Origin of the sequence: Hyphomonas jannaschiana VP2 (assembly GCF_000685215.1) — a bacterium.
Taxonomy (GTDB): Bacteria; Pseudomonadota; Alphaproteobacteria; order Caulobacterales; family Hyphomonadaceae; genus Hyphomonas; species Hyphomonas jannaschiana.
In genome coordinates, this window is record NZ_ARYJ01000013.1 from 1 (window position 1) to 55,282 (window position 55,282).

58 protein-coding genes (1 of these 58 cut by a window edge) are annotated in these 55,282 nt (G+C 62.6%); 25 read left to right on the top strand and 33 right to left on the bottom strand.

All coding sequences use genetic code 11. The features are described from left to right. Positions 1-106 precede the first annotated feature (106 nt). Positions 107-1,030 carry an alpha/beta hydrolase family protein gene (locus HJA_RS15265; protein ID WP_162177078.1) on the top strand — a complete coding sequence of 308 codons (924 nt, stop codon included), beginning with the start codon at positions 107-109 and terminating at the stop codon, positions 1,028-1,030. A gap of 4 nt (positions 1,031-1,034) precedes the next feature. Here the strand turns inward: HJA_RS15265 and HJA_RS15270 are convergent, their stop codons facing one another. Together HJA_RS15270 and HJA_RS15275 are read right to left on the bottom strand one after the other, a co-directional pair. Further along, positions 1,035-1,997, bottom strand: coding sequence for a glycerophosphodiester phosphodiesterase family protein (locus tag HJA_RS15270; RefSeq protein ID WP_051597765.1), 963 nt, complete (start codon positions 1,995-1,997; stop codon positions 1,035-1,037). 10 nt (positions 1,998-2,007) lie between these two features. Further along, a complete protein-coding gene (locus tag HJA_RS15275) occupies positions 2,008-3,957 on the bottom strand; it encodes a TonB-dependent receptor plug domain-containing protein (RefSeq protein ID WP_035583815.1) in 1,950 nt (649 codons plus the stop codon). A 180-nt stretch (positions 3,958-4,137) separates the two neighbouring features. Between HJA_RS15275 and HJA_RS15280 the strand changes: the two genes are divergently transcribed. Continuing rightward, positions 4,138-4,755: a helix-turn-helix domain-containing protein gene (locus HJA_RS15280; protein WP_081814753.1), complete on the top strand. Its 618-nt coding sequence runs from the start codon at positions 4,138-4,140 to the stop codon at positions 4,753-4,755. Between the two features lie 2 nt (positions 4,756-4,757). Here HJA_RS15280 and HJA_RS15285 read toward each other — a convergent pair whose 3' ends face one another. From HJA_RS15285 to HJA_RS15305, 5 genes are all read right to left on the bottom strand, one after another. After that, positions 4,758-5,120 carry a SpoIIAA family protein gene (locus tag HJA_RS15285; protein ID WP_035583819.1) on the bottom strand — a complete coding sequence of 121 codons (363 nt, stop codon included), beginning with the start codon at positions 5,118-5,120 and terminating at the stop codon, positions 4,758-4,760. A 53-nt stretch (positions 5,121-5,173) separates the two neighbouring features. Then, a complete protein-coding gene (locus tag HJA_RS15290; RefSeq protein ID WP_035583821.1) occupies positions 5,174-7,048 on the bottom strand; it encodes an ankyrin repeat domain-containing protein in 1,875 nt (624 codons plus the stop codon). Positions 7,049-7,158: 110 nt separating this feature from the next. Continuing rightward, positions 7,159-7,650, bottom strand: coding sequence for a hypothetical protein (locus HJA_RS15295; RefSeq protein ID WP_035583823.1), 492 nt, complete (start codon positions 7,648-7,650; stop codon positions 7,159-7,161). Then, entirely contained in the window at positions 7,651-8,811 is a 1,161-nt protein-coding gene (gene dnaJ, locus HJA_RS15300; protein WP_035583825.1) for a molecular chaperone DnaJ, read from the bottom strand. It lies immediately after the preceding gene. A 136-nt stretch (positions 8,812-8,947) separates the two neighbouring features. Beyond that, on the bottom strand, positions 8,948-10,249 hold the full coding sequence (locus HJA_RS15305) for a penicillin-binding protein activator (RefSeq protein ID WP_162177079.1): 1,302 nt from the start codon (positions 10,247-10,249) through the stop codon (positions 8,948-8,950). A gap of 101 nt (positions 10,250-10,350) precedes the next feature. On the opposite strand from HJA_RS15305, the gene rsmI reads away from it, so the two are divergent. The 4 genes from rsmI to HJA_RS15325 all read left to right on the top strand — a co-directional run bounded on the left by rsmI (position 10,351) and on the right by HJA_RS15325 (position 14,087). Then, on the top strand, positions 10,351-11,187 hold the full coding sequence (gene rsmI / locus HJA_RS15310; RefSeq protein ID WP_035583827.1) for a 16S rRNA (cytidine(1402)-2'-O)-methyltransferase: 837 nt from the start codon (positions 10,351-10,353) through the stop codon (positions 11,185-11,187). Further along, positions 11,180-11,551 carry a YraN family protein gene (locus HJA_RS15315; protein ID WP_035583829.1) on the top strand — a complete coding sequence of 124 codons (372 nt, stop codon included), beginning with the start codon at positions 11,180-11,182 and terminating at the stop codon, positions 11,549-11,551. Before rsmI ends, HJA_RS15315 begins: the two co-directional genes overlap by 8 nt. A 218-nt stretch (positions 11,552-11,769) precedes the next feature. After that, on the top strand, positions 11,770-12,831 hold the full coding sequence (locus tag HJA_RS15320) for a GGDEF domain-containing protein (RefSeq protein ID WP_035583831.1): 1,062 nt from the start codon (positions 11,770-11,772) through the stop codon (positions 12,829-12,831). A gap of 107 nt (positions 12,832-12,938) precedes the next feature. After that, positions 12,939-14,087 (top strand): acyl-CoA dehydrogenase family protein, encoded by a 1,149-nt coding sequence (locus tag HJA_RS15325; RefSeq protein WP_081814755.1) that lies wholly within the window; start codon positions 12,939-12,941, stop codon positions 14,085-14,087. Between the two features lie 18 nt (positions 14,088-14,105). On the opposite strand, the gene HJA_RS18200 is transcribed toward HJA_RS15325, so the two are convergent. From HJA_RS18200 to HJA_RS15340, 3 genes are all read right to left on the bottom strand, one after another. Continuing rightward, the gene (locus HJA_RS18200; RefSeq protein WP_155840043.1) at positions 14,106-14,765 is read right to left on the bottom strand and encodes a TetR/AcrR family transcriptional regulator; all 660 of its coding nucleotides are present in this window, start codon (positions 14,763-14,765) and stop codon (positions 14,106-14,108) included. Between the two features lie 154 nt (positions 14,766-14,919). Further along, the gene (locus tag HJA_RS15335) at positions 14,920-15,573 is read right to left on the bottom strand and encodes a TetR/AcrR family transcriptional regulator (RefSeq protein ID WP_035583833.1); all 654 of its coding nucleotides are present in this window, start codon (positions 15,571-15,573) and stop codon (positions 14,920-14,922) included. A gap of 195 nt (positions 15,574-15,768) precedes the next feature. Beyond that, complete coding sequence (locus HJA_RS15340; protein ID WP_035583834.1) at positions 15,769-17,307, bottom strand: flavin-containing monooxygenase; 1,539 nt, start codon at positions 17,305-17,307, stop codon at positions 15,769-15,771. A 274-nt stretch (positions 17,308-17,581) separates the two neighbouring features. Here HJA_RS15340 and HJA_RS15345 point away from each other — a divergent pair, with 274 nt between their 5' ends. The 3 genes from HJA_RS15345 to HJA_RS15355 are packed head-to-tail and all read left to right on the top strand — an operon-like array spanning position 17,582 to position 21,358. Continuing rightward, positions 17,582-19,585 carry a transglycosylase domain-containing protein gene (locus HJA_RS15345; RefSeq protein ID WP_241764382.1) on the top strand — a complete coding sequence of 668 codons (2,004 nt, stop codon included), beginning with the start codon at positions 17,582-17,584 and terminating at the stop codon, positions 19,583-19,585. A 53-nt stretch (positions 19,586-19,638) separates the two neighbouring features. Next, complete coding sequence (locus HJA_RS15350) at positions 19,639-20,676, top strand: class I SAM-dependent methyltransferase (protein ID WP_035583837.1); 1,038 nt, start codon at positions 19,639-19,641, stop codon at positions 20,674-20,676. A gap of 10 nt (positions 20,677-20,686) precedes the next feature. Further along, positions 20,687-21,358: a pseudouridine synthase gene (locus HJA_RS15355; RefSeq protein WP_035583839.1), complete on the top strand. Its 672-nt coding sequence runs from the start codon at positions 20,687-20,689 to the stop codon at positions 21,356-21,358. On the opposite strand, the gene HJA_RS15360 is transcribed toward HJA_RS15355, so the two are convergent. Continuing rightward, positions 21,355-22,209: a TauD/TfdA dioxygenase family protein gene (locus HJA_RS15360; protein WP_035583841.1), complete on the bottom strand. Its 855-nt coding sequence runs from the start codon at positions 22,207-22,209 to the stop codon at positions 21,355-21,357. The two genes, HJA_RS15355 and HJA_RS15360, sit on opposite strands and share 4 nt — an antisense overlap. 98 nt (positions 22,210-22,307) lie before the next feature. On the opposite strand from HJA_RS15360, the gene HJA_RS15365 reads away from it, so the two are divergent. Beyond that, entirely contained in the window at positions 22,308-24,137 is a 1,830-nt protein-coding gene (locus HJA_RS15365; protein ID WP_422119972.1) for an ABC-F family ATP-binding cassette domain-containing protein, read from the top strand. 82 nt (positions 24,138-24,219) lie between these two features. Then, entirely contained in the window at positions 24,220-24,606 is a 387-nt protein-coding gene (locus HJA_RS15370) for a PAN/Apple domain-containing protein (RefSeq protein WP_035583845.1), read from the top strand. Positions 24,607-24,611: 5 nt separating this feature from the next. Here HJA_RS15370 and HJA_RS15375 read toward each other — a convergent pair whose 3' ends face one another. The 3 genes from HJA_RS15375 to HJA_RS15385 all read right to left on the bottom strand — a co-directional run bounded on the left by HJA_RS15375 (position 24,612) and on the right by HJA_RS15385 (position 27,140). Beyond that, positions 24,612-26,210, bottom strand: a complete 1,599-nt coding sequence (locus HJA_RS15375; RefSeq protein ID WP_035583847.1) for a peptide chain release factor 3 — start codon at positions 26,208-26,210, stop codon at positions 24,612-24,614. An 80-nt stretch (positions 26,211-26,290) separates the two neighbouring features. Next, positions 26,291-26,665 carry a hypothetical protein gene (locus HJA_RS15380; protein ID WP_155840045.1) on the bottom strand — a complete coding sequence of 125 codons (375 nt, stop codon included), beginning with the start codon at positions 26,663-26,665 and terminating at the stop codon, positions 26,291-26,293. A gap of 127 nt (positions 26,666-26,792) precedes the next feature. Next, positions 26,793-27,140, bottom strand: coding sequence for a DUF1491 family protein (locus HJA_RS15385; RefSeq protein WP_241764383.1), 348 nt, complete (start codon positions 27,138-27,140; stop codon positions 26,793-26,795). An 87-nt stretch (positions 27,141-27,227) separates the two neighbouring features. On the opposite strand from HJA_RS15385, the gene HJA_RS15390 reads away from it, so the two are divergent. Then, on the top strand, positions 27,228-27,428 hold the full coding sequence (locus tag HJA_RS15390) for a hypothetical protein (protein ID WP_035583851.1): 201 nt from the start codon (positions 27,228-27,230) through the stop codon (positions 27,426-27,428). Positions 27,429-27,464: 36 nt separating this feature from the next. Here HJA_RS15390 and HJA_RS18205 read toward each other — a convergent pair whose 3' ends face one another. Next, complete coding sequence (locus HJA_RS18205) at positions 27,465-29,057, bottom strand: sensor histidine kinase (RefSeq protein ID WP_162177080.1); 1,593 nt, start codon at positions 29,055-29,057, stop codon at positions 27,465-27,467. A gap of 150 nt (positions 29,058-29,207) precedes the next feature. Between HJA_RS18205 and HJA_RS15400 the strand changes: the two genes are divergently transcribed. Both HJA_RS15400 and HJA_RS15405 read left to right on the top strand, forming a co-directional pair. Continuing rightward, the gene (locus HJA_RS15400) at positions 29,208-30,206 is read left to right on the top strand and encodes a hypothetical protein (RefSeq protein ID WP_035583853.1); all 999 of its coding nucleotides are present in this window, start codon (positions 29,208-29,210) and stop codon (positions 30,204-30,206) included. A gap of 74 nt (positions 30,207-30,280) precedes the next feature. Next, positions 30,281-30,712: a SufE family protein gene (locus HJA_RS15405; RefSeq protein WP_035583855.1), complete on the top strand. Its 432-nt coding sequence runs from the start codon at positions 30,281-30,283 to the stop codon at positions 30,710-30,712. On the opposite strand, the gene HJA_RS15410 is transcribed toward HJA_RS15405, so the two are convergent. The 16 genes from HJA_RS15410 to HJA_RS15485 all read right to left on the bottom strand — a co-directional run bounded on the left by HJA_RS15410 (position 30,679) and on the right by HJA_RS15485 (position 42,811). After that, entirely contained in the window at positions 30,679-31,323 is a 645-nt protein-coding gene (locus HJA_RS15410; protein ID WP_035583857.1) for a hypothetical protein, read from the bottom strand. The genes HJA_RS15405 and HJA_RS15410 overlap by 34 nt on opposite strands. Continuing rightward, positions 31,313-31,678 carry a helix-turn-helix domain-containing protein gene (locus HJA_RS15415; RefSeq protein WP_051597770.1) on the bottom strand — a complete coding sequence of 122 codons (366 nt, stop codon included), beginning with the start codon at positions 31,676-31,678 and terminating at the stop codon, positions 31,313-31,315. Before HJA_RS15415 ends, HJA_RS15410 begins: the two co-directional genes overlap by 11 nt. A 103-nt stretch (positions 31,679-31,781) precedes the next feature. Then, the gene (locus HJA_RS15420) at positions 31,782-32,279 is read right to left on the bottom strand and encodes a PAS domain-containing protein (RefSeq protein WP_035583859.1); all 498 of its coding nucleotides are present in this window, start codon (positions 32,277-32,279) and stop codon (positions 31,782-31,784) included. Positions 32,280-32,428: 149 nt separating this feature from the next. Beyond that, positions 32,429-32,842: a Ros/MucR family transcriptional regulator gene (locus HJA_RS15425; protein WP_035583861.1), complete on the bottom strand. Its 414-nt coding sequence runs from the start codon at positions 32,840-32,842 to the stop codon at positions 32,429-32,431. 136 nt (positions 32,843-32,978) lie between these two features. After that, positions 32,979-34,739 carry a Na(+)/H(+) antiporter subunit D gene (locus tag HJA_RS15430; protein WP_035583863.1) on the bottom strand — a complete coding sequence of 587 codons (1,761 nt, stop codon included), beginning with the start codon at positions 34,737-34,739 and terminating at the stop codon, positions 32,979-32,981. After that, complete coding sequence (locus HJA_RS15435; protein WP_035583865.1) at positions 34,739-35,182, bottom strand: hypothetical protein; 444 nt, start codon at positions 35,180-35,182, stop codon at positions 34,739-34,741. The genes HJA_RS15430 and HJA_RS15435 overlap by 1 nt, the downstream gene beginning before the upstream one ends. Further along, complete coding sequence (locus HJA_RS15440) at positions 35,179-36,687, bottom strand: proton-conducting transporter transmembrane domain-containing protein (protein WP_035583867.1); 1,509 nt, start codon at positions 36,685-36,687, stop codon at positions 35,179-35,181. The genes HJA_RS15435 and HJA_RS15440 overlap by 4 nt, the downstream gene beginning before the upstream one ends. Further along, complete coding sequence (locus HJA_RS15445; RefSeq protein ID WP_035583869.1) at positions 36,684-38,216, bottom strand: monovalent cation/H+ antiporter subunit D family protein; 1,533 nt, start codon at positions 38,214-38,216, stop codon at positions 36,684-36,686. Before HJA_RS15445 ends, HJA_RS15440 begins: the two co-directional genes overlap by 4 nt. Then, complete coding sequence (locus HJA_RS15450; RefSeq protein WP_035583871.1) at positions 38,213-38,737, bottom strand: cation:proton antiporter subunit C; 525 nt, start codon at positions 38,735-38,737, stop codon at positions 38,213-38,215. Before HJA_RS15450 ends, HJA_RS15445 begins: the two co-directional genes overlap by 4 nt. A gap of 3 nt (positions 38,738-38,740) precedes the next feature. Beyond that, a complete protein-coding gene (locus HJA_RS18785; RefSeq protein WP_034764266.1) occupies positions 38,741-39,193 on the bottom strand; it encodes a Na(+)/H(+) antiporter subunit B in 453 nt (150 codons plus the stop codon). Further along, entirely contained in the window at positions 39,190-39,831 is a 642-nt protein-coding gene (locus HJA_RS18790; protein ID WP_051597771.1) for a DUF4040 domain-containing protein, read from the bottom strand. Before HJA_RS18790 ends, HJA_RS18785 begins: the two co-directional genes overlap by 4 nt. Next, a complete protein-coding gene (gene mnhG, locus HJA_RS15465) occupies positions 39,831-40,202 on the bottom strand; it encodes a monovalent cation/H(+) antiporter subunit G (RefSeq protein ID WP_035583942.1) in 372 nt (123 codons plus the stop codon). Before mnhG ends, HJA_RS18790 begins: the two co-directional genes overlap by 1 nt. Beyond that, the gene (locus tag HJA_RS15470) at positions 40,195-40,491 is read right to left on the bottom strand and encodes an MrpF/PhaF family protein (protein ID WP_035583873.1); all 297 of its coding nucleotides are present in this window, start codon (positions 40,489-40,491) and stop codon (positions 40,195-40,197) included. The genes mnhG and HJA_RS15470 overlap by 8 nt, the downstream gene beginning before the upstream one ends. Continuing rightward, positions 40,488-40,976 (bottom strand): Na+/H+ antiporter subunit E, encoded by a 489-nt coding sequence (locus tag HJA_RS15475; protein WP_035583943.1) that lies wholly within the window; start codon positions 40,974-40,976, stop codon positions 40,488-40,490. Before HJA_RS15475 ends, HJA_RS15470 begins: the two co-directional genes overlap by 4 nt. A 98-nt stretch (positions 40,977-41,074) precedes the next feature. Further along, a complete protein-coding gene (locus HJA_RS15480; protein WP_241764384.1) occupies positions 41,075-42,277 on the bottom strand; it encodes a DUF2336 domain-containing protein in 1,203 nt (400 codons plus the stop codon). Positions 42,278-42,352: 75 nt separating this feature from the next. Beyond that, entirely contained in the window at positions 42,353-42,811 is a 459-nt protein-coding gene (locus HJA_RS15485) for a hypothetical protein (protein WP_035583875.1), read from the bottom strand. 146 nt (positions 42,812-42,957) lie between these two features. On the opposite strand from HJA_RS15485, the gene HJA_RS15490 reads away from it, so the two are divergent. From HJA_RS15490 to HJA_RS15505, 4 genes are read left to right on the top strand one after another with little or no spacing between them, the layout of a single operon-like run. Further along, positions 42,958-44,409: an MFS transporter gene (locus tag HJA_RS15490; RefSeq protein ID WP_035583877.1), complete on the top strand. Its 1,452-nt coding sequence runs from the start codon at positions 42,958-42,960 to the stop codon at positions 44,407-44,409. Between the two features lie 57 nt (positions 44,410-44,466). After that, positions 44,467-45,522, top strand: a complete 1,056-nt coding sequence (gene alr, locus HJA_RS15495; RefSeq protein WP_035583879.1) for an alanine racemase — start codon at positions 44,467-44,469, stop codon at positions 45,520-45,522. Next, entirely contained in the window at positions 45,500-46,312 is an 813-nt protein-coding gene (locus HJA_RS15500; RefSeq protein WP_035583880.1) for an MlaE family ABC transporter permease, read from the top strand. Before alr ends, HJA_RS15500 begins: the two co-directional genes overlap by 23 nt. Beyond that, positions 46,309-47,073 (top strand): ABC transporter ATP-binding protein, encoded by a 765-nt coding sequence (locus tag HJA_RS15505; RefSeq protein WP_035583882.1) that lies wholly within the window; start codon positions 46,309-46,311, stop codon positions 47,071-47,073. The genes HJA_RS15500 and HJA_RS15505 overlap by 4 nt, the downstream gene beginning before the upstream one ends. 6 nt (positions 47,074-47,079) lie before the next feature. Here HJA_RS15505 and HJA_RS15510 read toward each other — a convergent pair whose 3' ends face one another. Then, positions 47,080-48,708 carry a hypothetical protein gene (locus tag HJA_RS15510; protein WP_035583884.1) on the bottom strand — a complete coding sequence of 543 codons (1,629 nt, stop codon included), beginning with the start codon at positions 48,706-48,708 and terminating at the stop codon, positions 47,080-47,082. Between the two features lie 101 nt (positions 48,709-48,809). Between HJA_RS15510 and HJA_RS15515 the strand changes: the two genes are divergently transcribed. From HJA_RS15515 to HJA_RS15540, 6 genes are all read left to right on the top strand, one after another. Next, on the top strand, positions 48,810-49,355 hold the full coding sequence (locus tag HJA_RS15515; RefSeq protein WP_035583886.1) for an RNA 2'-phosphotransferase: 546 nt from the start codon (positions 48,810-48,812) through the stop codon (positions 49,353-49,355). Positions 49,356-49,436: 81 nt separating this feature from the next. Then, complete coding sequence (radA, locus tag HJA_RS15520; RefSeq protein WP_035583888.1) at positions 49,437-50,819, top strand: DNA repair protein RadA; 1,383 nt, start codon at positions 49,437-49,439, stop codon at positions 50,817-50,819. Then, positions 50,812-51,357, top strand: a complete 546-nt coding sequence (locus tag HJA_RS15525) for a CvpA family protein (RefSeq protein ID WP_035583890.1) — start codon at positions 50,812-50,814, stop codon at positions 51,355-51,357. Before radA ends, HJA_RS15525 begins: the two co-directional genes overlap by 8 nt. Before the next feature lie 39 nt (positions 51,358-51,396). Next, complete coding sequence (gene purF, locus HJA_RS15530) at positions 51,397-52,848, top strand: amidophosphoribosyltransferase (protein WP_035583892.1); 1,452 nt, start codon at positions 51,397-51,399, stop codon at positions 52,846-52,848. Positions 52,849-52,869: 21 nt separating this feature from the next. Then, positions 52,870-53,586: an SDR family NAD(P)-dependent oxidoreductase gene (locus HJA_RS15535; protein WP_035583894.1), complete on the top strand. Its 717-nt coding sequence runs from the start codon at positions 52,870-52,872 to the stop codon at positions 53,584-53,586. Beyond that, positions 53,586-54,056 carry a GNAT family N-acetyltransferase gene (locus HJA_RS15540; protein ID WP_035583896.1) on the top strand — a complete coding sequence of 157 codons (471 nt, stop codon included), beginning with the start codon at positions 53,586-53,588 and terminating at the stop codon, positions 54,054-54,056. Before HJA_RS15535 ends, HJA_RS15540 begins: the two co-directional genes overlap by 1 nt. On the opposite strand, the gene HJA_RS15545 is transcribed toward HJA_RS15540, so the two are convergent. Beyond that, positions 54,025-54,750, bottom strand: a complete 726-nt coding sequence (locus tag HJA_RS15545) for a helix-turn-helix transcriptional regulator (protein ID WP_035583898.1) — start codon at positions 54,748-54,750, stop codon at positions 54,025-54,027. The two genes, HJA_RS15540 and HJA_RS15545, sit on opposite strands and share 32 nt — an antisense overlap. Positions 54,751-54,842: 92 nt before the next feature. On the opposite strand from HJA_RS15545, the gene HJA_RS15550 reads away from it, so the two are divergent. Beyond that, a protein-coding gene (locus HJA_RS15550; protein ID WP_051597772.1) for a glutathione S-transferase family protein crosses the window boundary here: on the top strand, positions 54,843-55,282 show its 5' portion. The gene runs 301 nt beyond the window's last position; the window shows 440 of its 741 coding nt (coding positions 1-440); it begins with the start codon at positions 54,843-54,845; its stop codon lies beyond the right edge, outside the window.

Genomic DNA, 55,282 nt, shown 5'->3' on the forward strand with positions numbered 1-55,282 from the left:
ATAAGCCCTGCGGGCTTTCCGGGATGACATGCTGAGGGTGGGGAATGGCCGCGCTCTTTCCCCGGCCCTGCTTCCCGCGTAAGGTTTGCGCCTCGGGAGGATGATCATGACACACGCATCAGTTTTCGCCGCGCTGACCGGCGCCGCCCTGCTGGCCGCCTGCGCGACGGCGCCGGATGAAACGCCGCTTGCCGCGCCGATGGCCCCGGAAGCAGAAGCAGAAGTCGCCGCGCCTGCCTATGACGAGGCCTTCCCGCCCGCCATCGAGGAGATTTCTTTCGACAGCCATGGCGACCGGCTGAACGGGCTGGTCTATGTTGCGGACGGGCCGGGGCCGCATCCTGCTGTCGTCCTGCTGCACGGCTTTCCGGGCAATGAGAAGAATCTGGACCTGGCGCAGGACATGCGCGCGGCGGGGTGGAATGTGCTGTTCTTCCACTATCGCGGCGCCTGGGGCAGCGAGGGCGACTATACCCTCACCCATGTGATTGAGGATGTGGCCAGCGCGGCGGACTTCCTGCGCACCCATGCGGACCAGTACCGGACCAATCCGGATCATATCGTGCTTGTGGGGCACTCCATGGGGGGCTTTGCCTCACTTCAGGCCGCCGCGCGCGATGAGGCAATCAGCTGCGCCGCGGGCATCGCCCCGGCAGACATCGGCATCATGGCCGGGGCCTTTGAAGCGAGCCCGGAGGCCAAGGCCGGCTTCATGGCCTATAGCGACAGCCTTCAGATGCTGCACGGCCTGACCGGCGAGAAGATCATGGCCGAGATCGAGACCAACGAGGACGCCTTCAGCCTGCAGGGCCTCGCGCCGCAGCTGGAAGGCAAGCGCATTCTCGTCGTCGGCGGAGACAAGGACACGTCCGTTCCGGCAGACGCGATTATCCAACCGCTGATCGCCGCCTATGAAGCCGACCCGGCCATCGACACGACGGGGGTCGTTCTCTCCGGCGACCATTCCTTCTCATGGTCGCGCGACGAGCTGATCAGCACCGTGATCGACTGGGCAGAGGCGTGCCGCTAAGCGCCTAGCCCCGGGTGCAGGCCTTCGCGGCGGAGAGACCCGGCAGGACTTTTGCGACCTCCCGGCCCCGGTCCGTCGCAAGCAGGCGGGCGCCCCGCGTGATGCGGCGATAGAGCGTGTCATCGTTCAGCATGTCGATGCGGCTGTCCCAGGACCCGGTCCACCAGCCGAGCGTGGCGAAGGCGCTTTCCACGCCCTTTGCTTCAAGCTCGGCATAGAAATCGGGCCGGGGCACTTCCGTGCCGCCCCAGGAGAGGACGTTGGCAAGGTTCACGCCGGACACGCGGAGCGTTTGCAGGTCTTCCAGCTTCTCGACGGGCGTCACGATCATCGCCTTCTGTGACAGGCCGGCAACCAGCGCGGCATCATCCAGCGAATAGGTCGCGAACATGACCCGGCCGAACGCGTCATGTTCCGCCACCGCATTGACCAGATCCTCATAGGTGGTCGTGCCCTTGCGGTCGAGTGCGAACATGGCGCGGCCTTCGCTCCAGTCCAGAACGGCATCCAGAGTCGGGATACGGAAAGACGTGGCGTTGCCTTCATTGTCCTTCAGCGTGAGGGCCTGAAGCTCCGCCAGTGTGAGATGGCTGGCCTCGCCCTCACCCGTCGAGGTCCGCTCCAGCGTATCGTCATGCATGAGGACCATGACGCCGTCGGCACTTTTCTGGACGTCGATTTCCAGCAGGGCCGGGATTTCACTGACCGTATGCTGAAAGGTTTCCAGCGCATTCTCGGGATAGCCCGGCACAGGCCCGCCCCGGTGCGCGCTGATCAGGATGGCATCCTGCTGCCGCAGGCAGTTGAAGAAGACCGGCATGCCGCCTGCGTCCGCGACGAGGAGGAAGGTTTCAGAGATGGCCTCTGCAGCCGCAGGCGCGTCTGCTGTTGCCGGGGGCGCCGTGGCACATCCGGCCAGCAAAGCCGCTGCGGAAACGGCGCGGAGTGTCAGACCTGTCTTGCGCATCGCATTCTCCCTAGTAACGGACCGTGAGACGAACCTGGCCGGTGCGGCCATAGGTGGCGTCGCCCAGTTTCTCTTCATAGAATTTGTCACCGGCATTCTGCAGGCGCGCCGACAGAATCACCGTGTCATTGATGTTCCAGACGGCCGACAGGTTGAACAGTGAATAGCCCGGCATGACATAGGTGGACGGATAATCGCTGAAGAATTCGTCGCGCCAGTAGGTATCGACCGTCAGCGACAAATCCTCTATCGGGCGGACGGTCACAGCGGCGCTGGCTTCATGCTTCGGACGGCCGAACAACTGCGTACGCGCGGCCTTCTCCTCAGCTTCCAGATAGGTATAGGCGCCGCTGAGATCGAGCCAGGCGAGCGGGGAATAGACCGCATCCACCTCGACGCCCTTCATTTCGACCGGGCTGTCGATATTCTGCGGGGTGCTGACAAACGTCACCGGATCGTAGATGGAGAAGATGCCGTCATCGGCCTCGCCGGTGAATAGGGTCAAGCTCCAGGACGCCTTGCCACTCTTCAGCCGCTGGTCGATGCCGGCATCGGCCATCCAGCTCGATTCCGGCTTGAGGTTCGGGTTGCCCTGGAAGGTCGCCGACGAACCGAGCATCTGGCGCAGGCCGGGCGCTTCGGCGCCTTCGCCATAGGAAATGCGCAGCTTGGTCTCGACGCCCGGAATGCTGACCGTATCGGGCAGGTTATAGGCCGCCGTCAGGCGATGGGTGAACTCGCCGCCGAACTTCTCATTGTCGTCATAGCGCGCGGCGGCGGACAGGAAGAAGCCTTCGGCCATTTCCAGATTGGCTTCGGCGAATACGGCAGAGTTGGAGATACTGTCATTGATCAGCGCATAGGCGTAGCCGACAGGCTGTTCGAACACGGCCTTTTCGTCGCGGTATTCCGCCCCGCCGGTCAGCGTCACCGCACCGTTCGGGCGCCAGGTGGCGTAATAGGTGGCTTCCAGCGTCTCGCCTTCTGAGTCCTGCTCCGCGGTGGGTGTCTTGTAGAGGCCCTGCAGGTCGACATAGGAGAGCTGCGCGGTATGCGTCAGCTTCCCGCCAAGCGTTGTCCACTCGCCCTTGAGGGCGCCGAACAGCTGCTCGCTCTGCACTTCACCTTCGGAGTCCTGGAAGATATAGCCCGGCAGGCCGAGCGGGTTGTCCGCCGGCAGCGAGCCTTCGTCGATCTCGTTCATGGCGTCGGTGTAGCGCAGCCAGCCGCTGAGTTCGGTATCCGCCGTCGGACGGTATTCGCCCCGCAGCTGGGCGGTGAAGTTCTCGTAGCCGTCCCGCTCCGTGTTGCCCGGCGGGCGGCTGGCAAGCGAAATGCCTGCCGTATCGAAATAGGAGACCGTGCCGGAGAAGCCGTAGCGTTCTTCGCCCTTCTGAACCCCGGCGCTGACTTCATAGGTGTCGTTCTCGCCGACCATGGCAGAGCCGCGCACCTGCAGCGGACCTTCCGGGCGCTTGGTCACAACGTTGATGACACCGGCCACGGCATCGGCGCCGTAGACGCCGGACTGCGGCCCGCGCAGCACTTCCACCTTCTCGATATTGTCGAGGAATAGGTGGTCGATCCCAAACTGGTTGTCGCCTTCGGACGGGTTGTTGACCTTCACCCCATCGATCAGCACCAGAACGTGCTTGCTGGTGAACCCGCGCATGCGGACCTGTGTGTTCTGGCCGACCCCGCCCGACCGCGTGATCGAGACACCGGGCGTGCGCTCCAGCGCATCGTCCAGCGTGGTCAGCTGCTGCAGCTCGATCGTCTCGGCATCGAGAACGCTGATCGCATCGCCCAGCTGGTTCACCGGCACAGCGGCGCGCGAGGCGGAAACGACCACCTGGTCCATCTTGAGGGCCTCATCCTCCTCCGCATGGGCAAGCCCCTGCGAGAGGGCAGCCGCCGAGATGGCGCAGAAAAGAGAGGTGCGAAAGGGAAATTTGGACATGACAGAACCCCGCGTCAGATAATCTGAAGGCGGCACTATCCCGGCGGTGTGACATGGTTTTCGCGTTTATTTGAAGAATCTGTCACCGCAGCGCCTCAAAACACCTGACGTCACAAAAACGCACATGTCCCGCGCTATAGGAAAACCGTCACACTTCACCCCAATCCAGCGAGACCGGAAATGGACACGCTCCCTTCCACAAACTGGGCCAGAATGGTGACCGGCCTGCGCCAGGACCTTGGCCTGTCCCAGCGCGTTCTGGCCGAGCGCCTTTCGGTGGACCAGACAACCATTTCCCGCTGGGAACGCGGAAAAGACCTGCCCGGCGTCCGCCACCGGCGCCAGATGCGGGACATGATGCGCCAGACCACAACCAGCCGGCTGGACGCGCTGACGAAACTCCGTGTTCAGATGTCTTCCTGGCCTGCCACACTGCTGCGTCAGGGCGCCGTATTCGTGGAGGTCAGCCGGGCCGCCGCCGCAGAAGTCTCAGCCGACGGCCTCGGCCCGGGCACCAGCCTCTATGGCCGGTTCGGCGATGAGGCGGACGAGCAGATGCACGCCTGGGAACGCTCCGGCATCTTTTCCGGCGATCTTGCAATGACTGTGTCGCTGAACCGTATCCAGTCGCCCGGCGGCCCGGTCTATTTCCGCGGCATGGACACGCCGCATATTTCCGCATCCGGCGAAATCTGGTGCCTGTGCGAATTGCGGCGCCTGAGCGAGGCGGAATATCTGACCGAGCTGCGCCAGATGGGCGGCCCGCTCCTCTCCATTCCCTATGACGCGCTGGGCTGAGCTTACGCGCTCACCCAGTCAAGGGCGGCCTCTGTGTCTCCGGCCGGAAAGATACGGGTCTTCGCCGGGATAAGCGGGCCGAAGAGGCGGACGCCATGGGCGATCCAGTCGACATCGGTGACGACGGCGAGGCGTTCGAAATCATTCCAGTGGGAGAGGCCCAGCATCGTGTCGTCCAGCATGGCGTGGGCGCTGTAGCCTTTGAAGGCCGGGCCGAAGCGGAGCAGGACGCGCACCTTGCCGAGCGCCTCCTTCGCGGTCTCCACCGCGGGGATCAGGATCGTCTTGTAATCGGAATCGGTGATCTCACCCTCGGCTTCGAAGGCGACGATCCCGGGCGGGGCGGAAGGGATGCGCTTGAACATGGCCTTCAGATGGGCACGCCCTGCCCGTCAGGCAAATGAACTCGCGGCCATGTTCATTCGACGGCGAGACGCGTTTCCAGACGGGTCCGGGCATCGTCACCTAGCTTCGTGTTGCGGGCGAGATACCAGCTGGCCGTGTTGCCTTCGGTATCTTGTGCGGCCGGATCGGCCCCGGCATCGAGCAGCAGTAAGATCAGTTCCTCCGAAGCATTCTCGGCGGCGTACATGAGTGCCGTTCGGTGGTCACGCTGCAATTTTCCGCAGGTGCGATAACGCTCTCCTTCCGGAACACTTTGCGTGCGCTGGTTCATATCAACGCCCGCATCCAGCAACACCCGTACGGAGTCTGGCATGTCCAGCTGCGCTGCATACATCAGCGCCGTCTTGCCGAAACGGTTCGTGGACCGGTCCAGCGGGACACCAAGCTCCGGCAGGATCCCGAGCACGTCCGGCCGGACAGATGCGGCGGCCAGAACATTGGCGTGCAGGCGGGCAATGTCCCGTTCATACCGTTTGGGTTTGGACGGATCAGCAGGCGGCAGATACGTGCCGACATAGGCCCTGTACAGATCCCGGATGTCTTCCACCGGCTCGCCCGCAAGGATGGCCGCAGAGATTTGACGGGCCCAGATTGCTCCGTGCCACCATGGCGTAATGTTATTCAGCGCCTCTGGTTGCTTGAGAGCAGCTTCGACCGCGTCCAGCATCTCATTCGGCGAGGCCCCAAAGGGGAAGTCGACAGGATTGTCCCAGTTCATCGGCTGGGTCGCAAGGAAGGCCAGCAACATGTCGTTGTTGCGTGCATAGAAGATACGGTCCACCAGCGCCCGCCAGGCCTGAAGCGCTGCGGTCTTCGCCTCCTCAGGCGGCATGGCAAACCGCTCGGTATAGTATTCTTCCATACGACGGAGGAAGTCCGGCTGATCCTGCCGGAGGGACAGGTAGACCTGCCAGCTAAACGGGTCAGTGGCGCCCCAGCTCAGCGGGCGGAGCTGGCGGGCGACATCATCCTGCGGCTCGTCCTCGGGTCCGAACCGGCCATTCGGTTCCGGCCAGGCCTGCGGACGGTAGAACAGGTCGGGCAGGATGGCCTCGGGCGGAACACCGGTCCAGCCCAGCGTACCGTAGCACATGCCGCCTTGCTCTGGCCCCGCATACATGGCCTTGAGCGCCTGATAGAAGGGTGACGCGGAAATGAAGGGTTCGAACTGCTCCGGCTCCGGACGAATTTGTATTTCGCAGACGGTTTCAGCCTCTTCAGCGGGCCAGACGCGACGTAAGGTTTCGCGTTTGCTGTCCTGCCCCCTCGAAACGCCCCGCCCGTCCGAGACGGTATAGAGCGCGCCTTCCTGCAGAAACAGCTGGACCCGGTGGACCCGGCCGAATGTCGCGACCGGCTCGCCCGTCACCTCAGCCGCGAGTTCGTTCCAGTGGTAGGTGGAGCTGATCTCCCCATAGCGCTCCGGGTATTGAACGCGCATGGCGTCAAACTCGGCGACCGTGTCGAACAGATAGAGGCTCCCGCCGAGATACCGCCAGCCAGCATCGTTGGACACGAGGAAAAGCACTTCCTCGTCGCCGTCGCCGTCTATGTCATGACGAGCCTCGAAGGTCTTGTAATAAAGCGACTGACTCCGCGCCGCCCGCCCGCTTCTCACCGTTTCCGGGAACGCGAAAGTGGCCTCATGCGGAACACCGGACAGGTCGAGATCGGCGGAGTCCAGCCGCCCCGCGGCGTCGAACAGATTGGTCCAGGCGGCGGTCACGGGTTCGCAGAGGTCTGGCGTCTCATTGCGGATGAGGTGCGGGCGGAAAGGCGCGACGTTCCAACCGGTTTCGCGCGGGGGCGGTTCCGGTTCGGCGGCGCCATGCGCGCATGCGGTGAGTGCCAGAAGCCCGGCGATCAGCGCGCCTTTTTGCGTCTTCATCTCAAGTCCATCCTGCCTGCTCTCACACTCCCTTAAACGGAGAATGTGTCAGCAATCCAAAATGGACAGTTCATTTTGAAGGCAAATGAACTCGCGGCCATGTGAGAAACTCAGAACCGCAATGCCTTTTCAGGTGTACACTCCTCCCATGGCTGATCGCTGAAGGAGCCGCTTTGGAACCTACCGAGGCGCGGAATGAACCGATCATTGCCGAAGCTCCACCGCGCCAGAGCCATGCTCTGGGTGGCAGGTTCAGCCCCCTCCATTGGAACAAGCTGCAATCCGAAATTGGTGGTGCGTCCCGGACAGAAATCATCGAACCGACGACGCCAGACACTTCGTTTGGCTTCGTCGAAATTCCATGCGTCCGGATCGTCTATCAGTACAAGGCGGGCCTTTTCACCATCACATGCGACAGCATACAAACACGCGAGCTGACGCCCGTTCGTACGATTCTGAATATATATCCCGGCGCCAGACACCAGCTCCTGTTTGGTCAAAGTCTTGTAGTGAGCGTAGCGCAGGCCGTAATCGACCGGGCCCAAAAACATGATCGCAAGGATGACAGCCGCCACGCCCAAAAACAAAGCGCCGCGTCTCATCTAGTTCGGGCGGTCTTCTTCGTGGTCGCCGTTCCAGAAGCGTTTGATGCGGCCGAGGAAGCCTTCGCTTTCCGGGTGGCAGTCGGCGCCGGAGCAGTCGCAGAATTCGCGCAGGATGTCCTTCTGGCGGGGGGTCAGGTTGCGCGGAGTTTCCACGAACATCTCGACGAACAGGTCGCCCGTATGACCGGACTGGCGGACCGACGGCATGCCCTTGCCGCGGAGGCGCAGCTTGCGGCCGGTCTGGGCACCTTCCGGCACCACGACGCGGGCGCGGCCGCCATCGATGGTCGGGATCTCGATCTCGCCGCCAAGCGCTGCCGTCACCATCGGCACCGGCGCGCGGCAGTAGAGGTTCGGCCCGTCGCGTTCGAAAATGTCATGCTCGACGACATCGACGAAGATGTAGAGGTCGCCCTTGCCGCCGCCATTGGCGCCGGCTTCGCCTTCGCCCGCCAGGCGGATGCGCATGCCGCTTTCGACACCGGCCGGGATCTTCACGTTCAGCTTGCGCTCTTCGCGCACCTGGCCAGCCCCGCCGCAATCCTTGCACGGCTTCTTGATGGTCTTGCCCTTGCCGTTGCAGCGCGGGCAGGTGCGTTCCATCGTGAAGAAGCCCTGCTGGGCGCGCACACGGCCTGCGCCGCCGCAGGTGTCGCAGGTTTCAGGCTCGGTGCCCGGCGCGGCGCCAGACCCTTCGCAGGTCTTGCAGTCGACGGCCTGGGGCACGTGAATGGTTTCGTCCTTGCCGGAGAAAGCTTCGGCCAGCGTGATTTCGAGATCGTAGCGCAGGTCTGCGCCGCGTTGCGGGCCGCCACGGCGACGGCCGCCGCCGAACCCGCCTGCGCCGAACACCTGGCTGAACAGGTCCTGGAAAATGTCTTCGGGGTGAACGCCGGCGCCGAACGGATTGCCGCCGCCTCCGCCCATGCCGTTTTCGAAGGCGCTGTGGCCGAACTGGTCATAGGCCGCGCGCTTCTGCGCATCGGAGAGGATCGCATAGGCCTCGCCGACTTCCTTGAACTTGTCTTCGGCTTCCTTGTCGCCCGGATTCTGGTCCGGGTGATATTTCATGGCCAGCTTGCGGTAGGCGGATTTCAGCGCCTTCTCATCGACATCGCGTGAGACGCCAAGAACCTCGTAATAATCGCGCTTGCTCATGGATAGATGGCTCGCCGTTTCTCTCTAGTCCTGTGCCCTGACGCGTCATGTGGGGCGCGAATTACACACGTGCAAGGGAGGGATGCAGGCAGTTGACGTGGGGTTCCCCGTCAAACTGCCTGACGGATTGTCTGGATCAGCTGGGCCCCGGGCCAAACTGGCTGGCGCCCTTCTCGATCATCTCCGCGCCGGTGGGGCGGATCTGCATCACGGCGAGGCCGCGCTGGCTGGTGCCATCCAGGCGGAAGCGGAACAGGCCGTTGACGCCGAAGAAGCCGTCGGGGTCTGTCACGCCATTGTATTTGAGGTTGTCTTCGGCGGCGAGGCGCACGGCGACGGCGGCCGCGTCATAGGCGACGGCGGCGAGGTCTGTCGGCGTCTTGCCATAGATGCGGCGATAGGCTTCGCGGAAGGTGGTGAGATTGTCCGGATCGGGTGCGGGGTAGACGGCGCCGTCCAGCGTTGGCTCGCGCCAGATGGATTGATCGCCCCAGAGGCTCGTGCCCATCAGGGTGATGTGAGTCATGTCCACACCATTATAAGGCAGCAGCGGCGCGATGGAGAGCAGGTTCACGCCGCGCTCCGGGATCATCACGGCCACCTTGTTGCGGGGCCGCGTGGCGATTTCGGATTTCAGGATACCGGAGACCGACCGGGCCGCTTCCGTCGCGCCGGTTTCCGGCATGTAGAAGGCCGAGGTCAGCACCGTGCCGCCGACATTGAAGGCTTCGGTGCGCAGGGCCGTCTCGATCTGGCGGCCATAGGCCGATTGCGGACCGAGGAAGACGAAGCTGTAGATGCCGTTCGCAGCGGCATATTCGACCATGCGGCGGACTTCTTCCTCCGGCGAGATCGAGGCGAGATAGGCCCCGCCGCCCGCCGCCGTGCGGTCGTTCGAAAAGGCAATGACGGGGATCTTCTTGTCCTGCGCACGCTCTGTGATGGCTTTCACATTGGCGCCGAACAGCGGACCGAGCACGACATTCGCCTTCTCCTGCACCGCCTCGTCGAGGCGGGCTTCGGTGACGGATGTCTTGCCGGCGGTGTCTTTCGGGATGATCAGGAAGTCATCCCCGGCATACTGGAACAGGGCCAGCTCGATCCCGGCCAGCATGCTCTCGGCTTCGGCGCGGACCTGGGCGTTCGGGTGCGAGAACGGCAGCAGCACGGCGGCGCGCTTGATCTTGCGCCCCTCCATGAAGGCTGGCGTCAGGCCGCCATCGCCGCGCACCTGGGTCAGGTCTTCCGGCTCGCCCAGCTCGGTGACGTCAACGCCCTCTTCCGGCTGCTCGACCGGGCCGGTGATGGGTTCAACCCGCGGAGTGCCGGTGCCGATCTGGACTGGCGGACGGGCCGGTGCGCTGGCACAGGCGGTGGCGAACAGGAAACCTATGAGAAGAAAGCTTGGCGCTTTAATCGTCCTGAGCAATGGTTGCATCAATGTCATCTCCTGAAACATCTCCTGAAGCATCCGGCGCGCAGACGATTCCCGGCTGGCGCGACTCTAGGGGGGCCGGGCCGGACGGGCAACCGCCCCAAGTGCTTCAGCCTGGCCTCTATGTCGTCTCCACGCCGATCGGCAACCTGCGGGACATTACGCTCCGCGCGCTGGACGTGCTGGCAGCAGCCGATGAAGTGCTGGCCGAAGACACGCGCGTGGCGGGGAAACTCCTGTCCGCCTATGGAGTTAAGGCCCGCCTCAGCCCTTACCATGACCACAATGGGGCGGAACGGAGACCGGAACTCCTGCGCAAGCTGAGTGAAGGCGCGCGGATCGCGCTGGTCTCCGATGCGGGCACGCCGCTGGTGTCCGATCCCGGCTGGAAGCTGGCGCATGAAGCGCTGGAGGCCGGCCACCGCGTCTTCCCGATCCCGGGCGCCTCGGCCATGCTGGCCGGGCTGGTGGCGAGCGGCCTGCCGAGCGACCGGTTCTGCTTCGCCGGATTTCTGCCGCCAAAACAAGGTGCCCGGACGCAAAGCCTCGAAAGCCTGAAGAGTGTTCCGGCGACGCTCATCTTCTATGAGAGCGGTCCGCGCCTCGCCGATACGCTGGCGGACATGGCCAGTGTGCTGGGGGCCGGGCGGCAGGGCGCCGTGGCGCGGGAGCTGACCAAGCTGTTCGAGGAAACCCGGCGCGGCACGCTGGCGGACCTCGCCGCGCACTATGCCGAAGCAGGCGGGCCAAAGGGCGAGATTGTCGTGCTGGCCGGTCCGCCGCTGGAGGAGGCCGTCACGCCCGCCCGCCTCGATGCGGCCCTGCGCGAAGCCCTCGCCGACCAGCCCACCAAGGCCGCCGCCAATGCGGTGGCCGACGCGCTCGGCCTGCCAAAGCGGGAAGTCTATCAGCGCGCCCTGCAGATCAAGGCCGATGGCTGAGGGCAAACGGCAAGCTGCGGAGAAGCGTGGCCGCAAGGGCGAATGGCTCGCCGCACTTTACCTTCAGGCCAAGGGCTATCGCATTCTGGGCCAGCGGGTGCGCACGCCCATGGGCGAAGTGGACCTGATCGCAAAGCGCGGCAGGCTCGTCGCCTTCGTGGAGGTGAAATACCGGGCCGAAGTTCAAATTGCCGCAGGCGCCGTCACACCTGCCAGCTGGCAACGCATCGCGCGGGCGGCAGAGTTCTGGATGGCCCGCCACCCTGCACTTTCAGATTATGGCTGGCGGTATGACCTGATCGCGCTCGCGCCCCGCAAACTGCCGCAACATATACAGGATGCATGGCGGCCCGGCCTGGCGTGACACGAAGCAAAGTTTAATCAGGACGATTGCCGCTTCAACCAATCGGAAAAAATCATGTGCGAACTGACCGGCGCGCGGCGCAGTGGTTCAGACCACTGACAATAGAATTCTTCCAGAAAATAAGGCTTTGCAGCCACTTCCCGTTAACCGTCAATCAAACCAATTCCTCTAATGACGAGGCCGGTTGGAGAGTTGAGTTGTGAGGGAGGCCTTTGGCCATGGACGCTGCTGTTGCGATGCGAAAAGAGGCTGCACCAGCCTCGGGTCTGAAGCAGGTATTCCAGAATGCGCAGCGCGCGTTCGACCTGATCAAGAAGCACCGTACCCCGCCGGATCCCAAGACCTATGCTATCTGGTATGCCTATGTAGAGGCCGCTGACCCGCGCGTGATCGAACGGGTGGACAGCGCAATTGCCGAACATGGCACCCTGACGCCTTTCGACATCAGCTCAATTTTCCGGGAACTGCTGACCGAGGAACCTGCCGTTGTTTCCGCGCGTCACTCCATCGGCATGGCCATCGAGAAGGAAATCGATGAGGTCATGAAGATCATCCAGCAGGGTGTTCAGAACAGCGACGAATTCGGCGCCTCGCTGGACAAGGCCAACAGCGCCCTGCCCGGAGCCGCATCTGCAGAGCATCTGGCCTCGCTGGTGTCCACCCTGATGGAAGACAATCATCGCATGGCCCGGACCGCGCGCGAGCTGAACCAGGGCCTGACGGATTCCCAGAACCAGATTGCCAAGCTCAATCAGGAACTGGAGGAAGTGCAGACCCAGTGCCGGCGCGACCCGCTGACCTCCGTCGCGAACCGCCGCGCCTTCGACGAACGGCTGGAACGCGAAATCCGCGCGGCCGCGGAGACAGGCGAGAATCTCTGCCTTGCCATGGCCGACATCGACCATTTCAAAAGCGTCAACGACACCTATGGCCACCAGGTCGGTGATGCGGTGCTTCAACAATTCGCATCCGTCGTGACGCAGAACATCAAGGGCCAGGACATGGTCGCCCGTTATGGCGGGGAAGAGTTCGCGATCATCCTTCCGGAGACGGACCTGTTCTCGGCCTATAACCTGCTCGTGAAGATCAAGTACACGTTCAAGAATACAGAAACGCCGGTGGAAGGCACGCTGAAGTCCATCAAGGATGTGACAGCATCGTTCGGCCTCGTCCGCTTCGAACCGGGCATGACGCCACGCGACATGATCGAGAGAGCCGACCATTATCTCTACGAAGCCAAGAATTCAGGCCGCGACCGGGTGAAAGCCAAGGGCTTCTGAGGCCGATCGTCCCGCTTCCCCCTCCGTCACCCACGTAGTTTCCCTGATTGCTGATCCGGCCGCCATGAGCGGTAATGATGTGTCCGCTCCGGTGGAGGGAGTGCATCATGGATGGCAGCTTTTACCTCGAAGAATTGTCGGCTCATACTCGTGAGGATGGGCGTGAGTGGGATAAATTCTGCGCCGGAGTGGACGAATTTCTCGACAAGGAGCTGACCGAAGACCTGCGTGCCGCTGGCCGCCGGACGACGGGGCTGAAATCGGATGCCGAAGCCTGCCGAGCCTGGCGGGAAAAGCTGAACGCACGCGGCTGGTACGCTCCGACCTGGCCGGTGGAATATGGCGGCGCGGGCTGGAACACCGAACAGCGCATCTATTTCGAGAATGCCTCGGCGGCGCGCGATGCGCCGATCCTGATGAATTCAGGCGTCCGGACAATCGGCCCCCTGATCATGGAGGCCGGCACGCCCGCACAGAAGGCGCATTACCTGCCCGCCATCCTGAATGGCGAACATGAATGGTGCCAGGGCTTCTCCGAACCGCAGGCGGGGTCTGACCTGTCCGCGCTCTCCCTGAAAGCAGAACGTGACGGGGACGATTTCATCCTGACGGGCAGCAAGGTCTGGACCAGCTTTGCGCAGTACGCGACGCATATGTTCCTGCTGGCGCGCTGTGATCCGGGCACGCATGGCGGCAAGGGCCTCGTCTTCCTGCTGGTCGAGATGGACCGGCCCGGTATCGACGTACGCCCGATCCGGTTTATCGATGGCGAGTACGAAACCAATGAAGTCTTCTTCAATGGTGTGCGTACCCCGGCAGCAGACCGGATCGGCGAGATCGGCGAAGGCTGGAAGGCCGCCAAACAACTGATGGCGATTGCCCGCGGCAACAATACGACCACGGGCCTCCTGCGCCGGGCCATGCGGGCGGCGCGTCGGTGTGCGGCGGAAGCCGGTCCGCTGACACCTTCCCTGCAGATGCGCTTTGCGGACCTCGACCTGCGGATCGACACGCTGGAAGCGCTGGACATGCGCACCAAGAATGGCCTCGTCACGCTGGACGGCGGGCCTGCCTCATCCCAGACGAAACTGCTGGCGACGGAACTGCACCAGGCCATCACAGAGGCGGCGCTTGAGGCCGCCCCCTTCAGTGATTTCGCCCAGGCGAAATACCTCGCGACACGGGCCGCGACGATCTATTCCGGCACCAGCGAAGTACACCGGAACATTCTGGCCAGGGCGATTGGCTGTCCCTGAGCCGATGCGCGTGCGGCGTCAGTCGAACGGCCGGCCTGTTGCGCCGCGGAAGATGAGTTCGGCCCCGCTGAGCACGATGTTGCGGAACGATGCGGTGTGCATGAAGTCGGCCAGTTCCTCGGGCAGCATATCGGCATCGATATAGGGCAGCGAGTCCGCCTGCACCGCGCCGGAGGTCAGGTTTACCAACGCCATCAGCATACGCACGCCCCAGCCCGGTTCCAGCTCCATCACCCGTTCGAGCTTTTCAGATATGGCAGACCCATGCTCGAACAGACGTGTCTTTGTGGAGACCAGCGACTCCAGCGCAACGTTGCGTTCAATCGTCTGCGCCAGATAGGCCCGCAAGATCAGCATGGCGGGATGATCGACCAGGCTGTCGATGAAGGCCTCACAGAAAGCCCTGCCCGACATGCCCGGCTCAAGCCGTTCGCCAAGCTGCGTAAAAGTGCGGATGAAGGCCCGCTCATAGAGCGCCAGAAGCAGTTCTTCCTTGTTGGCGAAATACAGGAAGATCGTGCTCTTGGAGACGCCAACATTGTCGGCAAGCGCCGCAATGGCGAAACGCTCATTGCCGGATTCCAGCAGGAGCGCCTCTGCTGCATCGAGAATTTCGTTACGGCGCGCTTCTTTCTCAGATTCCGACCGCGCACGCCGGAAGTCTTCGCGAATAGCCATATGGGCCTCTTTCAGGTCCGCAGGCAGGAGAAGGCTGCTTGCCTGCACAGCGCAGCGGCCCGGACCCCACCCGTCCAGATAAAAATGATTCTTCAATATTGGACGAGTGTATACACAGAGCGCGTGACAGCAATGTCACATTTTCGTTTGTGTACTAAATATTGCGAATTCCGGTCATTAGAAGATGGGCCCCATCCAGGAATGATGCCCGGAAATCGAAGCTTCTGATGGCGCTGGTCACTTCCTCAGACTGGCCGTCATCCATCGCAAGAAGCCTCTTTATATCCGCCTGGATCGAGCCGCACATCAGGTTGACGAGCGCCTTCATCAACCGGCGCCCCTGCCCGGGTTTCAGATGCAGGAGTTCCTCAACCTGGTCGGCAGTGGAAGTCCGGTACCGAAAGATCTCTTTGATCGCCTCGTTGATATAGTCCTGATTGAGGCTTTCCTCCACAACGCGCATGATCATCGGGCGCATGATGCGGAAGCCTGGGAATTCCAGCGCGGTGTCGATAAAGGCCTCACAAAAGGCCTCGTCGGAGATGCCCTCATGGAGACGGCTGAGGAAGGTTGTGAAGAAATTTTGCCCGACCCGCGTATAAAGCGAGGTCAACAATTCTTCCCGGTTGCGGAAATGCAGGAAGATCGTGCTCTGCGACACGCCGACCCGTTTGGCCACATTGGAAATGGAAAACCTTTGATTGTGCGATTCAAGCAGCAAGGCTTCCGCCGCTTCGAGGATCGTTGTCCGGCGGACAGCATTCTCCCGTTCGGTCCGGGGGCGCAGAAAATCTTCTCTGATATTCATCCAACCCCCTTAGATTGAATCCGACTGATTGAAAAGCACCTAAGTAACCGTTAGTCATTTATGGCTCGAACACAAGCCCCGACCGCAGTTGAACCGTAACAGCCTAATCAGCAGGCAGGGTAACAGGCTTGGAAATGCCAATAAAAAAGCCCTCCCGTGGGTTGCAGGAGGGCTTTTGTCCGATTTGCGAAGCGATCAGGCGTCGGCGGTTTCCGGCGTCTTCGCCTTTTGTCCGGAATAGTCGAACTCCTCTGAATCGAGGTCGATATTCGGGATTTCCTCTTTCTCGTTCCAGTAGTCCTGCGTGTGCTGCCAGATATATTTGGAGCCGCGCTTCGGCAGGAGGTGCATGGAGCGCATGAGGTAGCCGGGATTGAAGTCTTCCGGATCGATCCAGGGAAGGATCTCCATATCCTTGTCTTCCTCGCGCAGCTTCACGCGAACCTGCGTGACGCCCTTCTCGTCCATATGCTTCAGCAGGCGGGTGATGAAGTCGCCCATCAGGTCGACCCGCAGGGTCCACGAGGCACGGAAGTATCCGAACACCCAGGCCATGTTGGGCACGCCGGTGAACATCATGCCGCGATAGGTCACCGTGTCGGAGAAGTCGACTGGCTTGTTATCAACCGTGAACGGAATATCGCCAAGTACAGAGAGGTTGAAGCCCGTCGCTGTGATGACGATGTCCGCTTCCAGTTCCTGGCCGCCCTTGGTGAGGATACCGTTCTCGGTGAAGCGCTCGATCTCGTCGGTCACGACGCTGGCTTTGCCCGACGCGATGCCCTGGAACAGGTCTCCATCCGGCACGAAGGCAATGCGCTGGCGCCACGGGCGGTAGCGCGGCGTGAAGTGCTTGTCGATCGGATAGTCCTCGCCGAGGAAAGCTTTCACGCCTTCGAGCAGTTCCTGGGTAACCTCGTCGGTCTCCTCCAGACAGCGGCGTGTAAAGTCATGCTGGTCAAACAGGACTTTCTGGCGCGCAATCCGGTGAATTGTATCCCAGTCGATGCCGATCTTCTCAAGTTCGGTGACCATTTCATTTTCATTCCGGCCCGGAATGAAATAGGTCGGCGAACGTTGCAGCACCGTGATGTGCTCAACCTCACCGGCAATGGCCGGAACCACTGTGGCCGTCGTTGCGCCCGAACCGATGCAGACGACCTTCTTGCCCTTCAGGTCAATATCATCCGGCCAGAGTTGCGGGTGGATGATCTGGCCCTTGAACTTGTCCATGTCCGGCCAGTCCGGCGTGTAGGGCTTGGTGTAATTATAGTAGCCTTGGCACATCCAGAGGAAGTTGCAGGTGAAGGTCAGCACCTCGTCCGTTTCGGCGCGGCGGACTTTCAGGGTCCACAGGCTGTCCTTCGAAGACCATTCTGCCGACAGGATCTGGTGGCCGTAGCGAATGTGCTGGCCGAGGTCATTCTCCTCGATCACTTCGCCCATATAGTTGCGGATCTCTTCGGCCGTCGCGATCGGTGTGCCGGTCCACGGCTTGAAGCGGTAGCCGAAGGTGTAAAGGTCGGAGTCGGAACGGATGCCCGGATATTTGTGCCACAGCCAGGTGCCGCCAAAGCTCTCCAGCTTTTCGAGCACCACATAGCTCTTGCCGGGGCATTGCGTTTTCATGTGATACGCCGCGCCGACACCGGAAATCCCGGCCCCCGCGATCAGCACGTCAAAATGTTCTACCTTGGCCTCCGCCGGCCGCGCTTTCGTTTCCGTCCCTGTCATGGCTCTCCGTCCATCTGATGGCGCGCAATCAGACCACCCGAAAGCGCAATTCCTCTCTTTCCATTGAAACCAGAAAAATCCATCCGGCACTACGCAACACCCCCTATGACGTCGCGGCAGTCAGCGGGGTTTCATGCCGGATTCCGGCGCAGAATGAGGGGTTGCGGGCGAAATCCCCTCTTCTGGCCTGCGCCCGGCAGCGCGCGTGCCTTCACACTGCCGTAATCCTCTCGCATTTACCCTCGGCAATTATCGATTCTATTGGCAGGCAGAGATGGCGCAGAAGGGTAATCCGGCCCCGGCCCAGCGGACGATCAAAGTGCCCGGCGGCGGCTTCGCTTCCCGGCATCCCCGTCTGGTGCGCTACACGCTGATTGTCTTCCTCGTGGTCATGCTGGTCGCAGGCGGCTGGGGCTTCTGGAAATGGCGCTCGCTTTATGCCGGTATGCCAAAACTGCCGGAAGTGGCGGACCTCTGGTCGGTCAAACGCGAAGCCGCCATCGAATTCATCGACCGCGATGGCAATACGCTGGACGTGCGCGGCCCCCGCTATGGCCGGGCGACATCGGTGGACCAGCTGCCGGAATACGTGCCGCAGGCCTTTATCGCCGCCGAAGACAAGCGCTTCTACGAGCATGACGGCGCGGATGATGCCGCCATCGCCCGGGCCGCCTGGTCGAATTTGCGGGCCGGGGAAACCGTTTCCGGCGCCTCCACGATCACACAGCAGCTGATCAAGAACCTTGTGCTCACCAATCGCCAGACGGTGAAGCGCAAGGCGCAGGAAGTGAAACTCGCCCGCGAGCTGGAAACCAAGATGAGCAAGGACGAGATCCTGTCGCTCTATCTGAACCGGGTTTATTTCGGCGCAGGGCTCTACGGCATCGACGCGGCGGCGCGCTATTATTTCGGCAAGCCTCCACAGGAGCTGACCGTGGCGGAAGCCGCGATCCTGGCCGCCCTGCCCAAGGCGCCGTCCAAGCTGAACCTGCGCGAGAACCTTGAAGGCGCCAAGGAACGCCAGGCCTATGTCCTGGCCCAGATGGTGGATCTCGGCTTCATCCGCCCGGCCGATGCAGAAAAGGCCGGGGCCCAGGACATCACGATCATCGACCCGCCTACCTATGATCCACAGCTGGGCTACGCGCTGGACGCGGTCTCGGAGCGCGTGAAGGCGATGCTGCCGCGCATCCCGGGCGATCTGGTCGTCACGGTCTCGCTGGACATCGACCTGCAGGAAAAGGTCCGCGCGCAGCTGGCTGAGCGCATGGCCGGGGACGGCGCGAAAGAAGGCGCAAGCCAGGTTGCCGCCATCCTCATCGAGAAGAATGGCCGCGTGGCCGCGCTGGTCGGCGGCACGGACTATACGGAGACGGAGTTCAACCGCGTCACCCAGGCCCTGCGCCAGCCGGGGTCCAGCTTCAAGCCATTCGTCTACGCTACGGCGCTCGAAGACGGCTACTCCCCCTATGACGTGTTCGACGATGCGCCGATCACGATCGATAAGTGGAACCCCTCCAACTATACCGGCAAATACCTCGGCCCGATGACGATGAGCGAGGCGATTGCCCGTTCCATCAATACGGTCGCGGTGGAACTGACCCAGCTGTCCGGCCCGGCCCGCGTAGCGGAGACAGCCCGCCGCTTCGGCATCACCACACGGCTGGAGGCCTATCCTTCCATTGCCCTCGGCAGCCAGGAAGTGACCCTCTGGGAACTGACACGCGCCTATGGCGTGTTCCAGTCCGGCGGACTGCGGCTGGACCCGTGGCTGATAGAGAAGATCGAGGATTCGCGCGGCACGGTGCTGTACGAACGCCCGGATTATGACCGCGACCGTGTGTACTCTGAAGAACTCTCCCGCGACATGAATGCCATGCTCTACCGGGTCGTCAATTCCGACATCGGCACAGGCGGGCGCGCCCGCATCCCCGGCTGGACGGTCGCTGGCAAGACGGGCACCAGCCAGGACTGGCGCGACGCCTGGTTCATCGGATACTCAGCCGCCTATGTCGGCGGCATCTGGGTCGGCAATGACGATGACAAGCCGATGAAGAAAGTCACAGGCGGCGGCCTGCCGGCAGACCTCTGGTCGGACATGATGGTGCTGGCCCATCACGGGAAAACACCGGAACGCCTGCTCGGCGCCGAGAGCGGCGTGATGGTCAGCGAGGAGGCCGAAGCCCGGATCGCCTTCTATCGCGGCCTCAGCCAGGCCTTCTCCATCGCGGCAGGCCAGCCGCTGGCCGGGCGCAGCGGCTACCGCGTCGAACGCTAAGCCACCGCATCGCCTGATTGCGCCAACCGCGTCATGCGCGTAGAGAGCGCCCCATGTTTGACACCGTTGTTTTCGATACGCTTTCCCTCGCCCTGGAAGAGGCCGACCTGTTGCCGGAAACGGGCAACCTCCTCTGCCTGCGGGCTGAGGCCGTCCCCTTCCTGATGCGCCTGCCAAAAGAGCGCCTGACCTGCCAGAACAGTTTCAAGCCGGATCATGACGCGCTGAAAGCCGCTGGCTTCACCGTCCTGCCGCCGGAGGCCGAGTCATTTCCATCCGCTGCGCTGACCATTATCCTGCCGCCCCGCCAGCGGGACGAGACGCGTGCCCTGTTCGCCCGCGCCATGCGCGATGCGCCGGTCGGCGGCGTGATCGTGGCGAGCCTGCCCAACACGCTGGGCGCCAAGACGGGTGAGAAGATCCTCGCGGAACTGGCGGGCGAAACGCAAAGCCTGTCGAAACACAAATGCCGTGCCTTCTGGGCAACCAAGACTGAGGACTGGAACGCTCAGCTGGCGGAAGAATGGATCGCCTTCGATGCGCCGCAGGAAGTCGACGATGGCGCGCTCTGGAGCCGGCCGGGCCTCTTCAGCTGGGACCGTGTCGATGCGGGCAGCGAGTTGCTGGCTGACAGCATCCCGGAATGGATCCGCGGACGCGGCGCAGACCTCGGCGCGGGCCAAGGCTATCTCGCACGCGAAGTGCTGGCCAATTGCCCGCATGTTGAAAGCATGGACCTGTTCGAGGCCGAGCACCGCGCGCTGGCCTGCCAGGCAAAGAACCTCGAAGGCTACAGCAACTGGGCCAGCCATTGGGCCGACGTCACGAAGAACGCACCCAAGGCCGAGTTCGACTTTGCCGTCATGAACCCGCCTTTCCATACCGGCCGGGCTGACAGCACATCGCTCGGGCAGGACTTTATCCGTGCAGCCGCCGACACGCTGAAGACCGGCGGCACCCTCTGGCTCGTCGCCAACCGCCACCTGCCCTATGAGAGCGTGCTCAGCGAGTGCTTCAAGAGCCACGAGATGCTCGAAGACGAAGGCGGCTACAAGATCATCAAGGCCGAAAAGCCGAAGCGGAAGCGATGAAGCCCACGCCATGAAGGAAGCGCGCCAGCTCGCGAAATACCTTGCCCATCTCGGCTATGGCAGCCGAAAGGAGATGGAGGCCGCCATCCGCCGCGGCCGCGTGACCGGCGAAGGCGATGACCTGTGCTTCGACGGCGAACCGCTGGACCCGCCGCCCGGCATGGTCATCCTGATGAACAAGCCGGCGGGCTTTACCTGCTCGCGCAACGACCAGGGCCGGCTCGTCTATGAATTGCTGCCGCCACGCTTCATGTTGCGGACACCGCCGCTCTCAAGCGTCGGGCGCCTCGATGCAGACACGACAGGACTCCTTCTGTTTGCGGATGATGGCAAGCTGCTGCACCGGCTGATCTCTCCGAAGTCAGAACTGCCGAAGACCTATGAAGCGACCGTTGCCCGCCCACTGGAAGGCCATGAGGCGGACCTCTTCGCCAGCGGCACGCTGATGCTACGCGGCGAGGAGAAGCCGCTTCTCCCCGCCCAGCTGGAAGTGACCGGTGAACGCACCGCCCGGCTCACCATCACAGAAGGCCGCTACCATCAGGTCCGCCGCATGTTCGCCGCCGCCGGCAATCATGTCGAAACCCTCCACCGCGCCGCCTTCGGCCCCTTTACCCTCGGCGGTTTGCCAGAGGGCGAGTGGCGGTTGCTGACGGATGAGGAAGTCGCCTCGCTCGCTTAGGCCGCCGCCTTGAAGAACGGCCGGTCGCCTGCGATGGTGACGCGCTCCATGATCCGGACCGCCGGGAAATAGTCGCTGGCAGCATAGTGCTGGCAGGCGCGATTGTCCCAGAAGGCAAGCGAGCCCGGCGCCCAGCGGAAGCGGCACTGGTATTCCGGAATGGCCGCGCGGGAATAGAGATACTTCAGCAGCTCGTCGCTCTCCTTACGGTCCATGCCCTTGATATGGTCCGTGAACGCCGTGTTGACGTAGAGCAGCCGCTGCCCCGTCTCGGGATGGGTCCGGATAACGGGATGCTCCATCGGCGGGTATTTGTCGTGAAGTTCCGTCGGGTCTTTCTTCAGACGCTTGGCAAAAACGCGGGCAATATCATGCACCGCGGTCATCTGGCAGAGGCGTTGCTTCAGATCGTCATCCAACTCTTCATACGCCATGACCATATTGGAGAAGAGCGTGTCGCCACCCACCTCGGGCAGTTCGATCGCGCGCAGGATGGAGCCGAGCGACGGCGCCTCCCGCCAGGTGACGTCCGAGTGCCAGGAGTTCTCGATCCCGCGTGAATTGGGTCCGTGCGCGATGCGGAGGACTTCCCGGTCCGGCTGTTCCAGCGGCGTGGCCGGGTGGATTTCCAACTCCCCGAACTTGCGGGCGAAGGCGATATGCTGCTGGCGGGTGATGTCCTGATCGCGGAAGAACACGACCTGATAGCGCAACAGCGCCGCGCGCACTTCCGACACCAGCACGTCGGTCGGGTTGCGCAAATCCGCCCCGATCAGCTCCGCCCCGATGTTGGGCGACAGGCGCCGGGCCTCGAATTGTGTGAACGCGGCCTCATTCTCCGAATACGCCATGCTGTCTCCTCCGGTTTTATTTTCAGGGAGTGTAGCAGGCTCCCCGCTGGTGGGAAGGCTGGTGACGCCCTCTAGCGCCGCCCCTTCCCGCACGCTACATCGCGCGCATGGCCGCGCCTCCTTTGATCACGCTTACCGATGTCCGCCTCTCGTTCGGGGGTAAGCCCCTGTTCACAGGGGTCAGCTTCTCCCTGTCCAAGGGCGAGCGCGTCGCGCTGGTGGGCCGCAATGGCGCCGGTAAATCCACGCTGATGAAGATCATCTCCGAACGGGTGGAAGCCGACAGCGGCGAAGTCTGGCGCCAGCCAGGCATTACGTTCGCCAGTGTCGCGCAGGAGCCGGACCTTGCGGGCTTCGAGACGGTACTCGCCTATGCCAGCGAAGGGCTCGACGGCGAATACATGGCCGAAGCCGAGCTGATGGAGTTCGGCGTCGAGGCAGATGCAGACCCGGCCACCCTTTCCGGCGGCCAGCTGCGCCGCGCGGCGCTTGCCAAGGCCTTTGCTGCCGATCCGGATGTTCTGCTGCTGGACGAGCCGACCAACCATCTCGACGTGCCGATGATCGAGCAGCTGGAAACGCGCCTCAAAAGCTTCAACGGCGTCGTGCTGGTCGTCAGCCACGACCGCCGCTTCCTGGAGAATATCTCGACCAATACGCTCTGGCTGCGTCAGGGCAAGGTGCTGAAGAGCCCGGAAGGCTATGTGAAGTTCGACGAATGGGCCGAACAGATCGAGGTCGAGGAAGAACGCCAGCTGCGCCGGATGACGACGCACCTGAAAGACGAGCAGCACTGGCTGGCCCGCGGCGTCACCGGCCGGCGCAAGCGCAACCAGGGCCGCCTCGCCAAGCTGAAAGACCTGCGCGCCGAACACGCCCAGATGCGCTCCGCCCTGCAGGACCGCAAAGCCACGGCAGACCTCAGCGTCGATGCCGGGGACTCGATGAGCAAGAAGGTGATCGAGGCGCGGCACCTGACCAAGACCTATGACGGCCCGGATGGCCCGTTCACGCTGGTCAACGACCTCTCACTCAAGATCCTGCGCGGCGACCGGATCGGCATTATCGGCCCGAACGGCGTCGGCAAGACGACGTTGGTGAAACTCCTCCTCGGCCGGATTGAGCCAGACAGCGGCAGCGTGAAACATTCGAAGACGCTGCAGGTGACTTATCAGGACCAGACGCGTGAAACGCTGAACCCGAAGGACACGATCTGGGAAGCCCTCGCCCCGAATGGCGGCGACTCCATCATGGTGCAGGGCCGCCAGCGCCATGTCGCGGCCTATGCGAAGGACTTCCTGTTCGCGCCGGACCAGCTGCGCCAGCCGGTGGGTGCGCTTTCTGGCGGCGAGCGTAATCGCCTAGCCCTCGCCATCGGGCTTGCCCAGCCGTCCAACCTGCTCGTCATGGACGAACCGACCAACGATCTCGACATGCAGACGCTGGACCTGCTGGAAGACATGCTGCTCGGCTATGAAGGCACGCTGATCCTCGTCAGCCACGACCGGGCTTTTCTCGATGCCACTGTCACCAGTTGCCTCTGTCCCGTGGGCGATGGCGAGTGGATCGTCACCGCCGGCGGCTGGAGCGATGCGCAGGAACAGCTGAAGGGCTTCCGGAGCAAGAGTTCCGGAAATGCTCCGAAGGCAGAAAAACCGAAGACAGACAATGCACAGCGCCCGAAACCTCAGACGAAACTCTCCTTCAAGGATGAGCATCGCCAGAAGGAACTGGACACGCTGATCCCGAAGCTGCAGGCGGAAATCGCAAAGCTGGAGCAGGACATGTCCGATCCGGACCTCTACGCCCGCGATGCAGAGGCTTTCAACAAGAAGTCCGCCCGTGTCGGCGCGGCGCGCGAAGAGCTCGACATGGCCGAGATGGAATGGCTGGAGATTGAAGAAAAGCGCGAGGCGCTGGCAAAGTAAGCCGCTCTGGTCGTTACTCCGCAGCGAACACTTCGTTAAGCAGGCCTTACTAGACTGGGCCTGACAGATGGAGACGACGCCCATGCGCCTGGTACCCCTTCTTGCCGCCTCGAGCGCCCTTGTCCTGCTGGCTGCCCCGGCCCTTGCCGACACGCCCAGCATGAAACCCGACAAGCCTGAACCGGCGAAGGGACAGGAAACGGGCGTTTATCGCTTCGGCGCGACCTATTCCGTGCAGCCTGTCGAGACAGCCTCCGCCTGCCAGACCAGCTGCGCAGACGACGCCAAGTGTGTCGCATGGAGCTATGTCGCCACGTTTGAAGGCGCTGATGCCCGCTGTGAACTGAAGCGCGGCGGCGGCAAGGCCCGGCCGAACCCGCTGGCCACCTCCGGCGTCTCGCCAACGCTGGCCGCGAAGTTCATCCCGGAACCGAAGCCCGAACTCGAAGGCGGGCCGGACGAGGAATAAGCGCCCTAAAGCGCCCGTTCTTTCGTGGCCGTGAAGCGGATGTCCGGGTTCTTTTCCTGGGCGTAGCCGACATCCCACGCATTCTTGGCGAGATAGACCGGCGCATCGTCGAGGTCCGTGCCTGACGAGGACTTGTTCTTGTCCAGGAAGGCTTCCAGCACTTTCGGATCATCGCACGACAGCCAGCGCGCCACGTTATACGGGGCCGGCTCGAACACGACTTCCAGATTGTATTCTGCCGCCACGCGCTCGATCATCACTTCGAACTGCAGCTGGCCGACGGCGCCGACGATCATGTCCGAGCCGATGGACGGCTTGAACAGCTGGGTGACGCCCTCTTCCGCGAGGCTTTCGAGGGCCTTGCGCAAGTGTTTTGCTTTCATTGGATCTTTCACGCGGGCACGGCGGAGGAGTTCCGGTGCGAAGTTCGGGATGCCAGCGAACTTGATGTCGCCATTCTCCGACAGGCTGTCGCCGACGCGCAGCTGGCCGTGGTTCGGCACACCGATCACGTCGCCCGCATAGGCGGTCTCGGCGATCTCGCGGTCCTGCGCGAGGAACATCATCGGATTGTGGATGTTCAGCTGCTTTCCACCCGCCGTCTTCAGGCGCATGCCGCGCTTGAACTCGCCCGAGCAAAGACGAAGGAAGGCCACTCGGTCGCGGTGGTTCGGGTCCATGTTCGCCTGGATCTTGAAGACAAAGCCTGAGACCGTGTTGTCGGCGGCGTGAATGGTGACAGGCTCGCCCTTTTTCTCGGCTTTCTGGTCACGCGGCGGCGGCGCATAGGCGTGCAGCGTACGGAGCAGCTCCAGAACGCCAAAGTGGCGGAGCGCCGAACCGAACACAACCGGCGTCATGTGCCCGCCAAGGAAGGCTTCCTTGTCGAACTCCGGCAGCAGGCCAGTCGCCATCTCCATGCCCTCAGCGAGTTCGCCATAAACGCTTTCATCAAGGTTCGCCTGAAGCGTCGCCTCGTCACCGGCGATGCGAGGGGCAGCCCCAATCTTCGGCGCTTCGCCCGGGCGGCGTTCGAACTGGATCAGTTCCTTCGTGGCCAGGTCGATCATGCCGGAGAAGCGCTGGCCGCTGGCGGCGGGCCAGTAGAGCGGCGCGGTATCCAGCTGCAGCTTTTCCTGCACTTCGTCCAGCAGCGCGATCGGGTCCTGCGCTTCACGGTCCATCTTGTTGATGAAGGTCACGATCGGGATGTCACGCAGGCGACAAACTTCAAACAGTTTCAGCGTCTGCGGCTCGATGCCCTTTGCCGCGTCCAGAACCATGACGGCGCAGTCGGCCGCGGTCAGCGTGCGGTACGTGTCCTCGGAAAAGTCTTCGTGGCCCGGCGTGTCGAGCAGGTTGAAGATCAGGTCCTCGAATTCGAACGTCATCACAGAGGCCGACACGGAGATGCCGCGGTCGCGTTCGATCTTCATCCAGTCGGAGGTCGTGCGCCGCGCTTCACCGCGTGCAGCCACTTCCCCGGCCGCGCGGATGGCTCCGCCGGCCAGCAGCAGGTTCTCCGTCAGCGTAGTCTTACCGGCGTCAGGGTGAGAGATGATAGCGAAGGTCCGCCGGCGGGCGGCTTCTGCAGCATGGGACATGTTGAAACGGCTCGTCTTTTCCAGGCCGAGCCCCTAGCCGATTTGCGCCGCAGATAGAAGGGCCGGTGTCAGGCTGAGTATCAGGCCGCTTTCGGCCAGATCTGTTCGAGGTCGGGCGCCTGGCCTTCATGCACGTGGCGTTCGCGCAGGCTGGACAGGATGGTTTCCGGCAGGATGGTGAGACGGGCCTCGCCGACGCGCTTGTCCGTCACAGGGAACAGGGCCGCATTCGCGCCGGTCTTGGCGATAATCAGGGCGGCGAGGTCTTCGACCAGATTTACTTCCATTGCCACGCCTTCGCGAACATGTGCCGAGACGACCCGGGCAACGAATTCCAGCGCCTCACGCGCCCGCATGCTGGCAGGATCTCCGCAGCCAAGCACTTTCCAGCGCTTTGAGAGATGGATTTCCGGGATCGCCACGTCGACGATCTGTTCGTTCAAGAGAAACAGCATGACCCCGCCTTGCCCCATGTCCTGATTCAATTTTCAAGCTGCCCGCACGGGGTTAGCGGGGGGTTAACGCAGGCTTACGGCGGGCAAAGGAATTTGCCGGATCCTGCGACAGGATTCAGGCTCCATTTCAGGCGCCTTCCTCGACGTGTTCGGTGAGGAAATGCCGGCCTTCCTTGTCCTCGATCTCGACGACCCAGAGATCGCTGTCGCGCTTGCGGGCGCGGGCAACATAATCATCCACCTCGCGCTCATCCGGTCCGATGCCCTGAGCGGCGAGGTTCAGGAAGATGCGGTCGCCGTCCATGTCCATGGATGGGGTGTAGGCCGCGGCCGTCCCGTCCAGCCGCGCAACCTTGATCAGAACATCCCCGCGCGAGTCATCGCCATGCTGCACGATGAAACCGGACGCCCCTGCCACTTCGGCACGGCGGATCAGGGCCTCGACCCAGAGGCGTGTCGGCAGACGTTCCATCATCACGCAGCTCCTTCCATTCGGCACAGCAATTGCAGTTTGCACATGGGTGTTAACGCACTGGCAACCGACTGAGAAAGGGGCCATGGCATGAAAAGCAGCGACCTCATTCTGCTCGCACCGGCAATTGCCTTTGCTGGCGGCCTGACAGGCCTCATGCAGCATACCACCTATCCGGACGATGTGCTGTATCTCGCCACGTCCATTTTCCTGTTCATTGTCGGTGTCGCGGCCTTCGGCGGCCTGCTCCTGCTGGTCCGCGCCAGCCTGAACGAGAATGAGGACAGCTGATCTCGGCTGGCCCTGCTTCCCGTAAGAAACCGATCCCTATTCCAGGTCTTCGTCGTTAGCTCGTGGCAGGGTGACGGACACGCGCGTGCCTTTGCCCGGCGCAGAGCGGATGTCGATCTGACCGCCATGAAGCTCTGCAAAGCGTTTGACCACGGCAAGGCCCAGCCCCGTCCCCTTCACGCCGCGGGCATTCCCGCCCTGCGCAAACGGCTCCAGCGCGAGGCGAACATCTTCTTCGCTCATGCCGGCGCCTTTGTCAGTCACGGACAGGATGGCGGCATTGCCCTCGATCGCCGCTTCCAGCACCACGGCACTGCCATTCTCTGAATACTTGATCGCATTCGAGATGAGGTTCTGCCAGATCTGGCGGACGGCGCGCGCATCGGCCTGCGCCCAGACATCGTCCTCGGCTTTCAGGCGCAGCTTCACGCCAGCCCGCTCGGCCTGATTGTCGAGCTGGCGGATCACCGATTTGGCGGAGGCCGCAAGATCGACCGGCTCTGGCTCAAGACGCTGACGGTCGGCATCTGCGCGCGCGAGATCCAGCATGTCTTCGACCATAAGCAGCAATTCCTGCCCGCTGTCATGAATAATGGCCGGATAGTCCTGATAGGCTTCCGGCAGAGGGCCGCGCACGCCATGCCGCATCATGTCAGCATACCCGATAATCGCATTGAGCGGGGTTTTGAGGTCATGGCCGAGCGACGCGAAAAAGGCCGTACGCTGGCGGACCGCTTCCCTCGCCTTCGCCTCGGCATCGACGGGGTCAGCCTTGGCCGCCTGCTGAGGACGATCGATCAGCGCGATATGCGTGCCACCATCATAAGGCGTTGCGCAGAAGGCCACGGTGCGGCCGTTCACAAGATGAGTTTCGCCCGCCTGCGCTGTGGCCGCCATCAGGCTGGCCGGCATGGCTGATGGGTCCAGCACATCGCGCAGGAGCGTTCCGGCACCGATCCCCGGCAGGCCGAGCCGGTCACCATCGGCGCCGCGGATCATCCCGTCGGGAGTGACGTCCAGGAGAAGCACGCCGGATTTTGCCGGCACAGGGATGGTCGCCTTCGCCGGATGGGACACCTCGACCGGTGCAATCTCTGCGGTCGCTGCGGCCAGTTCCTCCTGCCCGCGCGCAAGATACCAGACCAGCAAGGCAAATGTCACAAGCGCTGCAAAAGCCAGCAGCCGGGCAACGCCGGAAAAGCCCGTCACGGCCTCTCCGGAAGGCAGAATCCCGATTTCGGACAACAGGATCGCAGCAAAATACGCCCCGGCTCCGAAAATCGAGGCTTCGGCCGCCATGGCAGAGTTTCCGAGGTTGAGCGCCACGAGAGGGGCAATCACGAACAGAACCGCCAGCGGAGACATGGCCGCCCCGCTCAAAGCGAGGGTGAACGCTGCAAACACGGTCCACGTAATCACCAGGAATGACGGGGCAAACTGGTTCAGAAGCCGGTCACGGCCGAGGAGAAAAAAGCCCGCCAGCCCCGGCAGGGCCGCCAACCCCAGCCAGGCGAATGACAATGCCTCTCTTTCGCGTGACACGAGAACAGAACCGGCAACCGCCGCCACCATGGCCAGCCAGCCAAGGTGTATAATCTGTAATCTCTGACGCTGCTTTTGGGGCAACATATTAATACCCCGGTGAGATTCATTAGGCATTGTGAAGGTGTCGGCGGTTTCTTGCTGTATTTGTAATGCAAGAAGCGGGCAAGCTGCTGTTCCCCCCTTGGGGAACTTCAGGCACAAAGTATCGTGTGTCGCGTGAGGGAGTGAGCGAACATGTATTCCATCAGAACGATCGGGGCCATTGTTGTCGCTATGGGAATGGCTCTCGGAGCCTCTGCCCAGGAAACAAAGGCTGAAGAGCAGAAATCCGGCGACGCGATTTCAAAATCCGCTGCCGTATACGCCACCTACCAGTCTGAAGTAACGGACGTGAAAACGAAGCCTCTCGGCTCGGCCAGCGACATCGACCACGCCCTGAACTCGCTCGGTGGACACAATCCGGACCAGCTGTCGCAAGGCTGGATCTCCTATTCCGCGCTTATCGCCTCGCAGGACCCCGAATATCGCGCCGCCGTGCGTGACATCGCAGATTTCTACGGCCGCGACGCCATGATGAACGGCCTCGCCAATGATGTGCGCTACGCCCGCACACTCAATGGCGGCGACACGGCCGTCAGCGCGGCCCTCGCCGCAACCGAAGCCGACAGCCGCCGCCTGACCAGCGCCGCCGCCTTCGTGAAGGAGCAGGCCTATTCGCTGCAGGCATCCGGCTGGGCCAAAGCCAAGATCGGCAATTCAGGCGCCAAGGCCACGGCGCTCGACCGGATCCAGAAGGCCGGTATCCCGGCCAGCCAGCCGCTGGTCAATGCCTTCAGCGCGGCAGACATCGATGGCGTGCTGGTGCAGGCTGGTGCCCCCGGCGCCCCGTCGCTTTGGGACAATGTCTCCGGGGCCGCCAGCGCGATCCGTTTCCCGGCCGCGATGACCTCCGGCCTCAAACTCAACCGCAAGCGCGTAAAATATGGCAAGGAACCGATCGCCGACCAGATCGCCACGCTCGCCGCTTTCCGCGTGATGGGCGCTGAGGCCGCCACGCCGGCCCAGATGTCCAGCGCCATGTCCGAACGCGAAACCCGCGGCTGCATGAACATGGCCAACCTGAACCTGCAACAGTGCGTTGCCGCTGCGAACCAGCAGTACGAAGTACCTTTCTGTATCGGAGAGCACGCGCTTGCCGATGTGGGTAAGTGCATCGGTGGGGTCTACCAGTAAGCCCCCTCCATCTCTCAACCTTTACCCCCGGGGCCCATGGCCGCCGGGGGTTTTCTTTTGTAGCCGGATGCCCCATGTCAGCGCCCATGAGCATTGCCGAAACCGCCGCCGACATCCGTGAAGACTTCTCCTGGCTTGAAGACTGGGAGGCGCGCTACGCCCACATCATCGACCTGGGCAAGGCAAACCCGCCTTTGGAACCGCACGAGCGGACTGAGGAAACACGGGTGCGCGGCTGCGCCAGCCAGGTCTGGCTTGTCACGGACTGGGACAACGGCAAGCTGGTCCTGCGGGCAGAGTCGGACGCGATGATCGTGTCCGGCCTGATCGCCCTGCTCATCCAGCTCTATAATGGCGCAACGAAGGAAGAGATCCTGTCCTTCGATGCCAGGGCCTTCCTCGACGAGATTGGCGTCAGCGGTGCCCTGACGGCGCAGCGTTCCAACGGCCTCGCCTCCATGCTGGCCCGCATTCAGGACGATGCCAAAGCCCTGCCCACCAGCTGACCGGGCGCGAGCAAGCCGTAGACTTCCGCCAGCTTCGTCAGTGCACTCTGCGCTTCTTGCAGGCCGTGCCCCGTCACATGCCGGAATGCCGACAGGGTAAGCCGGTCCAACACCAGCATTTCAACGGCCTCTGCCCGGTCTGCCCCCATCTTCTCTTCAAGCGCTTCAAGCCGCAAACGTGCCGCCGCCTGCAGGCGCGGATCGTCTGTGCGCCGCCCGCCCGGAGACGCCGCCAGATGATAATCCGCGCCGAACCGGCTGGCCGCCGCGCGAAGCCGGGTCTCTTCCGCGCAACGTCTTGCGGCCAGGTCCAGCAGGCTTTCCGGTGTTTTGCTTTCTGCCGGGTCCGAGACAGCGAGCGGTTTTAGCCGCACAGCCTGTGCTTCGCCCGCCTGCACCAGCCGGTCGGGATCACCGCGAAACGCCGCCAGCAGCCGCGCCCCTTTCAGCCGCGCCACGATATGCGGCGGTAACCGCCCGCAGCGGCGGCTGCGTTCATCCGCTCTCTGATGAACCCGGAAGGCTGTCCCGTCCCTTACAATCAGGCCGCCCGCTCGCAGGAGACGCCGGGCGCGCCAGCCGGACAGGGGACGCTCTGACTTAGCCGGCATGGGCGATCCGCATCTCTTCGGCTGGCGCCTCACCCAGCACCGCAACGCTGGAAAGCCCGACAGACAACTGCTCCACCCAGATGTCGAAATCCGGATCGTCGCGCAGGTCCTCGATCACCTGGCAGGCATAGGACACGGTCGACCGGTCCCGCGTGAAGGCCCGGGCGACCCGGCTGAGACTCATGCCGAGACTCGCCCGCAGAAGGTACATCGCGACCTGCCGGGCGCGCGCTTCTGCCGGAGAGCCCCGACCGCCGCTCAGCACATCCTCCGCTTTCAGCCCGAGCGCATAGGCCGTCAGGGCGCCGGCGAGATAGGCGCGGTCTTCATCTTTCTGGGGATCGAAATCCGGCAAGTCATCCTCCTGTTGTCTGGAACAGGCAGAAGACTACCCGAGATCAGGCAGTGTAGGATAACTTTCCTATTCACGCAATGCAGCGCCCGGCGCCACAAGGGATTCAGGCGGCGTGGAGGTTCGATTTCTGGTGGATAGCGGCCCCAACCGGCGGCGTCAGCAGCAGGCGGCGGCTGGCCAGTTCCTCATCATGGCACAGGACCTGGCTGATCCGGCCATCGGCCCCGGCCAGCGGCAGGCGCAGCCAGGCATGCAGCCGGTTGCCGGTCTCGATCACGCCGCCAACAGGCGTTCCGCGATCAATGGCGGCGGACAGGCCGAGCGAGAAGGTCTCCGCGGCCGTGCCAGCCACATCCTCGACGCGGCGGCCCCGGGCCTCGAATCCCAGCAGGTCGCGCAACCGGGACCCGGCGATCCGGAAACGCCCTGCCCCCGACTCGTCGAACTCGACGATGGAAATGCTGGCCAGCATGGACCGCAGGTGTCCCGGATCAATCGATTCGCGGCGCGGCACGCCGTCCGATTCGCCAAGCCGACACCAATAGTCGACGAGGCTGCGCTGGACAGCCGTTACGCCTCTGAAAACATTCTGTTTGGTCATCTTCAGCCACCCCCGTGGTGATTCGATAGAATCACCTATCGCGCGAGTTGCGGGTCCGAATCAAGAGTCTTTGTGATGTTTTGTTAACCAAGATTACCGGAATATTTTATTTCGCTTCCGGAACAACAAGTATTCGTGGCTGTATTCTTCTACTTGTCTGCCTTGCCGAGACCCATCTTCTTGGCAAGTTTTGAGCGCTGGCGGGAATAGCCCGGCGCGACCATCGGATAGTCTGCCGGCAGGTCCCATTTCGCGCGGTAATCCTCCGGCGACATGTCGTAAGACGTGCGCAGGTGCCGCTTCAGCGATTTGAACTTCTTGCCGTCTTCCAGACAGATCAGGAAATTGTCGGAGACCGATTTCCCAACCGGCACGGCAGGTTTGGGCTGGGGCGCCGCCGGCTCCCCGTCGGCAACAGACGTCAGGGACTGGTGGACCAGGCGGATCAGGTCCGGCAGCTCATCCGGCGCGACCGTATTGTTGCCGACATAGGCCGCAACAATCTTGCTGGCATGCTCGACCAGTTCCGGCCGGCCTTGCGCATCTGACTTTGCTTCTGACACCTGAGCGGTTCCCGATGAATGTAATGACCGGGCCGCACTTAATGCGGGGCCGGTAATCGTAAAATCCCAAAAAGGCAGATACGGTCCCGCTGCACCGGCAGGGCCCGCATCCTGTACCTGCTATTCAGGCAGGCCGTCAGCCAACAGCCATGAAGGACAGGAGCAACACGACACCCAGCAGAGCCGCTGTCCAGATCGCCATCGCTCCGTTGAGCGCCCCGCCCCGGGCCAGTTCGCCCCGCGGGCTGAACGCTGCCTCGATCCAGTTGTAGGCACGCCCGGTAACACGGAAGAAGGCCGCGGTCATGGCCGGGCCCGCCTTGCCCCAGACCGTGCCGGCCCAGGTGACGAGGTTGTAGCCAACCTTGCGGTAGATCCAGTCGGTATCGAGGATCACGCCCCGCTTCTCCGGCGGGTAAGCGTGGATACGCTTCAGCAGGACAAAGGCGAAGATGGCGAGCACCAGCAGCTGGAACTGGGTCAGGATATGCTCGAACGAGAACAGGTGGTGATGGGAATAGCCCATCGCCTCCTCTCTGTAAGGCAGGAGTCCGTAGAGCCATTCATGGCCGAAGCCCGGGAACAGTGCCGGCAGGCCGAGGAAGATGCAGAGACCTGCCGCGATGCCCATGGCGAGCAGCATATTGAACGGCGCTTCCTTCACGCGCAGGCCGCTGTCATGGCCGAAGAAGGCATAATACGGGATCTTGATGCCCGAGTGTTCCAGCACACCAGCCGAGGCGAACATGAGCATCAGGAAGATGACCGCATAGCCCGCCGTCGCCACTTCCGAGATGATCATCGATTTGGTGACAAAGGCCGAGAACAGCGGGAAGGCAGAGATCGACATCGCGCCGATGATGCAGAACACGGTCGTCCAGGGCATCGAGCGGTGCAGGCCGCCGAGCTGGCTGGCTTTGACGGTGCCGGTCCGGTAGAGCACGGCGCCCATCGACATCATCAAGAGGCCTTTAAAGAAAATATCCGCAAAGGCGTGGGCCGCGACGCCATTGATGGCCAGCGGCGTGCCGACACCGACGCCGCACACCATGAAGCCGACCTGGTTGTTGATCGAATAGGACAGAACGCGGCGCAGATCGTTTTCGATCACGGCGAAGAAGACCGGGAAGACGGTCATCGTGGCGCCGATCCAGATCAGATGGTCCTGCCCCGGGAACATGCGGGCCAGCGCATAGACGGCCAGCTTCGTCGTGTAGACCGACAGGACGACAGAGCCGACAACCGTCGCTTTCGGATAGGCGTCCTGCAGCCAGTTGTGCAGCAGAGGGAACGCCGCCTTGATCCCGAAGGCGATGAAGATGAACAGCACGCCCGGATCGGAGAGATCCGTGAAGGCCTCCAGCGACAGGTTCCCGCGCGACTTCAGCACATAGGCGAGACCGTTCAGCAGCAGCACACCGGAGAGCACCTGCACGCCGAGATACCGCATCGCCGCAAAGTAAGCCTCCCGCGTCTGTGCGCGCAGGATCAGGAAGACGGAGCTGATCGCCGTCAGTTCCCAGAACACGAACAGGGTCATCAGGTCGCCCGCCAGCGTCGCGGCGACCGCCGCCCCGGCATAGAACAGGGCTGCCCCATCCTGGATCCGGTCATTCGAATGCAGGGCGTAGATGCCGTTCAGCACGGCCGCAATCAGGAAGGCCAGGCTGAAGATGAAGTTCAGGGCGTCTACTCTGTAGAGCACCATTTTCAGGCCCAGCACCTGCGTCGTCACAAGGTCTGTGTTCTGGGGCGCGAAGATCAGCAGCAGCAGCGCAAGCAGCGGCGCAGCGATGGTCACCACCTGACGCGCGCTGCGCAGGGTGATGAACAGGCTCGCAATGCCTGCGAGGATCAGCACCCAACCGGGATTGAGACCTGCCAGCATGGTCGGCATTACGCGTCTCCCTCGGAAGAATGGTGCGGCGCCGGCAGGTCGTCTGCCATCGGCGCATCAGGATCGACGCCTTCGGGCGGTCCGCCCGCGTCGTCATAATAGTTTTCATCCCGGCGCAGCAGGTGGCCGAGCGGCCAGCCCATGATCACGGCGAAGGAGAAACAGACAAAGCCCCAGATGCCGTAGAAGCCGGAATAGTTTGCGAATTTCAAATAATCGTGCCGCACGACAAAGAAGTCGACCGACAGCATGATCAGCGACAGCGCCAGCAGTGCGTAGAAGATGATGTTGCCGATGCCCTTGCGGTGCGTCCAGCCGAACAGGATCTGCGAGAGCGGATGAATGCCGTCTTCCGAAGGCGTGTTCAGATTGTGCACCGACTCGGCAGCACGTTTCACGAAGCGGCCGGAATCATCACGGCCATTTTCGGTCGGGTCGCTCATGGCTGGCCTCCATCCGCGATGTAATCGACGCGGTCACCCACAGTCGGGGCAAGGAAATCGGAAAGTGGGCCGACGGCGAAGAACAGGATGATACACAGGGTGGCTGTGATCAATGGCGCCACAACGGTGGGCATCGGTGCCCCATCCGGCCGTTTGAACGGCTTCGGCTCCTTGGTACCGGGCGGCGGCAACAGGGCCAGCAGCGGGATCGGCAACAGATAGGCGATGTTCAAAAGCGAGGACACGATCAGCACCAGCGACAGGTAGACATTGCCGTGGTCGATGGCGCCCTGCATCAGCTCATATTTCGGCCAGGCCCCCGCGAAGGGCGGCAGGCCGATGATCGACATCGACCCGATCATGAAGGCGATGAAGACCAGCGGCATCTTGCGGCCGAGACCGCGCATGTCCGAGATATTGGTCAGGCCCGTGGCGACGTAGATGGCGCCTGCGCACATGAACAGCGTCATCTTGCCGGCGGCGTGCGCGGCGATCTGCAGGCTGCCGCCCAGCCAGCCGGCCGGATCTGCCAGCATCGCACCGGCGACAACGTAGGACAGCTGCGCAATGGTCGAATAGGCCAGACGGGCCTTGAGATTGTCCTTGGTCATGGCGATCAGTGACCCGACCACCATAGTGAAACAGGCCACCCACAAGACGAACTCACGCGCGGGCGTCGCCTCCAGCAGGTCTGTCCCGAAGATGAAGATGGCGATCTTCATGATTGTGAACACACCGGCCTTCACCACGGCCACAGCGTGCAGGAGCGCGGAGACGGGCGTCGGCGCGACCATGGCGTTCGGCAGCCAGAAGTGAACCGGCATCAGCGCCGCCTTGCCGACCCCGAAGGCGAACAGGATCAGTAGCGCGCTGGCGACCGCCGGGCTGATGTCGACGCCGGCCAGAAGACCGCCGGGAACGAAATCGAGATTCTGCCCGGCCAGCACCCAGGTCCACATCACGGCCGGCAGCAGCAGGCCGATGGACGTGCCCATAAGGGTCAGCAGGTAGATGCGTCCGCCGCGCTTGGCCGCCGCATCGCCCTTGTGGGTCACCAGTGGGAAGGTCGAGAGCGTCAGCACTTCATAGAAGACGAACAGCGTGAACAGGTTCGCCGACATGGCGACGCCGAGGGCGCCAAAAATGGCGATGGCGAAACAGATGTAGAAACGCGTCTGGTTCCGCTCGCGGTTCCCGCGCATGTAGCCGACGGAATAGAACGAGTTCACAATCCACAGGCCGCTGGCCACGAGGGCGAACAGCATGCCCAGCGGTTCCAGCTTGAACGCCAGGCTGAGGCCCGGCGCGGCCTGGCCAAGGTTCAGTTCCGGACGCTCCCCACCGGCCACATGCATGGCCAGCAGGATGATCACGACGAACAGCACGCCAGCGCCGGTGAAGGTCACCCCTTCCCGCAGGTTCGGCGACCAGCCCATCACGGCAATACCGGCCGCAATCAGCAGCGGCAGGACGAGCGCGGCGAGGATCAGGGTCTCAGGGCTCATCGGAATGCCTCCACACCGAAGGCTGCGGCGGCCGCGTCACGCGCGAGGCCGAGCGGGAAGTCCGCCGCAATGCCGAAATACAAATTGGCCAGCGCCAGGACCCAGAGCGGGATGAGCAGCAGGATCGGCGCCTCCTTGCGGGCCTTGCGCGGGTTGACCGGCGGCTGGAAGAACACCGCTTCCAGAACGCGGCCCATATAGATCACCGCCAGGAAGGACGAGAAGACGACCAGGCCGACTGCCCACCACAGGCCCTGGTCGAACAGCGCGAAGCCGAGCTGGAGCTTGGACTGGAAGCCCGCGGTCAGCGGAACGCCGATCAGCGACAGCGCAGCAATGGCAAATGCCGTCATGGTCCACGGTGCAGACCGTCCTAGTCCGGCAAAGTCGCGTATAGTCGTGCCCTGGTAGGTCAGAACCACACCGGCGACCGCCATGAACAGTGCGCCTTTCATCATGGCGTGATTGACCAGGTGGAACAGACCAGCCGACAGGCCCGCCGTCGTCCCGATGGACACGCCGAGGATCATGTAGCCCACCTGCGCGACCGAGGAATAAGCGAGGATCCGCCGCACGTCCGTCTGGAACACCGCCTGGAAGCTGCACACCACCATGGCGGCAATGCCAAGCGGCATGAGGATCGCGCTGAAGGCGGAGATCTCGAAGCCATAGTCAGGACGGAACACAGTGAACAGGAACCGGATCAGCGCATACAGCGCCACCTTCGTCGCCGTCGCCGACAGGAACATCGTCACGAAGCTGGGGCTGTAGGAATAAGCGTTCGGCAGCCACTGGTGCAGCGGCCACATGGCGGCCTTGAGGCCAAGGCCGACAAGGATGAAGGCAAAGCCCGCCTGCACGCTGCGATGCCCGGCCAGTTCCGGCAGGTGCGTGGAGATGTCGTGCATGTTGAGCGTACCGGTCGCGGCATACAGGAAGCCGATCCCGATAATGTAGAAGCTGGCGCCGATCGTCCCCATGATCAGGTAATTGAACGCGGCTGGCAGGGCCCGGCGGTCCCGCCCGGAGCCAAGCGCGACCAGCACATAGGTCGAGATCGAGGAAATCTCGAGGAAGACGAACAGGTTGAACGCGTCGCCCGTAATTGCCACGCCGTTGAGACCAGCGAAGCAGACGAGGAAGGCGGAGTAGAACAAGGCCCGCTTCTGCTTGGGAATTTCCGCAACCACCGTCGGCCAGGAGAATATCGAAGAGAGCAGGCCGATCGTCGTGACGATCAGCAGGATCATCGCATTCAGCGCATCGACGCGCAGCTCAATGCCAAGCGGCACCGGCCACCGGCCCACCTCGTAGGAAACGACGCCGATCGGCGACGTCTGAACCAGGCCAAGCAGGATGAGCGCGAACAGGAAGCTGATACCCGTCGCCGCAATGGAGATGATCCAGGCGATGCGGCCGGTCGGCACAAGCGCCAGCAAAGGCGCCAGAAACAGCGGCACCATGATGAGCAGTGGCGCGGCATGTGACAGCGCCCAGGCTGGCGCAGCATTCAGGATAGCGTCGATCATGCGGGCGCCTCGCTCACGGCTTTCTCCGCCTCGGCATGCTGGGCCAGCGCGGTTTCAAGATCGATTTCGTTCACTTCGTCATTCTCGATCGAGCCATAGGCTTCGCGGATCCGCACGACGAGGGCGAGGCCGACCGACAGGGTCGCCACACCGACGACGATGGCCGTCAGCATCAGGACGTGCGGCAGCGGGTTGGAATAGGTATTGGTGAGGTGCGCCACGCGTTCGGCATGCTCCCCGCCTGCGGCCAGAACGGCATCGAGCGCCGCGTGGCTGCCTTCGGCTTCCGCGCCGTGTGCGGCGCCATGATGCTCAATGGCATCCTCGCCAAAGAGGATTGGCGCAGTGCCGCCGGAGACTTTGCCGAGGGTCACATAGAACAGGCAGATCGTCGTCTGGAACAGGCCGAGGCCGACCATCCGCTTGATCAGGTTCTGGGACGCAAAAGTGATGTAGAGTCCGATCATCATCAGGACGATGACGACCCAGTAGTTCGCGCGTTCGAGCAGGAATTCCAGCATGGCTTACCAGTCCTCGTCGCGGATTTCGGCCACGCGGCCGGCAAAGGCATAGAAGATCGTCAGCATCGCGCCGGAGACGCCGCACAGCACGCCAAGCTCGATTCCGAGGATACCGATGTGCTGGCCATGATGTTCGCCCGGCGGTTCATGGAACAGGGCCTGGTATTCAAGGTAATGCCCGCCCTGCAGCATCGCCCAGAAACCGACGCCGGCATAAATCATCACACCGACCGCAGCGAGCGAACGTGTGAAGACCGGCGGTACAGCCCGCATTGCCGCCGGCACACCGAAGACAAGCGCATAGAGGATCACGGCAACGGCGATGATCACGCCAGCCTGGAAGCCCCCGCCGGGACCGAAGTCACCGTGGAACTGAACATAAAACGCAAACATCGTGATCACGGGGATCAGCATCTTTGCAATGACGCGCAGGATGACGTGATGATCGGTATTCATGAGGGATCCTCGTCACTGGAAGCCGAGGCCTTGTTCGCTTTGCGCTCGCCGGGGCGGCTCTCATTGCGGATACGCTCGGCCAGAGACCGTTCGCCGAAACCGAGCAGCAAGGCGACGGCCAGACCAGCCGTGAACACAACCGTCGTCTCGCCCAGCGTATCGAAACCACGATAGCTGCCGAGGACGGGGGTCACGACGTTCGGGATACCCGTTTCGAACCAGGCGACCTGCAGATAGGTGAGACCGACACCCGCATTGGCCGGAGAGGACGCATCGCCGAGTGCCGGCAGGTCAACGGTCGCGTAGATAAGTGCCGCGCCGGTCGCCAGACAGACCAGCATCGGACCCAGGCGGAAGAAGAGCTTCTCCGGCTTGGCCGTGCGCGAGGTCAGCAGCATGGCGCCCAGCAGAACGACGGTCGACATGCCAGCGCCGACGGCCGCTTCGGTGAAGGCCACGTCGACCGCATCGACCGCGACATACCAGGCCGCCGAAACGAGCGAATAGATGCCCGACAACATAACAATGGCGAACAGGCTGCGCATCCGGGCGATGGCAACGCCGGTCGCAAACAGGATGGCAAGCAGGAAAATATTGACGAGGACGATGCCGAAATCGCCGTTGAACATCGAATGCATCAGGCGTCTCCCCCGTCCGCTTCAGACGTGCCGACCCGGCCGATGATCGGCTGCACACCCGCGGTATGCGCCGCATTGGCCAGCGCGTGGGATGCGGTCGGGCTTGTCAGGAAGATGAAGACGCAGATGGCGAACAGTTTGGAGATGACCAGCCAGCCTGGCGAAATCAGCATCATGCCGATCAGCACCAGCGCCGCGCCGGACGTATCCGTGATCGAAGCCGCATGGAGCCGTGTGTAGATGTCCGGGAAGCGCAGCACGCCCACGGTGCCGATCAGGCACAGGATGGCACCTCCGAAGCACATCAGGGCGCCCAGCGGGAAACGGACAATCTCCCAGTATCCGAGAATGTCAGAGAAGACCTCAGCCATCGGCATTGCCTCCCTGCCCGCGGCGCACCAGCGGCACCTGGAAAGACCGGTAACGGAAGAATTTCAGGATCGCGATCGTCGAAACGAAGTTGATCAGCGCATAGGTAATGGCGATATCGAGAAACTCGGGCCGGTCCATCACAAAGCCCAGAAGGCCAAGCGCCAGCACGGTCTTCGTGCCGAATGAGTTTACCGCAAGGATGCGGTCGTAAAGCGTGGGTCCGATGAAGGCGCGCAGCAGAAGCAGCGCCATACCGAACAGAATTGCAATCAGCGCGGCGGCAATCATGCAGCAGCCCCCTTTCCATCGATGGCGCGGGCGGAGCGCTGGTCCATTTCAACAAAGGCTTCCGGCTGGGAATCCTGTTCGTAGAGACCGTGGACGAGCAGCTTGTCGCCTTCGATTTCCACCGTAACGGTGCCAGGTGTCAGCGTAATCGAATTGGCGAAGGTCACTTTGGCGAGGTCTGATTTGCAGACCGTTTTGACCTTCACGAGTGCTGGCGCGATGTCGAGATCGGCTTTCACACAGGCGCGGATGACGCTGATGTTCGCTTTGACAATTTCCTTGGCGAGCCAGGGAAAATACAGAAGGAAACCGACCAGCCGCACATAGGGCGAGCCTTCGCGATCGATAATGTCCAGCCGGTAGGCCAGGATACATGTGATGATGAGCGAGATGCCGCCCAATGAGAGTATCAATGGTGTATTATGGCCGGACATTCCGAGCCAGAACGCCGCCAAAGCCACTACCAGCCCCAGAAAATACGCCACGCGCAACCCTCTTCCGATCGCCCTTAACCGGGATTGGGACTAAAGGGCTTAAAGGGTTTTGAAAAGCCCGTTCCCCACCGTTTTACAGTTTTGATCGCTTATCTGCCAAAAACCAGACGCGCTGTGCGTTGTGCCGTTGAGAACTCTGCTTCCTCATTCGCAGGCATCGGCAGAGCTGCACCGCTTTGTACAGCGCCGGGCGAATAGGCTGACGAGAGGGCCCAGTTCCAGTAGCGCAGGATCGTCTGCGCCTTGGCAACACTCAGAATCTCATAAACATCAGAGACATGCTGGAACTGAGGGTGGATAACCCCCTCTTCCAGTTCGAGCGGTTTTTTTAGTGCCACCCAGAGGACGGGCAGGAAATCGCGCTTCACGCCGGTCGCCTTGCACAGCACCGCCAGCGCCTCACCGCCCTCATCGCCCAAAATCTTGGCAGCCGTGACAGGTTTGATACCGGACAGGTAGCCGATCTCCTGTTCGGTCTGGGCATCCATACCATTTACGGCCGCCGCGTTGATGGCGCTTTCCAGGCTATCGAAGGGGCTACGCTCCAGCGCCGCGCGGTTACGCTGACGGCGTTCGATCAGCTGAATGGCCTTCCGGGCAACCGGGTCGGCCCACTGCTCATCCGCCATCATTTCAAAGACATCCTTGCAGGAGTCGATGATTTCGAGCCGGTCAGACGCATAGCGTTGCAGGATACGTTTCCGGGTCGGACCGTCGGCCCACCAGAACAGTGTCAGCGCATGGGACGGGATCGTCTCAAGCCGGTCTGCGATCAGCGGGCACAGGGCCGGAAGGTCACGCGAACGGCGCACCAGCCGGTCCACCGCCTGCTCCGGCAGTTCGGCGCCATTATTCAGCACGAGCTCCTTCAGCACATGGTCTTCGCCAGCTTCGGCGAGATGATGGCTCACCGGCCCCGGGACAATCTTGCGCTTGGCGATCGCCAGCCGGTGCTCCGCTGTTCCGGTCATCGCAATGTCCAGCAGGTCACACGCATCAAAGGCTTCGTTATGTTCCAGCAGAGGCGCGGCAATCGCGTAGGGACATTGCGCCAGATACCGCAGCAGGCGGCGCGGCGCTTCCTTGCTCTGGGCCAGGCGACGGGCACACATCGCACGGTCGTCCGGGTCGGCGTGAAACAGCATGTCGAGCAGGATGTCGGCCGCCATATGGCGATCCTGCTGGGTCAGGCGACCGCCGGAAGGCATCGACACAATGTCCACCAGCCGTCGGAACAACGTGTTCCGGGCGCGCCCGATGCGTGGCTTTTCGGCCTGTTCCATCGATTCCATGTCGAAGTCGTATCCGTTGAACCGTCAAAGGGTCGCAGGAAACAGTTAACGAGGGGTGGAATATCAGCCGCTCCGCTAACCGCGGATACGGCCCGGATGTACCACCATCACAAGCAGGCTGGCGACCAGCATAAGGATCGAGAGCATGAACAGCTGCCCGCCATCTGTGGCTGTATTGGCAGGATCCAGCGAAACCGGGATATTCCGGCCGAGCCAGGGAGACAGGTGAAACCCGATAGCCGCCCCGCAGACCAGCGCCGACAGCGCCGCCCCGAACCGCCGTGAAAACGGCAGAAGCAGGAAGAAAGCCGCCACCAGTTCAATGATCGCAATCACGAACCGGCCGGCCGGCTCGAACAGTGACACGCCTGACCGTTCGGCAATGGTCTGGAACACGATGTTCTGACCCGGCGCATCGAACAGTTTCACAGACCCTTCCGGCGGATCCGGCAAGGGCGCAATTGTGGATTGGATGAACATGGCGATCAGGAACAGCGCGAGCGCCCAGCTGATAAGATGTCTGAATATACGCATGGTCCACCCTGCAAACCGGCAGCTTCCTTAACGCTACCGGTCGGGGCGCCACAGCGCAACTGGGTGAAACCCGGCCTTTCTGTGGCGAAGCGGGCTTTCCTTGTCCGTCCGGCCTACCTAATGTCCCGCTTCACGCGGGAGGCGGAATGGAAGAACCGGTCGAATCCATTGCCGATGAGATCACCGAAGAGGCGGCAGGCGATGTCACCTCTCCGGTCAGCGGTGTCAGTGAAGCGCTGACAGCGGGGGCCTCGCTATTGTCCACGGCCACGCACTGGCGGGCCCGCCGGGTCCGCCGTGTGGTCAAGATCGAACTGCCCGCCTACCTTCTGGTCCAGTGCAGCTGGTTCATGGCCTTTGGCCTGCAGATGGTGCTGTTCCCCTATCTGATCACGGACTCCAACCACCTCCACCGGGATGGCCTGGCGCTCGGCCTCGCCAATATGGCGTTGTCCGGACCATCGGTGATTTTCCTGCTTCTGGGGGGCGTCGTCGCCGAACGGGCAGACGGCAAGCGGCTGCTGATCCTGCTGCACCTGCTGGCGGCGGCCCCGGCGCTCGCGCTGGCCGCCTTTGTCTGGAAGGGCACGCTCACCTACCCCGCCATGATCGCCTATGGCCTGACCATCGGCACGGTTGGGGCCTTCATGATGCCGGCCCGGGACTCCATCGTGAATGAAGTGGTCGAGCGCCGCGCCCGGGTGGGGTCGGGCGTAACCCTGCAGCTGGGTGTGACACTCGCCACAATGGCGCAATTCGTTGCCCAGATCGGCGGCCTGATCATTGGGGGCTACGCCGACAAGCTGACCAAGATGCCCGACTGGATGGGGGGCTTCGGCATAGGACCGATCCCGGCGGAACAACTTCTCTTCATACAGGGCAGCGTTCTGGCTTGCGGCGCCATCTTTGCGCTCTGGCTCGGCAAGGGCCGCCAGCTGCTCTCCAGCGGCCGGGGCGTGAAAAGCGCGCTGGCCGATATTGCCGATGGTTTCCATGCCGTGCGCTCCGACGGAAAGCTCTGGGCGATGACGGCCCTGATGTTTGGCGTCGGCATCTTCGTGATCGGGGCCTTCCTCGTCGTTCTGCCGATCGTGAACCGGGATGTGTACGGCTTCGGACCGGACGGCATCCGGGACATGTTCGTCACCTTCTGGATGGGCGCATTCGTCTCCTCCGTCGTTCTGTCCATTTTCAAGCGCATCAAGCGCCAGGGCCGCTTGCTGCTGATCGCGCAATTCCTTGCCTCGGTCAGCATACTCCTGATGATGTGGCCGATCCCGCACTGGGGCTTCCTGACGATTGTGTTCGTCTGGGGTCTCGCCGCCGGTATTTCCATCGCGATGAGCCGCTCCATCGTGCAGGACGCCGCCCCGAAGGAAAAGCTCGCCCGCGTGCTGTCCATCTACCAGCTGGGCTTCATGGCGGGTGCGCCCTTCGGTGCCTTCCTGATGGGAGCGCTGGTGGACTGGTTCGGCCCGGAAAAGATTGCCATCGTCCCGGCCGGCGGCATGATTACTCTGATCATCTGGATGATCTTCTTCACGCCGGTCTGGAACATGAAAGGGTCCGCCTGGCTGGCCCATCGCGAAAAGGCCTGAAAAGCGCCGTCATTGGCGGGCTGACAATTGGCCTGAAGCCAATTAACCCGTGCAGTCATGTCGTCCCTGCCTCGCGCCACTGTTCACCTGGACAATATCGTCGCCAACTGGCGCACGCTGGCGGCGCTTCACCCGAAAGCGAACACGTCCGCCGTCTTGAAGGCAAATGCCTACGGCCTCGGGACAGAACGCGTTGCGGCCGCACTCGCCTCGGCCGGGTGTGATACTTTCTTCGTGGCCTATCCGGAAGAAGGCGCTGTCGTACGCAAAGCGGTCGGTCCGGATCCCTCGATTTTCATCCTGAATGGGCCTGCCCCGGCGTCGATGCACCTGTTTCACGCGCACAGCCTGATTGCTGTCCTGAACAGCCCGGCACAGATTCGACTCTGGAGCGATGCGGGCAGCTTGCCCTGCGCGTTGCACTTCAATACCGGCATAAATCGTCTCGGCCTGCCCACCAGCATGCCGGAGACCGATGGCGATGCGCTGCGTGCCATGAACCCGGTACTGGTGATGAGCCATCTGGCCTGCGCCGACGAGCCGGACCATGAGCTGAACGCCGCCCAATTGGCAGCATTCCGCAAGATTACCGACGCGTTCCCCGGCGTCCCGGCCAGCCTTGCCAATTCGGCGGGCTGTTATCTCGGCCGCGACTACGGTTTTCAGTTTACCCGCCCCGGCATCGCCCTTTATGGCGGCTCTGTGCCGCCTGCACGCATACAGCTCCGGCATGCGGTGACGCTGGACGCGGAAATTCTCAGCGTCTTTCCAGTAAAAGCCGGAGACCGCGTGGGATATGGCGCCACATTCACTGCGCCGCAGGACATGCTGCTGGCAACCGTCGGCCTCGGTTATGCGGATGGTGTGCTGCGTTCAGCCTCCAATTGCTTTATCGGCTGGCTGGATGGCGTGCCCTGTCCGGTCACCGGGCGGGTTTCGATGGATCTGATCACGATTGATGTGTCAAAGGCACAGCCATCAGCAAAAGCAGGCGTGCGCGTTGAATTCCTCGGCGCGAATGCCAAACTCGAAGACCAGGCCGCGCGGGCGAATACCCTCGGCTATGAATTGCTCACAGGACTCGGGACCCGTGTCGAACGCCTCTACCCGTAAACGCGGGATACCCAATCCGCTGGCCTGGATCGGCGCAGCCGCCCTCGGTCTCTTCGCAGAGATCGGCCGGCTCGCCGTGTTTTCGGCCCGTGTGAAAGCCGCTGCTTTCACACCGCGCTGGTATTTCGGCCAGATCTGGAAGCAGATCATTCAGATCGGGTTTTACTCCCTGCCGGTCGTTGGCCTGTCCGCCATCTTTATCGGCGCGGCCCTCGCCCTGAACATCTATCAGGGTGGCAGCCGGTTCGGCGCCGAGCAATTCGTGCCGAACATCGTCGTCCTCGGCATTACGCGGGAGCTTGGCGCGACGATCACCGCCCTCATGCTGGCCGGACGCGTCTCTGCCGGGATTTCCGCCGAGATCGGCGCCATGCGCGTGACCGAACAGATCGACGCGCTGGAATCCCTGTCCGCCTCGCCTTACCGTTATCTCTATGCCCCGCGCTTCATCGCTGCGCTGATCGCCCTGCCGATGCTTGTGCTTGTGGCCGACATCATCGGCGTCATGGGCGGCTGGGCTGTCTCGGTCTTCGGGCTCGGCTTCGACTCGACAGTCTATCTGCGCAACACGCTGGATTTCGTCACACGCAACGACGTGCTGACCGGCCTCATCAAAGCCGTCGTGTTCGGCGCGGTGATCGCCCTGATGGGCTGCTATCAGGGCGACAAGTCCAAAGCGGGTGCCACCGGCGTCGGCCGCGCGGCCACGCTGTCCATGGTTGGCGCCGCGGTTCTGGTGCTCGCCAGCAACTACATCATGTCGACCCTCTTCGTGGAGTTTGGCCTGTGACGACGCCCATTCTCAGCCTGCAGAATGTCGAAAAGCGTTTCGGCAAGAACCACGTTCTCCGCGGCGTGACGCTGGATGTTGCGCCCGGCGAAAGCCTGGTCGTGATCGGCGGGTCCGGCTCCGGCAAATCGGTGATGCTGAAAAATGCTCTCGGCCTGATGACGCCGGACTCCGGCCAGATCCTGTTCAATGGCGAAGACGTCACACAGTCCCGTGGCAAGACCCGCGCCCGCATGCGCGAACGCGTCGGCATGCTGTTCCAATCAGGCGCGCTCTTCGACTCCCTCACAGTCTGGGAGAATGTCGCTTTCCGTCTTGTGAACTCAGGCATCGTCAACCGGTCCAAGGCAAAGGACCGCGCCATCGAGACCCTCAGCAAGGTCCGCCTCGGCTCGGACGTCGCCGACCTTTACCCGGCAGAAATCTCCGGCGGAATGCAGAAGCGCGTCTCCCTCGCCCGCTCCATCATTTCAAAGCCTGACCTGATCTTTTTCGATGAGCCGACAACGGGCCTCGACCCGATCACGGCGGACGCGATCAATGATCTCATCATCGAACAGGTCCGCGGCCTTGGCGCTGCGACCGTGACCATTACCCACGACATGTCGTCTGCCCGCAAGATTGCCGACGAAGTGGCCATGCTGTTCGAGGGCAAGATCATCTGGCGCGGCAAGGCGTCCGAGGTGGACAGTAGCGGCAATCCCTATGTCGACCAGTTCGTCCACGGACGGGCCGACGGGCCGATCCAGCCCGCACTGTAAGTCTGTCTAATCCGCCTTCACCAGAGGGCACGCGATCCAGTGCGCCTGCTCATTGTCGACGCTGGTGACAAAGTCGCCGCAGGCCTTGCGATCTGCCACCAGCCCCAGCTCACCCCGCAAACGCGAGAAGATGACGGGCAAGGCATCGCTGCCCTCATCCGATCCGACATCCACCATGACAGCAACGAACGGGCCGTTGGAGGTATCGATCCGCTGCCGGACCATCTGCTTCAGCGCCCGTTCGGCCCCATCTGCCCAGCCCTGCGTCTGAGTGAACATGAACGTTGCGGACTCTGGCAGGTAGGCCGCGAGGAAGGAAGATGGATAGGGACCGGTGAAAATCACCTCGGCATTTTGAAAGTCCACAGATGACGGGACCTCGACCTGTATGTATGGCCCCCACATATCCGGCACGGGCAACCGGCGCAGCTGCACCACATTCGCAGAGATCACGCAGACGGCGAGCATCCCGCCGAACCAGCCGAGCGCGCGCCGCGGCTCTCTCAGGGCGGGCCAGATGAGCAGGAGCGTTGCCGCAAATACCAGCGGGCTCACCATCCAGACCGACATGGCATAACGGCCAACCATGAACAGGGGGAACCAGACCGTCAGCGTGGCGAATGCCCCCGCGAAGACGGTCAACAGAGCGCGCGGTGGCACCTCAGCGCCCTGCTCATTGTCCCGATAAGTCCGATAGCCGACCCAACCGAGGATCAGGATCGCGATATAGAAAAAGGCAATCGGCAGGTCCTGCATCCAGGTTGTTCCGAACTCATTGTACGGACGTGAGGCTGCGTTGACAGGATAGAACAGGACATCCCAGATGCTTTGTGCAGGAGTGCGTTCGTCGCGGAAATTTTCCAGCGGGCCGAAGGGGGATCTGAACACGCCATTCGCCATCGGAAAGACTGGATTGCCGACCACGGTCCAGAGTTTCCACATCCACCACCCGCCCGTCAGCAGAATGCCCGAGAGACCCGCCACACCTGCTGCGGCGGCGGCCTGCAGTCTTCCACGCAATCCGGGCACGGCGACAAGAATGGCGGCAGCGATGCCAGCGACATGGATCACCGAGGTCAGTTTCAGCCCGGCCGACAGCCCCACAAGAAAGGCTGCCACGCCTGCCCTTTTCCAGTCTGCCGGCGCGCCATCTTTCGGCACCAGCACGAGCAGAGCCAGAATGAAAAGCCCGGCGCTCCAATGGTCCACCCGGATGCTCGCCGTCACGGTCAGCATGGCGTAGTTGAAAAAGCCCGCCAGGGCGAGCAGCAGCGCGCTGATCCGGTGTTCATGCCCAACCGAGACCAGAACCCGGCGGCAAAGCAGGTAGAGCGGGATCAGGATCGCGGCCTGCAAGGCCCCAAGCAGAAAACTCACAATCGCCGCCGGAAATGTCTCGATCAGCGCCTGCGTGATCATGTGGCTGACGGGATTGAAATAGGAATGCATGCCCGACGGGGCGAGATCGCGTTCCAGCCGTCCGTTCAACGCGGACCAGCCATCCTGGATGTGATAGTGCAGCACATCGAAGCCGACCTCGATCGGCGTCACCACGCAGAACAGCGCCCATCCAAAAACCCACGCCAGCGCCCAGCGCAGCGCCCACCGGTCCAGCGATGTCTCAAGCATTGCCATTCAAAGGCCCCCGGTCGCCGGACCACCCATAAGACGCAAGCGCCAAGGAACCGTAAACCATGCGGCTTGCCCGGCTTGTATATTGTCTTCAAAAGGCCCGCATGGACGATAAGAAGCTCTCAAAACGCCTGAGCCTGATCCTCCGGCACCAGCCGGAAAAGGCCGGTCTTGTGCTCGGCGATGGTGGTTGGGTCGGCGTTGAAGCCCTTCTGGCTGGACTGGAGTCGATTGGCTGGGGCATGTCGGTGGAAGATCTGCACCGCATTGTCGAAACCAATGACAAGAAGCGGTTCTCCCTCTCGGAAGATCAACAGATGATCCGCGCCGCGCAAGGACATTCGGTGGAGATTGTGAGCGACCTTGAGCCGGTCACACCACCGGAATTCCTGTTTCACGGCACGGCGACGCGTTTCCTTGATGCAATCCTTGTGGATGGGCTGAAGGCCATGTCGCGCCAACACGTCCACCTCTCCGCCGATCGGGAGACCGCCACCAAGGTCGGGCAACGCCATGGCCGGCCGGTTGTTCTCACCGTTGCGGCAGGTCGCATGCATGCGGATGGCCAGGCCTTCTTCCAGGCGGATAATGGCGTCTGGCTGACAGCGCACGTTCCGGCCGCCTACCTGTCGCAACCATCTGATCCCTGAACTGGCTGAGGCCAAAATCCGTCGCATTCCCTGCCGAAACTGCCTCTTTCTCATGTTCGCGAAGCCCGTTAGGTCAATGGAATGGCCAAAACTGCGACCACCGCCTTTGTCTGCCAGTCTTGTGGCGAAGTGCACTCCAAATGGAGCGGCAAGTGTAATGGCTGCGGGGAATGGAACACGCTGGTCGAGGAAGTCACCGGCGGTGTTCCCGGCGGTCTCGCGGCGCCGAAGACGGGCTCCAAACGGTCCGGCAAGGCGGAGTTTGTGGCGCTGAATGACACGGCCGAGGCGCCGGCGCGGATCGTGATGGGGGTCAATGAGCTGGACCGTGTGTTCGGCGGCGGCATTGTCCCCTCTTCCGCAACGCTGATCGGGGGTGATCCCGGAATCGGCAAATCGACGCTGTTGCTGCAGGTTGCGGCGCGCCTTGCCCGTAACGGGCTGAAGACGGTGTACGTCTCCGGCGAGGAAGCGGCCCCTCAGATTCAGGACCGCGCCAAGCGTCTCAAAGTGGCCGAAAGCCCTGTCCAGCTCGCAACCGAAACGGACTTACGCAAGATTATAAGCGCACTAAAGGCGGCTGAACCGGACTTTGTCGTGATTGACTCGATCCAGACGCTCTGGTCCGACAGCCTGGAAGCGGCCCCCGGCTCTGTCGCCCAGGTCCGGGCCTGTGCACAGGAGCTGACCCGCTGGGCGAAGAAGTCCGGCGCGGCGCTCGTCCTGGTCGGCCATGTCACCAAGGAAGGCACGATCGCCGGCCCGCGCGTGGTGGAGCATATGGTGGACGCCGTCTTCTATTTCGAAGGCGAGCGCGGCCATCAGTTCCGCATCCTGCGTGCGGTGAAGAACCGGTTCGGGCCGACCGACGAGATCGGCATCTTCGAGATGCACCAGTACGGCCTCGCCCCGGCGAAGGAGCCGTCGGCCCTGTTCCTCAGCGCGGATGGCGAAAGCGAAGGCGGCGCAGCGGTGTTTGCGGCCATGGAAGGCTCCCGCCCCGTACTGGCAGAAGTTCAGGCCCTCGTTGCCAAGAGTGCCTATGGTACGCCCCGGCGCAGTGTCGTCGGCTGGGATTCCGGCCGCCTCGCCATGCTGCTCGCCGTGCTGGAAGCGCGATGCGGCATCACGCTGGCGGGGATGGACGTCTATCTCTCCGTCGCCGGAGGTTACAAGATTATGGAACCCGCCGGCGACCTCTCCGCGGCGGCCGCCCTGCTCACTTCGCTCTCGGCCAACCCAGCTCCGGAACGCAGCGTGTTCTTCGGCGAAGTGGCCCTGTCCGGCGCGGTGCGTCCGGTCAGCCGTATGGAGCAGCGCCTGAAAGAAGCGGAACGATTGGGCTTCGAGCGCGCTTTTGTCCCTGAAGGCGCACCGACCGCAGTGGATGGCTTGACCGTGACGCCGATTAAACGGCTTATCGACCTTGTGGAGTTGCTTGCCCCGGACGCACTGAATGCTTGAGTCCATTACAGCTTTCGACGGAATCGCGCTGGCGGTTGTCGTGATCTCAGGGATCATGGGATTTGCCCGTGGGTTTCTCAGGGAACTGGCCACGCTCGGCGCCTTCATCGGCGCGCTGGCCGCCGCCTACTATGCCCGCGTCTTCTTCCACGATGATCTCTCTGCCCTGCTGCCGCCGAATCTGGCGCCCTGGACGGCAGACGTGATTCTGCTGATCGTCGCCTTCATCATCGTTTATGTGCTGATCGCCTGGCTCGGACAGCGGCTTTCGAAAAATATCCATGGTGCCGAAGGCATCGGCATGTTCGATCATGTGGCCGGCGCCGTGTTCGGCGTGCTGCGCGGCTTCGTAGCCCTTGTTTTCTTTGTAGTCCTTCTGGGGCTCGTCCTCGAACAGAACCGGATTCCGAGCTTCATTCAGAACGGAATCACCTATCCTCCGCTGCGCGATCTGGCTGATTTCGTGAACGTCGAAGCGGCCAAGGTGGGAAAAGAGGTGCAAGCCCCCCTTTCCTCGGCGGAGGAAAACGGGCAATAGGCCCCTGTCGCAAGTCTGTCATCCAGGAGGCGCTGTCGTATGGTCCATTTTGATCACGATGACGACAAGCCCCGCGAAGAGTGTGGCGTCTTTGGTATCTTCGGAAACCACGAGGCGAGCCTGCTCACCGCTCTGGGCCTTCACGCCCTTCAGCACCGGGGACAGGAAGCCTGCGGCATCACCTCCTTCGACGGCAAGCGTTTCCCCTCCGAGCGCCATATGGGCATGGTTGGCGAGCATTTCGGCGGTGACCTGCGCACCCGCCTGCCCGGACATGCCGCGATCGGCCACAACCGCTACTCCACGCAGGGCCGGCCGATGCTTCGCAACATCCAGCCGATCTTTGCGGACCTTGCCGGCGGCGGCTTTGCCGTTGCCCACAATGGCAACCTGACCAATGCCCGAAAGCTGCGCCACGACCTGGTGCGCGACGGCGCGATCTTCCAGTCGACCATGGACACCGAGGTGATCCTTCACCTCGTCGCCCGGTCCAGCCGTCCGCGTTTCCTGGAGCGCCTGATCGATGCGCTGCAGAAGATTGAAGGCGGTTACGCCCTGGTCGGCCTGACCGGCAAGAAACTGATCGGCGCGCGTGACCCGGTAGGCCTGCGTCCGCTGGTGCTCGGCCGTCTGGGCGATGCATTTGTGCTGGCGTCAGAAACCTGCGCGCTCGACATTATCGGCGCCGAGTTCGTGCGCGAAGTCGAGAATGGCGAGATTGTCGTCATTTCCGACAAGGGCATTGAGTCCCATCGCTTTACACAGGCCCGCCCGGCGAGCCCCTGCATCTTCGAATATGTCTACTTTGCGCGCCCTGACAGTATTGTTCAGGGCCGCTCTGTTTATGAGGTCCGCCGCCGCATGGGCCACCAGCTGGCCGCGGAAACCATGGCGGACGCAGACGTCGTCGTACCAGTGCCGGATTCCGGCGTGCCAGCCGCGCTCGGCTTCTCCGAGCAGTCGGGCATCCCCTTCCAGATGGGCATCATCCGGAACCACTATGTGGGCCGGACCTTTATCCAGCCGACGCAGGTCGGCCGGCAGAGCGCCATTTCCAAGAAGCACAGCCCGAACAAGGCGGTGCTGGAAGGCAAGCGCGTCGTGCTGGTGGACGACTCCATCGTGCGCGGCAACACGTCGAAGAAGATCGTCCAGATGGTGAAGGATGCCGGCGCGAAGGAAGTGCACTTCCGCTCCGCCAGCCCGCCCATCGTGAACCCGGATTTCTATGGCATCGACATGGCCGCAAAATCCGAACTGTTCGCCGCCATTCACACGCATGAAGAAATGGTGCGTGAGCTGAAGGTGGACTCGCTCGGCTTCCTTTCGGTTCCGGGCCTCTACAAGGCCATCGGCGAACCTGTGCGCAACAATATGATGCCGCAATTCTCCGACCATTGCTTCACCGGCGAATACCCGACCCCGCTGGTCGACTATGAGAGCGACGAGAGCGACAAGGAGCGTCAGCTCTCCCTGCTGGACGACGCGTAAGGCCTGCGCTAGACGCGCGGCATGACCCAGCCTCGTCTCATCCTCGTCACCGGCGCCTCCCGCGGCATCGGCCGGTCCGCCGCCCTTCACCTTGCGAAACAGGGTGATGTGGTCATTGCCATCGCCCGGTCGAAACTGGCCCTTGAAAAGCTGGACGACGAAATCCGCGCCGCCGGCAGCGAGGCCGTTCTGGTTCCGATGGACCTGAAGGACACCAAAGGCATCGAGACACTTGGCAAGGTGATTGGCGAACAGTTCGGCCGCCTCGATGGTCTGGTCGCGAATGCCGGCATTCTCGGCACGCTGGGGCCGCTGGAAACCTGCGGTCCGCGCAGCTTCGAGGAAACCATCGCGGTAAACCTGACCGCCAATTTCCATCTGATCCGCAGCCTTGGCCCTTGGCTGCACCAATCGGATGCCCCGCGCACCGTATTCGTCACCTCCGGCGTGGCCCGCCACCCGCGTGCCTTCTGGGGGCCTTACCAGGCCGCGAAGGCCGGGCTGGAAGCCATGGTGCTCGGCTGGGCAGACGAGCAGGAGAACCTGTCCCTGCGGGCAAACCTGTTCAATCCGGGCGGCACCCGCACCGGCATGCGCGCCGAAGCCATGCCGGGTGAAGATCCGATGACCATTCCGTCACCGGACGAAGTTGCCGCGGAACTGGTGAAACTGGTCAGCAAGGACGAGACGCGCACAGGGCAGCTGATCAATTATCGCGACATCGCCGCTGTCCATTAATGGCTGGTGCGCCGATCGTCCGGTCCGCCACGCGCGAAGACCTGCCGCTCCTGAAAGAATTCGAACAGGGCATCATCACGGCGGAGCGGCCCTATGACCATACGCTGAAGCCGGATCCGATCAGCTATTACGACATCGGTGAACTGATCGATTCCGACGAAGCGGAAGTTGCCGTCGTGGAGCTGGACGGCGAAGTCGTTGCCTCAGGCTACGCCCACAAGCAGCGCTCGAAACACTATATCCGGCATGAGTGGCACGCCTTCCTGGGCTTCATGTTCGTGCGCCCGGACTATCGCGGGCGGGGCCTCAACAAGGTGCTGATCGACTATCTGACCGGTTGGGCGAAGGCGAATGGCCTGAGCGAGCTCCGGCTGACCGTTTACTCCACGAATGAGCCCGCGATCCGCGCCTATGAGAAAGCGGGCTTTGCGCCCTACATCACAGAGATGCGTCTGAACCTGGACGAGTAGTCTCGCATTTGCGTTCTTCCTCGCGCACCGCTTCCCACCGCTTGCGCAGGCGTGCGACCCGTTCCGGGAAACGCGCGTCCAGCATCTCGACCTGTTTCACCCGGTCGGTGCGGAAGTGGCGGAAGCCCTCCCGTAACTCACACCAGGCGCACATCATGCGGATATGATCGGCATAGACGATCAGGAAGGGCCAGACCGTGCGGCGCGTGACATTGCCCGCCTCATCGGCATAGCCGAGATCCAGCTTCTTCTGTGTCCGGATGGCCTCTCGCACGAGCGCGACATCGAAGGAGTCCTCCGGCCGCTTGCGGAAACTGACCGGTACCAGCCCCGCATCCATGATCACGGGCTGAAGCTCCAGCGGCACGGCCGTCGATAGCTTCGCGATCAGGTCCTCCGCCCCGCGCACCAGCCGGGCGTCACCACGCGCTGCCACCCAGCGTGCGCCCAACACGGCGGCTTCGAGCTCATCCGTCGTCAGCATCAGTGGCGGCATGTCGTAGCGCGCGTCGAGCACATAGCCCGTGCCCGCCTCCCCCCGTATCGGCACGCGCTGGGCGATCAGCTCCGCCATGTCGCGGTAGAGCGTGCGCAGGCTCGTTTCCAGTTCCTCCGCCAGCTCGCGCCCGGTCACCGGACGGTTCTTGCGGCGCAGGATCTGGATGATCTGGAACAGTCTTTCGGTACGTCTCATGAAATGGACCCTACTGCCACGCTGCTGACACCATGCTGTCAGCAGGCCGTCGCTATCAAGTCTTCATCGCAACCCGAACCAGGAGAAAGACGATGATCACGTTCTACGGATGGGGCCCCATGTTCGGCTGCCCTTCGCCCAGTCCCTTTGTCATGAAAGCCGACATCCAGCTGCAGATGCTGGGCGTCGACTTCACCCGCGCCATCGCGGATCTCGACGCCGTGCCGAAGCACAAGGCACCTTATGTCATCGATGACGGCCAGCTGATCGAAGACAGCAATTTCATCCGGCACCATTACGAAGCCAAGCTCGGCAAAGACCTCTATGACGGGATGACCAGCAAGGACATCGCCCTCAGCTGGGCGCTGGAGCGGATGGCCGAGGGCCAACTGGCGAAGATCATGGCCTATGAGCGGTGGATGAAGGACGAAAATTTCAACAAGGGTCCGGCGCAGTTCTTTTCCGATGTTCCGGAGCCTGCCCGCCCCACCGTGCTGAAGGAGGTGCGCGAAGGCGTCGCCGCAACACATAT

Excerpts from the sequence above, each read along its gene's own strand:
- HJA_RS15265 (WP_162177078.1), top strand. The coding sequence starts at position 107 with ATGACACACGCATCAGTTTTCGCCGCGCTGACCGGCGCCGCCCTGCTG.
- HJA_RS15270 (WP_051597765.1), bottom strand. The coding sequence starts at position 1,997 with ATGCGCAAGACAGGTCTGACACTCCGCGCCGTTTCCGCAGCGGCTTTG.
- HJA_RS15275 (WP_035583815.1), bottom strand. The coding sequence starts at position 3,957 with ATGTCCAAATTTCCCTTTCGCACCTCTCTTTTCTGCGCCATCTCGGCG.
- HJA_RS15280 (WP_081814753.1), top strand. The coding sequence starts at position 4,138 with ATGGACACGCTCCCTTCCACAAACTGGGCCAGAATGGTGACCGGCCTG.
- HJA_RS15285 (WP_035583819.1), bottom strand. The coding sequence starts at position 5,120 with ATGTTCAAGCGCATCCCTTCCGCCCCGCCCGGGATCGTCGCCTTCGAA.
- HJA_RS15290 (WP_035583821.1), bottom strand. The coding sequence starts at position 7,048 with ATGAAGACGCAAAAAGGCGCGCTGATCGCCGGGCTTCTGGCACTCACC.
- HJA_RS15295 (WP_035583823.1), bottom strand. The coding sequence starts at position 7,650 with ATGAGACGCGGCGCTTTGTTTTTGGGCGTGGCGGCTGTCATCCTTGCG.
- dnaJ (WP_035583825.1), bottom strand. The coding sequence starts at position 8,811 with ATGAGCAAGCGCGATTATTACGAGGTTCTTGGCGTCTCACGCGATGTC.
- HJA_RS15305 (WP_162177079.1), bottom strand. The coding sequence starts at position 10,249 with ATGCAACCATTGCTCAGGACGATTAAAGCGCCAAGCTTTCTTCTCATA.
- HJA_RS15315 (WP_035583829.1), top strand. The coding sequence starts at position 11,180 with ATGGCTGAGGGCAAACGGCAAGCTGCGGAGAAGCGTGGCCGCAAGGGC.
- HJA_RS15320 (WP_035583831.1), top strand. The coding sequence starts at position 11,770 with ATGGACGCTGCTGTTGCGATGCGAAAAGAGGCTGCACCAGCCTCGGGT.
- HJA_RS15325 (WP_081814755.1), top strand. The coding sequence starts at position 12,939 with ATGGATGGCAGCTTTTACCTCGAAGAATTGTCGGCTCATACTCGTGAG.
- HJA_RS18200 (WP_155840043.1), bottom strand. The coding sequence starts at position 14,765 with ATGGCTATTCGCGAAGACTTCCGGCGTGCGCGGTCGGAATCTGAGAAA.
- HJA_RS15335 (WP_035583833.1), bottom strand. The coding sequence starts at position 15,573 with ATGAATATCAGAGAAGATTTTCTGCGCCCCCGGACCGAACGGGAGAAT.
- HJA_RS15340 (WP_035583834.1), bottom strand. The coding sequence starts at position 17,307 with ATGACAGGGACGGAAACGAAAGCGCGGCCGGCGGAGGCCAAGGTAGAA.
- HJA_RS15345 (WP_241764382.1), top strand. The coding sequence starts at position 17,582 with ATGGCGCAGAAGGGTAATCCGGCCCCGGCCCAGCGGACGATCAAAGTG.
- HJA_RS15350 (WP_035583837.1), top strand. The coding sequence starts at position 19,639 with ATGTTTGACACCGTTGTTTTCGATACGCTTTCCCTCGCCCTGGAAGAG.
- HJA_RS15355 (WP_035583839.1), top strand. The coding sequence starts at position 20,687 with ATGAAGGAAGCGCGCCAGCTCGCGAAATACCTTGCCCATCTCGGCTAT.
- HJA_RS15360 (WP_035583841.1), bottom strand. The coding sequence starts at position 22,209 with ATGGCGTATTCGGAGAATGAGGCCGCGTTCACACAATTCGAGGCCCGG.
- HJA_RS15370 (WP_035583845.1), top strand. The coding sequence starts at position 24,220 with ATGCGCCTGGTACCCCTTCTTGCCGCCTCGAGCGCCCTTGTCCTGCTG.
- HJA_RS15375 (WP_035583847.1), bottom strand. The coding sequence starts at position 26,210 with ATGTCCCATGCTGCAGAAGCCGCCCGCCGGCGGACCTTCGCTATCATC.
- HJA_RS15380 (WP_155840045.1), bottom strand. The coding sequence starts at position 26,665 with ATGCTGTTTCTCTTGAACGAACAGATCGTCGACGTGGCGATCCCGGAA.
- HJA_RS15385 (WP_241764383.1), bottom strand. The coding sequence starts at position 27,140 with ATGATGGAACGTCTGCCGACACGCCTCTGGGTCGAGGCCCTGATCCGC.
- HJA_RS15390 (WP_035583851.1), top strand. The coding sequence starts at position 27,228 with ATGAAAAGCAGCGACCTCATTCTGCTCGCACCGGCAATTGCCTTTGCT.
- HJA_RS18205 (WP_162177080.1), bottom strand. The coding sequence starts at position 29,057 with ATGTTGCCCCAAAAGCAGCGTCAGAGATTACAGATTATACACCTTGGC.
- HJA_RS15400 (WP_035583853.1), top strand. The coding sequence starts at position 29,208 with ATGTATTCCATCAGAACGATCGGGGCCATTGTTGTCGCTATGGGAATG.
- HJA_RS15405 (WP_035583855.1), top strand. The coding sequence starts at position 30,281 with ATGTCAGCGCCCATGAGCATTGCCGAAACCGCCGCCGACATCCGTGAA.
- HJA_RS15410 (WP_035583857.1), bottom strand. The coding sequence starts at position 31,323 with ATGCCGGCTAAGTCAGAGCGTCCCCTGTCCGGCTGGCGCGCCCGGCGT.
- HJA_RS15420 (WP_035583859.1), bottom strand. The coding sequence starts at position 32,279 with ATGACCAAACAGAATGTTTTCAGAGGCGTAACGGCTGTCCAGCGCAGC.
- HJA_RS15430 (WP_035583863.1), bottom strand. The coding sequence starts at position 34,739 with ATGCCGACCATGCTGGCAGGTCTCAATCCCGGTTGGGTGCTGATCCTC.
- HJA_RS15435 (WP_035583865.1), bottom strand. The coding sequence starts at position 35,182 with ATGAGCGACCCGACCGAAAATGGCCGTGATGATTCCGGCCGCTTCGTG.
- HJA_RS15440 (WP_035583867.1), bottom strand. The coding sequence starts at position 36,687 with ATGAGCCCTGAGACCCTGATCCTCGCCGCGCTCGTCCTGCCGCTGCTG.
- HJA_RS15445 (WP_035583869.1), bottom strand. The coding sequence starts at position 38,216 with ATGATCGACGCTATCCTGAATGCTGCGCCAGCCTGGGCGCTGTCACAT.
- HJA_RS15450 (WP_035583871.1), bottom strand. The coding sequence starts at position 38,737 with ATGCTGGAATTCCTGCTCGAACGCGCGAACTACTGGGTCGTCATCGTC.
- HJA_RS18785 (WP_034764266.1), bottom strand. The coding sequence starts at position 39,193 with ATGAATACCGATCATCACGTCATCCTGCGCGTCATTGCAAAGATGCTG.
- HJA_RS18790 (WP_051597771.1), bottom strand. The coding sequence starts at position 39,831 with ATGCATTCGATGTTCAACGGCGATTTCGGCATCGTCCTCGTCAATATT.
- mnhG (WP_035583942.1), bottom strand. The coding sequence starts at position 40,202 with ATGGCTGAGGTCTTCTCTGACATTCTCGGATACTGGGAGATTGTCCGT.
- HJA_RS15470 (WP_035583873.1), bottom strand. The coding sequence starts at position 40,491 with ATGATTGCCGCCGCGCTGATTGCAATTCTGTTCGGTATGGCGCTGCTT.
- HJA_RS15480 (WP_241764384.1), bottom strand. The coding sequence starts at position 42,277 with ATGGAATCGATGGAACAGGCCGAAAAGCCACGCATCGGGCGCGCCCGG.
- HJA_RS15485 (WP_035583875.1), bottom strand. The coding sequence starts at position 42,811 with ATGCGTATATTCAGACATCTTATCAGCTGGGCGCTCGCGCTGTTCCTG.
- HJA_RS15490 (WP_035583877.1), top strand. The coding sequence starts at position 42,958 with ATGGAAGAACCGGTCGAATCCATTGCCGATGAGATCACCGAAGAGGCG.
- alr (WP_035583879.1), top strand. The coding sequence starts at position 44,467 with ATGTCGTCCCTGCCTCGCGCCACTGTTCACCTGGACAATATCGTCGCC.
- HJA_RS15510 (WP_035583884.1), bottom strand. The coding sequence starts at position 48,708 with ATGGCAATGCTTGAGACATCGCTGGACCGGTGGGCGCTGCGCTGGGCG.
- HJA_RS15515 (WP_035583886.1), top strand. The coding sequence starts at position 48,810 with ATGGACGATAAGAAGCTCTCAAAACGCCTGAGCCTGATCCTCCGGCAC.
- radA (WP_035583888.1), top strand. The coding sequence starts at position 49,437 with ATGGCCAAAACTGCGACCACCGCCTTTGTCTGCCAGTCTTGTGGCGAA.
- HJA_RS15525 (WP_035583890.1), top strand. The coding sequence starts at position 50,812 with ATGCTTGAGTCCATTACAGCTTTCGACGGAATCGCGCTGGCGGTTGTC.
- purF (WP_035583892.1), top strand. The coding sequence starts at position 51,397 with ATGGTCCATTTTGATCACGATGACGACAAGCCCCGCGAAGAGTGTGGC.
- HJA_RS15535 (WP_035583894.1), top strand. The coding sequence starts at position 52,870 with ATGACCCAGCCTCGTCTCATCCTCGTCACCGGCGCCTCCCGCGGCATC.
- HJA_RS15540 (WP_035583896.1), top strand. The coding sequence starts at position 53,586 with ATGGCTGGTGCGCCGATCGTCCGGTCCGCCACGCGCGAAGACCTGCCG.
- HJA_RS15545 (WP_035583898.1), bottom strand. The coding sequence starts at position 54,750 with ATGAGACGTACCGAAAGACTGTTCCAGATCATCCAGATCCTGCGCCGC.